The following is a 57,671-nucleotide window of genomic DNA, read 5'->3' as shown; positions in this document are numbered from 1 at the left end:
TTCCCGGCCGAGGACCCGACGTAACTGGGAGACCCTGGCCTGCAGGGCGCCCGCCGGTCTGCCCGGCGGCCGGTCGCCCCACAGGTCGTGAATGAGGCGGTCCGTCGCGACCGGCCCGCCATCGTGCGCGAGCAGGTCCGCGAGCAGCGCACGGACTTTGACCTCGGGAACTCTGACAGCCTCCCCCTCGTCGTCCCACACCGCCAGTGGCCCCAGAACCCCAAACCGCATGCGAGTCACTGTATATGTGCCTGCATATGTCCAGGTGGCTGCGGACCCGGGCGCCGGTTCGCCCTGTCGCCGGGCGACCCTCAGCCGGCCCGCAGTGGTTCCGAAGGTTTCCCGAAGCGCCCTCACGCACAGTCGTTCCCGCCGGGTGGCACCGCGGGCCCGGCGAGAACGGCACACGCGGGGAGGGAGCGTGACGCATGACCAAGCACGCGGGCACCAGGGCCGTGGTCGTCGGTGAGGCGAGCGACAAAGGCCTGGCCATCGCCACGCGCCTCGTGGAAGGCGGTGCGGAGGTCCTGCCGGCCGCCCGTACCCCGCGGGAGCGCGTCCATAGGGGCGGCGAGCTGGGCTCCGCCGCCCGTGTCGTCGCACCGGCCGCGCTGGAGGGCTGCCTCGGGCCCGGTGACGACGTCGATCTCCTCTTCGCCGGCGCCGTGTCCACCGCACGGCCGCTGCTGCCGGAGCCTGAAGGACGGCGGCGCGGTCGTCCTCACCGCCCCCGCCCGTCCCCGGCGCCCGTGCACGCGCACGCGCTCGCGCTCGCCACAGAGCTCGTCTCCCACGGTGTCCGCGTCAACGCGGTGGCCCCGGGCTGCATCGAGGGGCCGGGCGGCGACGCCGTACCCCTGCCGCCGCCGGGCCGTCTCGGCGCCGCCGAGGAGATGGCCCGTGCCGCGCTCTTCCTGGCAACCGACGCGACCTTCACGACGGGCGCCCGACTCCCCGTCGACGGCGGCCGCGGTCAGCCGTGACCCGACGGCCGCCACGGAACCCTACGGCCGGCCGCGATCCGACCCCACGTGGCACCGGAAACACGCGACCGGCGCCCGGCACCACATCTCGCGCCCGGCCCGGACACCGCATCCCGTCCGGCCGGAGGACAACACGTCCCCAGAAGACCCGGAGCACACCACATGAGCACCCCACCCGGCACCGCGGCCGGTTCCGCCTCAGGGACCGGCGCCGTATCAGGCTCGAACAGCGAGGGCGAGGAGCAGCGGAGGCTTCCGCTCCTCGCCCTCCTCGCCCTGGCCACCGCCGTCTTCATCACCAGTCTCACCGAGACCCTCCCCGCCGGTCTGCTGCCCGCGATGAGCGGCGACCTTCGCGTGAGCCAGTCCGCGACCGGACAGACCGTCACCGTCTACGCGATCGGCACCGCCCTGACCGCGATCCCGCTGACAGCGGCCACCGCGGGCTGGCGGCGCCGGCGCCTGCTGCTGACCGCCATGAGCGGCTTCGCCCTCGCCAACACCGTCACAGCCGTGTCGTCCCACTACGGGCTCACGATGGTGGCGCGCTTCGTCGCGGGCGTGGCGGCCGGTCTGGCCTGGGCGCTGCTCGCCGGTTACGCGCGGCGCATGGCACCCGTCCACCTCCAGGGCAGGGCTGTCGCCATCGCCATGGCGGGCATTCCCCTCGCACTCTCGCTCGGCGTGCCCGCAGGAACCTTCCTCGGCGAGGTCACCGACTGGCGCGTGGCCTTCCTCGCCATGACCGCGCTCACCGTGGTGCTCCTCCTGTGGATCGTCGCGACCGTGCCGGACTACCCGGGGCAGGAGCGCGGCGAGCAGCCGAAGATGCTGCACGCCCTGCGCGTCCCGGGCGTGACCCCGGTCCTGTCCGTCACGCTCCTCTTCGTCCTGGCGCACACCATCCTGTACGCCTACATCGCCACCTTCCTCGACGACCTGGGCCTGAGTGACAACACCGACTTGGTGCTCCTCGTCTTCGGCGCCGCCTCACTGGCGAGCATCTGGATCGTCGGCGCCCAGATCCACCACCGGCTGCGCGGCCTCACCGTCGCCGGCGCGCTGCTGGTCGCCGTGGCCTCCGCCCTCCTGGCCGTCCTCGCCGATCACACCGCCCTCGTCTACACCGCCGCCGTCCTCTGGGGCCTGGGGTGGGGCGGCGTGCCCACCCTTCTGCAGACCGCCGCCGGCGACGCGGCCGGTGACCACGCCGACGCGGCCCAGGCGATGCTCGTCACGCTCTGGAACGTCGCCATGGCCGTCGGCGGCATCCTCGGCGGCGTCCTGCTCGACCTGATCGGCAGCGACTCCTTCCCCTGGACCGTCCTGCTGCTCCTGCTACCGGTACTCGCGGTCATCCTCCACGCACGGGACCACGGCTTCCCCGCCAGACGACCGACGGCATAAGACGCCGACCCGGCCTTCGGAATCCCCGCGTACGGGCTTCCGAAGGCCATCCGCGATGACGGAGCAGCTTGAGCAAGTCTGCGGTGACGACCCAGTAGGCGTTGCCCAGGCGCAGGACCGTGCACGGATACCGGCCGCGCTTGGCAAAGTCGTACCCGTGGTGCGGCTCAGGGACAGCGCACGGTTCGCCGTCTTCAGGTTCCACGGCCGCAGGCAATGCGAGCAACTCCTCGCGCGTCAGCCTCCGGGGCAAGTCACAGCGCCGCAGAATCACTCCATCCAATAACAAGAGTTTTGTTAAAGTAGCTCCATGGCCACGTCTCCCCACCCCGCTCCCGGCGAAGGCCCCGTCCGCCCGGTCTCCGTATCACTCCACGAAGGCACCATCGCGGCTCTCAAAGCACGTACCGGCAGGCGCGGCATGTCCGCCTATGTCGAAGCCCTCATCCAGCGCCAGCTGGAGCGCGACCGCCTGCGCGAACTCATCGAGGACGCGGAAGCCGAACACGGCCCCGTCGACCAGGCCGCGGTCGAGGCCAAGCGAGCCGTCCTGCGTGGTGACACCGCGGGCTCGACGGACGCCGCGTGAGCGGCACCCTCGTCCTGGACTGCGTAGGCCTGTCCAAGCTCGTACGACGCACACCCGAACTCACCGAGTGGCTCGCCGCCGCCGAGGCCGAGGACATCCGCGTCATCACCAGCTCGGTCACCCTCGTCGAAGCCCGCGACCCCAAGACCAACCAGGCCCGATTCGACTACGCCGTCTCCCGCGTCAACATCGTCCCGCCCACCGAAGCCATCGCCCGCCACGCGAGCAAACTGCTCGCCGCCGCTGGCCTGCACGGCCACAAGTACGCCATCGACGCCATCGTGGCCGCCACCGCACTCGCCTCACCCGCTCCCGTGACCGTCCTGACGTCAGACCCTGAAGACCTCCGCATGCTGTGCGGCCCCGACATCCGCGCGATCAAAATCTGAACCGCACCGAACCTTCGCCCAAAAGATCTTCCCCGAGCACGGAGGGTGCCGACAGGCCGTTCCAGGGGAACCGGACCGGCAAGGAGTCGATGAGCTGTTCGCCGAGGCCGGGATCGACGACCGCCGCCTGTACGACGGGAGCCGCCACACGGCCGGCACGATCCTGAACGAGCTGGCGTCGACATGCCCACGATCATGGAGATCCTGCGGCACACACAGATCAGGCAGACGAGGCGGTACGTGAAGGGCAGATCACACCTGTCGAAGGAGGCGATGCGGCGCATGGGCGAGTTTTTCGTGTCTGCTCCCCCGGCGCCCGATCGGGGCCCCAGTGAGACCAAAACTGAGACCGTCGACAGCCGCGCGGCCCGCGCTCAGCGCCGCCGCCGTATCCGGTAAAAGCAAAAGCCCCAGGTCACGGCGAGTGAGTCCTGAGGCTTCGGCAGAGCCGCCTTCGGGATTCGAACCCGAGACCTACGCATTACGAGTGCGTTGCTCTGGCCATCTGAGCTAAGGCGGCGCGCTGTCGACACCATGGTGCGATCAGCAACGCCGGTAAGTCTACACAGTTTCCGAGGGTGCTCCGAACCAGCCCCGGCGCGGGAACACCGGGGCCGCGATCAGCCCGTTCGCGCGGCTATGAGCAGCGTTTTCCGTCCGTCGGAGGGGTGCCGCGGAGCAGGTACGCGTTGATCGTGGAGTCGATGCAGGCGCTGCCCCGGCCGTAGGCGGTGTGGCCGTCGCCCTCGTAGGTGAGCAGGCGGGCGGAGGAGAGCTGGGCGGCCAGGGCGCGGGCCCAGCGGTACGGTGTCGCCGGGTCGCGGGTGGTGCCGACCACGACGATCGGGGCGGCGCCCTTCGCCTCGATGCGGTGCGGCTCGCCGGTGGCCGCGACCGGCCAGTACGCGCAGTTCAGGGAGGCCCAGGCGAGGCCCTCGCCGAAGACGGGGGACGCCTTCTCGAACGCGGGCACGGCCTTGCGCACCTCGTCGGGGGTGTCGAAGGCCGCCGGGAGGTCGAGGCAGTTCACGGCGGCGTTGGCGAACATCAGGTTCGCGTAGCTGCCGCCGGCCTCACGCTCGTAGTAGCCGTCGGACAGCACCAGCAGGCCGGCACCGTCGCTCTCCTTCATGGCCGAGGTCAGTGCCTCGCGCAGCTGCGCCCACGCGCCCTCGTCGTACATCGCCGCGATCACGCCGGTGGTCGCGAGGGACTCGCCGAGTCTGCGGCCGTCCGCGTCGCCCGCGGGGATCGGCCGGGCGTCCAGCTTCTCGAAGAAGGCCTTGAGGTTCCGGCCGACCTCGGTGGTCGTCGTGCCCTTCCTGCCCAGCGGGCAGTCCGGCTGCTGCACGCAGTCCTTCGCGAACGACTGGAACGCCGTCTCGAACCCCGCCGTCTGGTCGAGGTTCATCCGGCGCGCGGACAGCGAGGGGTCCATCGCGCCGTCCAGGACCAGCCGGCCCGCCCGGTTCGGGAAGAGCCCCGCGTACGTCGCCCCGAGGAACGTCCCGTACGACGCCCCCACGTAGTTCAGCTTCCCGTCGCCCAGCGCCGCCCGCACGATGTCCATGTCCCGGGCCGCCTCCACCGTGGACACGTGCCGCAGCAGTTCCGGTGAGCGGGCGCCGCAGCCCTCGGCGAACTGCTGGTACGCGTCGACGAGGTCGTCGGTCTCCCGCTGGTCGTCGGGCGTGATGTCCGTCTGCGTGTACGTGTCCATCTGCCGCCCGCTGAGACACTCCACGGGCTCGCTGCGGGCGACGCCGCGCGGATCGACCGCCACCATGTCGTAGCGGGCGCGGACCTCCGCCGGGTAGCCGATCCCGGCGTACGCCTGGAGGTAGCCGATCGCCGAGCCGCCCGGTCCGCCCGGGTTCACGAGGAGGGAGCCGAGGCGCTTACCCGGGCCCGTGGCCTTCTTGCGGGCGACAGCCAGCCGGACGTCACCGTCGCCCGGCTTCGCGTAGTCGAGCGGCGCCTTCAGCGTGACGCACTCGAAGCCGGCGACTCCGCAGGAGCGCCAGTTCGGCTTCTGCGCGTAGTACGGCGCCAGGGCGGCCGGCGTGGCCTGCGGCAGTGCGGCGAGCGCCGCGTCCGCCGCCGTGCCGGCGGTCGTGGTCGCGCTCCCCGAGGAGCAGGCGGAGACCAGCAGCGCGGCGGAGACGAGGAGAACACCGCCGGTACGGGCTCTGCGGAGACGCGGACCGGGAGTGGGGCGGCTGTGCGTGCGGGGGCTCGGGCCGGGCACGTCGGTCCGGTCCGCTGTCGTGCTCGGGCGGGAGCTGCGCCTGTTGTACATCAGCCGAGCGTAACTCTGCGCTGCGGCCCGAACGCCCTCCGTGCATGCCATGCCTCGGACGAGTGACAGGGTCAACCCGCGCCAGGTGAAGGCGGCACCCGCTCCGAGGGACGTGGTCGACCCGCTCCGGGGGACGTGGCCGACCCGCTCAGAGGAACATGGCCGGCCGCTCACGGAGCCGTGATCAGCCCGCTCTCAGAGCCATCGTCATCGCCTCCACCGCCAGCAGCGGAGCCACATTGCGGTCGAGGGCCTCGCGGCACGCGGTGATCGCCTCGATGCGGCGGAGCGTGGACTCCGGCGATCCGGCGCGGGCGAGCCGCTCCAGGACGTCCTCGACATCGCTGTTCGCGATCGCCACCCGGGAGCCGAGCTGGAGGGCGAGGACATCGCGGTAGAACGCGGTGAGGTCGGTCAGCGCGAGGTCGAGGCTGTCGCGCTGCGTGCGGGTCTTGCGGCGCTTCTGCCGGTCCTCCAGCTCCTTCATGACCCCCGCCGTCCCTCGTGGCATCCGGCCGCCCGGGGAGGCGCCCATCGCCATCTTGAGTTCCTCGGTCTCCTTGCCGTCCATGTCCTCGGCGAGCTGCTTGGCGTCCTCGGCCGCCGCGTCGACGAGTTCTTGGGCGGCTCTGAGACAGCCGCCGATGTCGTCGACTCGGAGCGGCAGCTTGAGGACGGCGGCCCGGCGCTGGCGCGCGGCCGGGTCGGTGGCGAGGCGGCGGGCCCGGTCCACATGCCCCTGGGTGGCGCGTGCGGCGGCCATGGCGGCGGCCGGCTCGACGCCCTCGCGGCGTACGAGCATGTCCGCGACGGCCTCGACGGAGGGCGTGCTCAGGTTCAGGTGGCGGCAGCGGGAGCGGATGGTCGGCAGGACGTCCTCGATGGAGGGGGCGCACAGCAGCCACACCGTGCGGGGGGCGGGCTCCTCCACGGCCTTGAGGACGGCGTTGGCCGACTTCTCGTTCAGCCGCTCGGCGTCCTCGACGAGGATGACCTGCCAGCGGCCGTTGGCCGGCGAGGTGAACGACTTGCGGACGGTGTCCCGCATGTCGTCGACGAGGATCTGCGACCCGACGGCGGCGACGGTGGACACGTCGGCGTGGGTGCCGATCAGTGCCGTATGGCAGCCGTCGCAGAAGCCGCAGCCGGGGGATCCGCCGAGGGCCCGGTCGGGGCTGACGCACTGCAGCGCGGCCGCGAACGCCCGCGCCGCCTGGTTCCGCCCCGCTCCGGGCGGCCCCGTGAACAGCCAGGCGTGCGTCATCTTCGACGCCTCGGGCTGCGGTGTGCCGGCAGAGACCGCGGTGACGAGGGCATCGGCGTCCCGGGCAGCGGCGGCAAGCTGCTCGCTCACCCTCTCCTGGCCGACCAGGTCGTCCCAGACGGTCATGCGTCACCCGCCCTTTCGTCATGTTTCGCCGTGCGAGATCCATTGTGCGGGGTGGCACTGACAACCGGGGCGGGGCGGGCAGAGCCGGGGTCCCTGCGCGGCGGTGGCGCCCGGCACGTACGGAGCTGCCGCGGTCCGGGTTTGGCCGAGCCGCACGGGCGGCGCGGTCGGCAGCCGAGCAGCGTGGCACCGCGCCGGGGGGGGAGGCCGAGACCCGCGAACCGCGGGCGGGCCCGCCGGGGCGCCGGCGTGACGTCGGCGACGAGGCGCACAGCCGGACGACGGTCACCCTGCGGCAACCCCCGCTCCGGCCCCCGCCCCCGCCCAGTGGGCGTCGGCCAGGGGGCCGCGCACCCGCGTCAGCCCCGCCGCCCCCGGCCGCGCCGCCCGCGTCCCTCGTCGGGATTCTCGTCGTCACGCTCCAGCGGCCCGAGCAGTTCGTCGGCCAACGTGGGCAGATCGTCCAGCGGCGTCTCCTCCGCCCAGTCCGACCGGGCCCGCCGCCGCGGCGTCCCGTCCTCGTCGAGCTGGGGCAGCTCACGCGTACGGTCGTCGCCACCGCCCGGCCGGACCCCGGTCTCCTCCTCCCGGAAGAACCCCGGCGGAACCCGGTCCGAGGGAGCCTCATCCCGAACGGGAGGCAGTACGGCCGTCTCGTCCGCGGCACCCGGCGGCGCGACCGGAGGCAGCACGGCGGTCTCGTCCGCCGCACCCGGCACCACCGGAGGGAGCACGGCCGTCTCGTCCGCCGCGCCCGGCGGAACCGGCGGCTGCGGCAACTCGGCCGTCACCTCGGAGTCGGGCCCACCGGAACCGGATCCAGAGCCAGCCCTACCGGACCCTGACCCCGATGCGGACGCGGACGCGGACGCGGACCCGGACCCCCGTGCACCCGCGCCCTTCTCGTCACCGACCCGAGGCAGCACCGCCGTCTCGTCCACCGGCCCGCCGGACGCGTTCGTCGGCGTCACCACCGGCGTAGGCACGGTCATCGCGTCCTGCCCCGCACCGGAAGCCGTCGGCCGCCCGGGCTGCCTCGACTGCCCCGACCGTCCCGCCGGCCCAGAGGCACCCGCCCCCGAGCCTGCCCCCGCCGTCGGCGGCTCCGTCGGCCTGGGCCCTGCCTCCGCCACGGCCGCCGCCTGCTCGGCCAGTCGCCGCGCCTCCTCGGCCCGCAGCAGCGCCTCCTCGGCCTTGCGCTGCTTCTCCAGGCGCCGCGCCTCGGCCTCGGCACGCAGCCGGGCCTCTTCCTCGGCCTGCTTGCGGCGCCGCTCCTCGTCGGCCTTGCGGCGGGCCTCTTCCTCGGCCCGCGCCTTCTCCTCGGCGAGCAGCCGCTGTCGTTCCTCCTCGGCGCGGCGGCGCGCTTCCTCGGCCCGCAGTCGGGCCTCCTCCGCCTGCCGTTCGGCCTCACGCCGCTGCGCCTCCTCCAGCTCGCGGCGCTTGCGCTCCTCCTCCTCGGCGCGCAGCCGCTCCAGCTGCTCCTGGCGCTCGCGCTCCAGGCGCTCCTCCTCGGCCTTGCGGGCGGCCTCTTCCTCGGCCTTCCTGCGCGCTTCCTCCTCGGCCCTGCGGCGCGCCTCCTCCTGAGCCCGGATCTCCGCCTCGGACAGCGGCAGCATCTGGTCGAGCCGGTGCCGGACGACGGTCGTGACGGCCTCGGGCTCCTGGCCCGCGTCCACCACCAGGTAGCGGCCGGGATCGGCGGCGGCCAGCGCCAGGAAACCGGAGCGCACGCGCGCGTGGAACTCGGCCGGCTCCGACTCCAGCCGGTCCGGCGCCTCGGTGAACCGCTCGCGCGCGATCTCCGGCGAGACGTCCAGCAGCACGGTCAGATGCGGTACGAGTCCGTCGGTCGCCCAGCGGTTGATGCGGGCGATCTCGGTCGGGGACAGGTCACGGCCCGCCCCCTGGTACGCCACCGAGGAGTCGATGTAGCGGTCGGAGACCACGACCGCGCCGCGTTCCAGCGCGGGCCGCACGACCGTGTCCACGTGCTCCGCGCGGTCCGCCGCGTACAGCAGCGCTTCCGCGCGGTGCGAGAGCCCGGCGCTCGACACGTCCAGCAGGATCGACCGCAGCCGCTTGCCGACCGGCGTGGCCCCCGGCTCGCGCGTGACGACCACCTCGTGGCCCTTGGCCCGGATCCACTCGGCGAGCGCCTCGGCCTGGGTGGACTTCCCGGCCCCGTCGCCGCCCTCCAGGGCGATGAAGAAGCCCGAGGACGCGGGCACCGTCACCGGGTCGTCGCCGCCGAGCAGCGCGTCCCGCAGGTCGTGCCGCAGGGGCACCCCGGAGCGGTCGTCGACCTTGGCGAGCACCAGCGCGGCCACCGGCAGCAGCAGCGCGCCGACCAGTATCAGGGTGAAGGCCGCGCCGCCGTGCGCGAACACGAACTTGCCGTTCTCCAGGCGGTGCGGGCCGATCGCCGCCGCCACCAGGGGCGCGATCACCGCGCCGAGCGCCACGCACACCCGGACCACCGCGTGCAGGTGCTCGGTCGTGCGGGCCCGCCGGTACTCCTCGGTCTCCTGATCCAGCAGGGTGTGGCCGGTGTTGGCGGCCACGCCCGCGCCGGCGCCCGCCAGCACGACGATCAGCAGCACGCTGGTGACGTCCGGGACGAGTCCGGCGGCCAGCAGCGCGACACCGGTGAAGGCGATCGCCAGCGCCAGCAGCCGGCGCCGGGACAGCGTCGGCAGGAGGGAGGGTGCCGTACGGATGCCGACGACCACTCCGCCGGTCAGCGCGCCCACCAGCAGGCCGTACAGCACCGGCCCGCCGCCCAGGTCCTTGGCATGCAGTACGGAGACGGCCACGGCGGCCGCGACCGCTCCCGCGACGGCCGCGCAGGCCGGCACCAGCAACGGGATCGCGCCGGTACGGCCCTTGTCGACACCCGTGCCCGTCTTGGGGCGGCGCAGCCCTTCCAGCGGCGAACGCGCGCGCGGGGTGCGGGTGCCGGGCAGCTCCAGGAACGCCAGCACCGACAGGGACGCGGCGAACAGCCCGGCGGCGACGTACGAGGCGAGGGCGGCCTGGTGCTGGGCGAACCAGTCGATGCCCGACCCCAGCAGGTTGTTCAGCAGACCCGCGACGACGAGCGCGACGGCCGCGAGCGGGATCGCCACGAAGCTCGTACGCAGCGACAGGCTGCGCAGGGCGCCCAGGTGGTCCGGCAGCGGCCGTACCGTCGCGCCCTCCGGCGGCGGGGCGGGCAGCAGCGCGGGCGCCGCGCTCTCGCGGCACACCGTCCAGAAGCGCTCGGCGACTCCGGTCACGAAGGCGGTGACCAGGAGGACGGCCAGTGCGTCGTCGGGTGTCCAGTCGATCCACAGGGGCGCCACGATGAGCACCGCGGCCCGCAGCCCGTCCGCGCCGACCATGGTCCAGCGCCGGTCGAGCGGGCCCTCCTGGGAGGTCAGCGACGTGAGCGGGCCGAGGAGCACGGCTCCGAAGAGCAGCGTCGCGAGGATGCGCACCCCGAAAACGGTCGCCACTGCGAACGCCACGCCTCGGTAACCGCCGCCGAACGAACCCTCGACGATCGCCGCCTGCAGGGCGAGGAGGACCAGCACCACAAGCGCGAGGGTGTCGCCTACAGCGCCCACGAGTTGTGCGCTCCACAGCCGTTTCAGCTGCGGCCGACGCAGCAGTGCGCGGACGGCGCGCTCGCGGGAGTCCGCGAGCAGGGCGTCGTCGGGGGCCGGGTGAGGGGCCGTTGGCTGCTCCGCTGGGGTCATGCTTTCAGCCTATCGGGACGCACCGACAGCCTGGAGGGCCCGTCCGAACGTGTGCACGCCCCGACACCAAAGTGATGCCGGGGCGTTGGTTTCGCGAAGCCGCGGTGCGGAATCCGCGAGGAAGAACAAATCCCTTGCCGCTCGGCCGCCGCGGGCTCAGTCCTCGGACGCCGTCTTCGAAGCCGTCGCCTTCTTGGCGGTGGTCTTCTTCGCCGTCGTCTTCGCGGTCGTCTTCTTTGCGGCCGTCGTCGTCTTCTTCGCGGCGGTCTTCTTGGTGGTCGTCGCCTTCTTGGCCGGAGCCTTCTTGGCGGGCGCCTTCTTCGCCGTCTTCTTGGCGGGCGTCTTCGCCCGCTTCTCGGCGAGGAGTTCGAAGCCGCGCTCCGGGGTGATCTCCTCGACGCTGTCGCCGGAGCGCAGGGTCGCGTTGGTCTCCCCGTCGGTGACGTACGGCCCGAAGCGGCCGTCCTTCACCACGACCGGCTTTCCGCTGACCGGGTCCTCGCCCAGTTCCTTCAGCGGCGGCTTGGCGGCCGCCCGGCCACGCTGCTTGGGCTGGGCGTAGATCGCCTGCGCCTCTTCGAGGGTGATCGTGAAGAGCTGGTCCTCGGTCTGCAGCGACCGCGAGTCCGTGCCCTTCTTCAGGTAGGGGCCGTAGCGGCCGTTCTGCGCGGTGATCTCCACGCCGTCCGCGTCCGTGCCGACGACACGCGGCAGCGACATCAGCCTGAGCGCGTCCTCCAGTGTCACGGTGTCGAGCGACATGGACTTGAACAGCGAGGCCGTACGCGGCTTGACGGCGTTCTTGCCGGTCTTCGGGGTGCCCTCGGGGAGCACCTCGGTGACGTACGGGCCGTAGCGGCCGTCCCTGGCGATGATCTGGTGGCCCGACGCGGGGTCGGCGCCGAGTTCGAAGTCGCCGCTCGGCTTGGCGAGCAGTTCCTCCGCGTACTCGACGGACAGCTCGTCCGGGGCCAGATCCTCCGGCACATCGGCGCGCTGGTGGTTCTCGGAGTCCTTCTCGCCACGCTCGACGTACGGGCCGTAGCGCCCGACCCGCAGCATGATGCCGTCGCCCACCGGGAACGAGGACACCTCACGCGCGTCGATCGCGCCCAGGTCGGTCACCAGTTCCTTGAGGCCACCGAGGTGGTCCCCGTCGCCGTTGCCGGCCTCCGCCGCGCCGCCGTTGCCCGTGCCCTCGCCGAAGTAGAAGCGCCTCAGCCACGGTACGGCCCGCGCCTCACCGCGGGCGATGCGGTCGAGGTCGTCCTCCATCCTGGCGGTGAAGTCGTAGTCGACGAGCCGCCCGAAGTGCTTCTCCAGGAGGTTGACCACGGCGAAGGACAGGAAGGACGGCACCAGGGCCGTGCCCTTCTTGAACACGTAACCGCGGTCGAGGATCGTGCCGATGATCGACGCGTACGTCGACGGGCGGCCGATCTCGCGCTCTTCGAGCTCCTTGACCAGGCTGGCCTCGGTGTAGCGGGCCGGGGGCTTGGTGGCGTGCCCGTCGACCGTGATCTCCTCGGCCCTGAGCGCGTCGCCCTCGCTCACCTGGGGCAGCCGGCGTTCCCGGTCGTCCAGTTCGGCGTTGGGGTCGTCGGCGCCCTCGACGTAGGCCTTGAGGAAGCCGTGGAAGGTGATCGTCTTGCCGGAGGCGCTGAACTCGACGTCCCGGCCGTCGGCCGCCGTGCCGCCGATCTTCACCGTGACGGAGTTGCCGGTCGCGTCCTTCATCTGGGAGGCGACGGTCCGCTTCCAGATCAGCTCGTAGAGCCTGAACTGGTCGCCGGTCAGTCCGGTCTCGGCCGGGGTGCGGAAACGATCACCCGAGGGGCGGATCGCCTCGTGCGCCTCCTGCGCGTTCTTGACCTTCCCGGCGTACGTCCGCGGCTGGGCCGGGAGGTAGTCGGCGCCGTACAGCTGGGTGACCTGGGCGCGGGCGGCCTTGATCGCCGTGTCCGACAGCGTCGTGGAGTCCGTACGCATGTAGGTGATGAAGCCGTTCTCGTACAGCTTCTGCGCCACCTGCATGGTCGCCTTCGCGCCGAAGCCGAGCTTGCGCGAGGCCTCCTGCTGGAGCGTCGTCGTACGGAACGGGGCGTACGGCGAGCGGCGGTACGGCTTCGACTCGACGGACCGGACGGCGAACCGGGTGTCCTCCAGAGCGGCGGCCAGGGCCCGGGCGTTCGCCTCGTCGAGGTGGAGGGTGTTCGCGCTCTTGATCTGTCCCAGGGAGTCGAAGTCGCGGCCCTGCGCGACCCGCCTGCCGTCGATGGTCTGGAGGCGGGCGACCAGCGACGACGGGTCCGACGCGTCCCCCGCGCGGCCGGTCGCGAAGGTGCCCGTCAGGTCCCAGTACTCAGCAGAACGAAACGCGATGCGCTCGCGTTCCCGCTCCACCACGAGCCGGGTGGCGACGGACTGGACACGGCCGGCCGACAGGCGCGGCATGACCTTCTTCCACAGGACCGGCGAGACCTCGTAGCCGTAGAGGCGGTCGAGGATGCGGCGGGTCTCCTGGGCGTCGACCAGCTTCTGGTTCAGCTCGCGCGGGTTGGCGACGGCGGCCTGGATCGCAGCCTTGGTGATCTCGTGGAAGACCATCCGCTTGACCGGGACCTTGGGCTTCAGCACCTCCTGGAGGTGCCAGGCGATCGCCTCGCCCTCCCGGTCCTCATCGGTGGCGAGGTAGAGCTCGTCGGAGTCCTTCAGGAGGTCCTTGAGCTTCTTGACCTGCGCCTTCTTGTCGGCGTTGACGACATAGATGGGCTGGAAGTCGTGCTCGACGTCCACGCCGAGGCGGCGGACCTCGCCGGTGTACTTCTCGGGCACCTCCGCGGCGCCGTTGGGGAGGTCGCGGATGTGCCCGACGCTCGCTTCGACGACGTAGCCGGGGCCGAGATAGCCCTTGATCGTCTTCGCCTTGGCAGGCGACTCGACGATGACGAGTCGGCGGCCGCCCTGTGCGGTCTCGCTGGTCGGGGACAACTTCGCTCTTCTCTCCGGTCGGCGCTTGGGGTCTCTCCCCAGGCCTTGTTCCCGGGGTCGGGTCATGCTGACGCTGCGGAGTGTGACGGTACATCCCGCCCCCGTGTCAAACGGGAAAAGCCCGCAACGGCCACTCGAACGGTAACCCGACTACCGCCATTCCTGCCGCCCGGCGTACCCACCAGCCTTTTCGGGACCATCCGGAGCGTGATCCCCCTATTACCGGCCCCGACGCCGGTCAGGGGTGCTCAGACGCGGGTGAGACACCATGTCCCGACGGCGAGCGCGAGCAACGCGACGACGCTGGCGACGGTCGCCGATGCGACGGGGCTCACACCGTGGGCGACCGGCTCCCGGTGCCGCACCCGGGCCACGGTCCACATCAGCAGCCCGCTCCCGAACAGGGCGAACACCACTCCCGCGAAGATCGCCGGTCCGCTGTCCATGGCTCCCCGCGCCCCCTCTTCCCACTCGGCGTGTGTCCAGCCCGTGGAGGCTGACACGCGCCGGCGGCGCACAGGCGAACCCCGGGTGAACGCGGAGCCGACGCGGCCGCGGACTCCCCGTTCCGCTGTCCCGCCCGGCCTCAGACCGCGCCGGGCACGGGTATCTTTCCGGTCGTCTTCGCGTTGTCGGCCCGGCTCACCGTGCACACCACCTTGGTGAAGCCCTGCTTCCAGTCGTCGTCGTCGGCAACCCAGCCGTAGACGGTGCGCTCCCGACCCGGCGCCCAGGTCGGCTCGAACCTGTTGCCGCACAGCTTGGTCGCGTTGTCGGTGCCCTTCTTGTAGCTCATGCCGGCGGGCGCCTGGACGGACCCTATGACCTGCTCGGTATGGAGTTCGGCACAGTCGGTGAGCGGGGCCTGGTAGCCGTCGTCCAGTTCCTCGTAGGTCCAGCAGTCGCCGACGCTCATCTGTCCCACCCACAGATCCGTCCCGGCGTCGCGGAAGCGGCCCACCTCACCGCCTATCGCGGCATGCCGGCCGAGTACGAGACACGCCGTACCGCCGCCGGCCTCGGTGAAGCCCTCCGGTGTCGGCACGACGGCGTAGCCGGCCGCGTCAGGCAGCGCGTCGACGATCGCCTTGCTCTGGTTCGCGCAGCGTTGCGCCCCCTGGGCGCGGGCGTCGGCGTGATCGGTGGCCGTGTGGACCGCCACGACCTGCCCGTCCGGCCAGTCGTCCGCGCAGTCCACCACGCCCAGGTTCGGCTCCGACGCGAACGGCGTCCCCGACCAGACCGCCTGCACGCAGTCACCGGTCTCCAGGGCCGTGCCGAGACCCACGACATCGCCGTACGGCAGCACGGGACCCGCCGGGGACTGCTGGGACGGGCTCGGTGAGGACGAGGACTTCGTCGCCGCGTTGTTCTTCCCGCCACCGTCGTCGTCCCCGGTCAGCGAGACAGCCGCCCACGTGCCTCCGGCGATCACGAGAACGGCGGCCACGATCAGGGCGACGAACGCGGGGCGCTTCCTGGCAGCCGAGGGCGGCGGAGGCGGAGGCGCGCCTGCCGGCGACCGGCCGGAACCGTAAGGCCCGCCCGGACCGCCGTAACCGACGGTCGGACCGCCCGGGTACGGCCGCACACCGGCACCGCCCGCGTACGGCGGCGGGGTGCCGCTGTTCCCGTACGGCGGCGGCGCGCTCCCGTACGGGGACGGTGCACCGCCGTTGGCGTACGGGGAACCGGAACCCTGCGGGTACGGGTTGGCCGCGTCCGGGTTGGCCGCGTCCGGGTTGGTCGCGTACGGGTTGGCCGCGTCCGGCGGTCGCGGAGCGGGCTGCTGCCACGGGTCGTACGGCGATGGTCCCGATGCCCCGCCCGGCGTGGACGGGCCGCCGGATCCGGGTGCCTGACCGAAGCCGCCCCCAGGCGTGGCTGTCCCTCCCGCGCCGGCCCCGGCGGGGCCGGCCGGTCCGGCCGACGGAGTGCGCGGCGTCTGCGGTGTGTCCGGCGTCGGAGGCGCGCCCGGGGTCTGCGGTGTGTCGGACGCGGGGTCACCGCCCCGGCCGCCGGGCGGACTGCCACCGTGCGGCGCACTCACGACATGACCGGGCGTCGACGCGTCCACCACCGGCCCCTCGGGCGACTCCGCACCACCTCCCGGCCCCACAACCCCACCAGGCGCCCGCCCCGCCCCGACCGGCTCGCGCCCAGACCCATCGTGCACCGGCCCGAAGCCCCTGGGCGTCCCCCCGAACCCCGCCTGCCCGGCCCCCGATCCAGGGTCAGGACCCGGGACCGGGGCCTGACCCGCCCGGTCCGTCCTCACCACGGCCCCCGCACCAGCGGCGCCCGCCGCGCCCCACACGGCCGGCACCCCCGAGCCCGCGCCCGCGTCCGCCGCACCTCGTGCGACCCGCTCCAGCCCTCGCGCCACCGCCTCTGGCGCGAACCGGCGCATCGGGTCCTTGACCAGCAAGCCCAGGAGGACCGGGGTCAGTTCGCCCGCGCGGGCCGGAGGTGTCGGATCCTCGCTGAGCAGGGCCGTGAGGGTCGCGTAGTCGCCGTGCCGGTCGAAGGGACCGCGGCTCTCGACGGCGGTGTACAGCGTGGCGCCGAGCGAGAACAGGTCGGCGGCCGGAGTGGGCGGCTCACCGCGCGCCCGCTCGGGGGCGAGGTAGCCGGGCGTGCCGAGGATGCCGGCGGTGGCGGTCAGCCGGGGTTCGGCGGACTCGGGCTGGAGCGCGATGCCGTAGTCGGTGAGCAGCACGCGCGCGTACGGGTCGCCCGAAGAGTCCGGGGCCAGAAGGATGTTGGCCGGTTTCACATCCCTGTGGAGGATGCCGATGCGATGCCCGGCGGTGAGCGCGTCCAGCACGGCGAGGCCGATCCGGGCCACCTGCGCGGGTGCGAGCGACCCCGTCCGCCGGACGGCCGCCTGGAGGTCGACCGCGTCCGGGACGTACTCCATGACGATCCAGGGCAGCCCTTCGTGCACCACCACGTCGTGCACCGTCGCCACGTGCGGATGTCCGCGCAACCGCGCCGCGTGGCGGGCCTCGCTGCGGGCGCGCGCGATGCGCTGCACGGGCTCGCCGAGGTCCATCGGCACGTCCGCGAGCGCGATCTCCTTCATCGCGACCTCGCAGGCCAAGTCCTCGTCGTACGCGAGCCACACGCGGCCCATACCGCCCGCGCCGAGTGCCCGCGAGAGCCGGTACCGGCCGTTGATGATCCTGCCTTCGCCCTGATCCGGCGTCTCCCCCGCCATCACGCCTCCCCCGAGACAGCGCGCCTCCCCCGAGAACGCGCGGAGTTCGTCCCTTGAAGGTAGCTTCGCACGCACCACTGACAGGAGCCCTTTTCCGGGGCAATCCCGCCAGATCAGGCACAGGAGCCCCAAAGGGACGCTGGAGCCTCAGCAGTGACGTCCCGTCGTGCGGATCACCGGACAGACCACCGAACGGATCACCGGCCGGATCACCGGAGAACCGCGGGACGGATCGCCGGATGACACACCGGACGCATCACGCCGGTTCGAGGAACCCCTGCTCCACCAGCAGCCGGATCTGCGCGGGAGTGCGGTCGCGCAGCGACACCGGGTCCTCGCCGACCAGTTGGGCGATGGCGTCCAGGATGCGGCCCGCGCTCAGCGAGCCGTCGCACACGCCGGCGAACCCGGCGCCGACCGTGTCCACCTTGGTGGCCCGGCGCATCCCGCGGTTCTGCCGCAGCACGACATGCTCGGGGTCCTCCGCCCCCGGAAGCCCGACCTGCTCCTGCACGATCTCGGGCGCGAGCTTGAAGTGCGCCGCGAGCAGGGCCGCGTCGTCGTGCGCCCGCAGGTAGTCGAGGCGCTCGAAGTGCGCCCGTACGGCGTCACCGAGCGGCTGTTCGACCGGGTGCGGCCACTCCTCCACGGTCACCGAGGGCACCGCGGCCCCCGTCTTGCGCAGGGTGATCCAGCCGAAGCCCACGGCCTTCACCTTGCGCGCCTCGAACTCGTCCAGCCACGCGTCGTACCGCGTCTGGTAGTCGGCCGGGTCACCCCGGTGGTCGCCGGCGTCCCTGAGCCACAGCTCGGCGTACTGCGTGACGTCCTGCACCTCGCGCTGCACGATCCACGCGTCACACCCGCGCGGCACCCACGACCTGAGCCTGTCCTGCCAGTCCTCCCCCTCCACGTGCTGCCAGTTGGCGAGGAACTGCGCGAACCCGCCCTCGTTCAGCCGATCCCCCGCCCCTTGAACGAGCGAGCGGCACAGATCGTCCCCGCCCAGCCCGCCGTCGCGGTACGTCAGCCGCGCGTCCGGCGAGATGACGAAGGGCGGGTTGGACACGATCAGGTCGAAGGTCTCGTCGTCCCGGACCGGCTCGAACAGCGAGCCCTCGCGCAGGTCGGCGGCCGGGGCGCCGGACAGCGCCAGGGTGAGCGCGGTGATGTGCAGGGCGCGCGGGTTGAGGTCGGTCGCCGTCACGCGGGTGGCGTGCTGCACGGCGTGCAGCGCCTGGATCCCGGAGCCGGTGCCGAGGTCGAGGGCGGCGGGGACGGGCGTACGGACGGTGATGCCCGCGAGGGTCGTGGACGCGCCGCCCACCCCGAGGACGACGGCTGTGTCCGCCTGACGGCCTCGGCCGCCGATGCCACCCGCGCCGCCGACCGCGCACCCCAGGTCGGACACGATGAACCAGTCCTCGCCGCCGGGCCCGCCGTACGGCCGGACGTCCACGGTCGCGGCGAGGTCGCCCTCGGCGTCCGTGCCGACCCGGACCAGCCACCCGCTCTCCAGACACGCGGCGACAGGCAGCACGTCCGCCACGCGCGCGTGCGGCACGGGCTGCTGCAACAGGAACAGCCGTACGAGTGTCTCCAGCGGCGTGTCGCCGCGTGTCGCCCGGAGCGCGGGCACGGTTTCGCTCCGGGCGAGCGCCGCGTACGCGGGGGCACTGAGCAGTTCGAGCAGCCCGTCGGCGGTGAAGGAGGCCCCGAGCAGGGCGTCCCGCAGCCGGGCGGTGAGGTCGGGACGGTCGGACGCGGGCAGGCTGGAGGTACTCACGCCCCCATTGTGACCGCGCGCCGCCGTACGGGGCGACTCAGCTGTCGGTGGCCGCCGCCGAGGCGGACGCCTGCTTGCAGCCCGCCTGCGCGGTCAGCGCCTGCTTGGTGTCGCCCTTCTCCAGGTTCTTCAGCGCGGTGAGCGCGCTGTTGCGCTGGTTCTCCATCTCCTTCATCTCGGCGGAGACCGTCTTCAGCCCGGACGCGAACTTCGCCTGGTCCTTCGTGTCGAGCTCGTCCACCTGCTTCTTCAGGTCGGCGTACGCCGTGGAGAGCGCGGTGAGCTTCTTGACGGCGTCCTGCTGCTTCTGCGCCCCGCCGTCGACACCGGGAGGCGCCCCGGCCTTGTCGATGACGGTCGCGCGCGCCTTGTAGCCGTCGGCCAGGTCCTGGAAGGCCTGGGAGTCGGTCTTCTGCAGTTCCTCGGGTGTGCTGGTGGTGTCCTTGGCCGCCTTGGTGATCGCGGCGTAGGCCGCCGTGATCTTCGAGTTCTGCGCCGGTACGGGGTCGCAGACCTGCTTGGCCCAGGCGTTGAGCTCCTTGTTGTCCTCTTCGCTGCTGCATCCCGTCAGCGCCAGTACCAGTACCGCACCGCCGGACAGTGCGGCCGTGAGCTTCTTGTTCACCGGATTGGTCCCTTCCATGGCTCTCGGCCCCGGAACATACACGCCATGTGGGCGACAGCTGTGTGACCAATGGGCGCTTCATCTCATCTTGTAACCATTTGCACCAAGCGAGAGAAGGCTCACGATGAAGGCGCGAACGCGACAAGGCGGGCGGTCGGCGCGACACCGCGCGCCTCCCGCCCGCCCCGGTGAGCTGGGCTCCGTCAGGTTTCCGCTACGAAACCACCGCCGGATCAGCCGACTTGGGCGTGTCTTCGGCGTTGTCTTCGTCACCCATGGCGATCCCGCGCCGCTTGGAGACGTAGACCGCGCCCGCGATCACCACGAACGCCAGGGCCGCGACGGCGATCCGTACGCCGAGGTTCTCGTCCTCGCCGTAGCTGAACTTGATGACCGCCGGCGCGATGAGCAGCGCCACCAGGTTCATCACCTTCAGCAGGGGGTTGATCGCCGGTCCGGCGGTGTCCTTGAAGGGGTCGCCGACCGTGTCGCCGATCACCGTGGCGGCGTGGGCCTCGCTGCCCTTGCCGCCGTGGTGGCCGTCCTCGACGAGTTTCTTGGCGTTGTCCCAGGCGCCGCCGGAGTTGGCGAGGAACACCGCCATCAGCGTGCCCGCGCCGATCGCACCGGCCAGGAACGAGCCGAGGGCGCCGACTCCGAGCGTGAACCCGATGAAGACGGGCGCGAGAACGGCGAGCAGCCCGGGCGTGGCGAGTTCGCGCAGGGCGTCCCTGGTGCAGATGTCGACGACCTTGCCGTACTCCGGTTTCTCGCTGTAGTCCATGATCCCGGGGTGCTCGCGGAACTGCCGCCGCACCTCGTAGACCACGGAACCCGCCGACCGCGACACCGCGTTGATCGCCAGTCCCGAGAAGAGGAAGACGACCGCCGCGCCCGCGATCAGCCCGACGAGGTTGTTGGGCTGCGAGATGTCCATCATCAGGCTCATCGGCGCGCCCTCGCCGGACAGTTTCTCGCCGACGTCCTGCGCTCCGGTGGTGATGGCGTCACGGTACGACCCGAAGAGCGCCGATGCCGCGAGGACGGCGGTGGCGATGGCGATGCCCTTGGTGATGGCCTTGGTGGTGTTGCCGACCGCGTCCAGGTCGGTGAGCACCTGGGCGCCCGCGCCCTCCACGTCACCGGACATCTCGGCGATGCCCTGCGCGTTGTCGGAGACGGGCCCGAAGGTGTCCATCGCGACGATCACGCCGACCGTGGTGAGCAGGCCGGTGCCGGCCAGCGCCACCGCGAACAGCGCCAGCATGATGGACGTGCCGCCGAGCAGGAAGGCCCCGTAGACACCGAGGCCGATCAACAGGGCGGTGTAGACGGCCGATTCGAGCCCGACCGAGATGCCGGCGAGCACGACGGTGGCCGGGCCGGTCAGCGAGGACTTGCCGATGTCCCGTACCGGACGGCGGGTCGTCTCGGTGAAGTAGCCGGTCAGCTGCTGGATCACGGCGGCGAGCACGATGCCGATCGCGACCGCGACGAGGGCGAGGATCCGCGGATCGCCGCCCCTGCCCGTGATCGCCGTGTCGGTGACACCGTCGAGGTCGGCGTACTTTCCGGGCAGGTAGACGAAGACGGCCACCGCCACCAGCACCAGCGAGATCACCGCGGAGATGAAGAACCCGCGGTTGATCGCGGACATGCCGCTGCGGTCGGAGCGGCGCGGGGCCACCGCGAAGATGCCGATCATCGCGGTGAGCACGCCGATCGCGGGGACGAGCAGCGGGAAGGCGAGCCCCGCGTCACCGAAGGCCGCCTTGCCGAGGATCAGCGCGGCGACCAGCGTCACGGCGTACGACTCGAACAGGTCGGCCGCCATGCCCGCGCAGTCGCCGACGTTGTCGCCCACGTTGTCGGCGATGGTCGCGGCGTTGCGCGGATCGTCCTCCGGGATGCCCTTCTCGACCTTGCCGACCAGGTCGGCGCCGACGTCGGCGGCCTTCGTGAAGATACCGCCGCCGACTCGCATGAACATCGCGATGAGCGCCGCGCCGAGGCCGAAGCCTTCGAGGACCTTCGGCGCGTCGGCCGCGTACACCAGCACCACGCACGAGGCGCCCAGCAGACCGAGCCCCACCGTGAACATGCCGACGACGCCGCCCGTACGAAAAGCGATCTTCATGGCTTTGTGCGAGACGGCGGTGAGATCCTTTTCCGGTTCACCCGCCGCCGGGGTCGCCTCGCGCGCGGCGGCCGCGACCCGCACATTGCTCCGTACGGCGAGCCACATGCCGATATAGCCGGTGGCCGCCGAGAACGCCGCGCCGATCAAGAAGAACACCGATCGGCCGATGCGCTGATTCCAGTCGTCCGCGGGCAGCAGCATGAGCAGGAAGAACACCACGACGGCGAATACGCCGAGCGTGCGCAGCTGGCGGGCCAGATAGGCGTTCGCGCCTTCCTGGATCGCTTTCGCGATCTCCTTCATGCTGTCGGTTCCCTCGCCCGCCGCTAGTACCTGGCGTACCAGGATGCCTGCCACCACGAGGGCGGCCAGGGCCACGACGCCGATGACGGACACCAGGACCCGGTTGCCGTCGGTCAGTACCGCTGCCGCGAGGGTTGTGGAGTGATCAAGCTGACCTGGGGAAGAAAGCCCCGTCATTCGTCCTCCTTGACGCTGGGGCTGAGCTCAAGATGTGGACGGATTCTAGAGATCTGTTCCTGATCAAAACAGTACGTGGCAAACGGAATCTTCCACACCCCGGTAACACGCCGAAAGCATTTTCAGCCGATCCAATGATCGGAATTGATCGTGAATCACTTCACGAATTCGGAATGCTCTTGGAAAAACACCGAGGGCCCTGCTCAGCAGGGCCCTCGGAAGATTCGGGTGCGTCAGTGACGTCGGCTGACGTCTGTGGCGTCAGGGAAGCACCGCGATGGGTGGTGCGGTCGGCCAGGTCATGCGGATCGATCCGCCGTGTTCCCCGGCGGTGACCTCCACGTCGTCGACGAGGCCGCTGATGACCGCGAGGCCCATCTCGTCCTCCTCGGCCTCGGCATCGAAGTCGCCGGCGGAACCGGGTGCCCGGTCGCCGGGAGCGTGACGCGGCGCCTCGTCGCCGACCTCGATGGAGAACTGCTTCTCCTCCTCGACCAGGACGACCTTCACCGGCGCCGTGATGCCGACGTTCTGGTGCAGTCCCACGGCCCGGGAACAGGCCTCGCCGACAGCGAGTCTGACCTCGTCGAGAACGGCCTCGTCCACTCCGGCCCTGCGCGCCACCGCTGCCGCCACCAGTCGGGCGGTCCTGACGTGCTCGGGCAGCGCGCTGAAGCGGAGTTCAACGGTGGCCATGCATCCCCCTCGGAACTACGGGCGTGCGGTGGGGGACCGGAACGCCGAACGCCCGGACACCCGCGGGAACGTCTGCCGTCCCGGGGCGGACCCGCGTCCGCCCCGGGGCGGTGATCAGTCGGTTGCCGCCACCGCTTCCTCGACCGAGGTGTGGATCGGGAACACCTTGGTGAGGCCGGTGATACGGAAAATCTTGAGAATGCGCTCCTGGTTGCAGACCAGGCGCAGCGAGCCCTCATGGGCCCGCACCCGCTTCAGTCCGCCGACCAGCACGCCGAGACCGGTGGAGTCGAGGAAGTCCACGCCCTCCATGTCGACGACAAGGTGGAAACTGCCGTCATTCACCAGCTCGACCAGCTGCTCGCGCAGCTTGGGCGCGGTATATACGTCGATTTCGCCACCGACCCTGACGATCGTGCGATCGCCGATGGTTTCGGTCGACAGGGACAGGTCCACGGATCCTCCAGCACCTTGCTATCGAGCGGTCGCCCCTCGGGACACCTCGGCTTGAAGCCCCCAGGACGGTTCGCCAGCCGCGATGGCATTCAATCACTTACCGGCAGGCGTGCACGACGCCTTGGTCCCATTGTCCGTCACGCCAGTGACACACTCGATGCCGATGGCCAAGAATCACCGATCCGATCGACCCTCGGCGCAGCCCGACTCCCGCCTCTCGCCGACCACGGTCCTGGACCGGCTCGCCGCGGGGCCGAGCCGGGCTTCGCGCATCACTCATACGGAGCACTTGCCCCCGCGTGAGGGTCGCCATGCCGTCTGGCCGGACCGGATCCGCTCCGAGGTCATCGCCGCCGTGCAGGCCTGCGGTATCGAACATCCCTGGGCCCACCAGGCACGGGCGGCCGAGCACGCCCTCGACGGCGCGTCCGTGGTCGTCGCCACCGGCACGGCGTCCGGCAAGTCGCTGGCGTACCTGGTCCCGGTCCTGTCGGCGCTCCTGGACGGCTCCGAGGCCCCGAACGGCCGCGGCGCCACAGCCCTCTACCTGGCCCCCACGAAAGCTCTTGCGGCGGACCAGTGCCGTTCGGTGAAGGAATTTTCACAATCACTGGGCCATTCGGTCCGACCTGCGGTGTACGACGGCGACACGCCGGTGGAAGAACGCGAATGGGTACGCCAGTACGCCAACTACGTCCTGACCAACCCGGACATGCTGCACCGGGGGATACTCCCGTCCCACCCCCGCTGGTCCTCCTTCCTGCGCTCCTTGAAGTACGTCGTCATCGACGAGTGCCACACCTACCGGGGCGTCTTCGGCTCGCACGTCGCCCAGGTGCTGCGCCGCCTGCGCCGGCTCTGTGCCCGCTACGGCGCCTCGCCCGTGTTCCTGCTGGCCTCCGCGACCGCCGCGGAGCCCTCCGTGGCGGCCCGGCGCCTGACCGGTGTTCCGGTGGTCGAGGTCGCCGACGACGCCTCCCCCCGTGGCGAACTTGTGTTCGCGCTCTGGGAGCCCCCACTCACCGAGATGCAGGGCGAGAAGGGCGCACCGGTGCGCCGCACCGCCACCGCCGAGACGGCCGACCTGCTCACCGACCTCACCGTGCAGGGCATCCGCACGGTCGCCTTCGTCCGCTCCCGGCGCGGTGCCGAGCTGATCTCGGTGATCGCCCAGGAGCGCCTCGCCGAGGTCGACCGCTCCCTGGCCCGGCGTGTCGCGGCGTACCGGGGCGGCTACCTGCCCGAGGAACGCCGCGCCCTCGAACAGGCGCTCCACTCCGGCGAACTCCTCGGCCTCGCCGCGACGACCGCGCTGGAACTCGGCATCGACGTCTCCGGCCTCGACGCCGTGCTGATCGCCGGCTACCCGGGCACGCGGGGGTCCCTGTGGCAACAGGCGGGCCGGGCCGGCCGCTCCGGCCAGGGCGCCCTCGCCATCCTGATCGCCCGCGACGACCCTCTGGACACCTACCTCGTCCACCACCCCGAGGCCCTCTTCGACCAGCCCGTCGAGTCCACCGTCCTCGACCCCGACAACCCGTACGTGCTCGCCCCGCACCTGTGCGCAGCCGCCGCCGAGCTCCCGTTGACGGACGAGGACCTGGAGCTGTTCGGCCCGGCGTGCGAGGAGCTGCTCCCGCAGCTGGAGGCCGCGAAGCTGCTGCGCCGCCGCACCAAGGCCTGGCACTGGACCCGCCGGGAGCGGGCCGCCGACCTCACCGACATCCGCGGGGAGGGCGGCCGGCCGGTCCAGGTCGTCGAGGCCGGCACGGGCCGCCTGCTGGGCACCGTCGACGAAGGCGCCGCCCATTCGACCGTCCACGAAGGCGCGGTCCACCTGCACCAGGGCCGCACCTACCTGGTGCGCTCGCTGGACCTGGAGGACTCGGTCGCCCTGGTGGAACAGGCCGGCCCGTCCTATTCGACGGTCGCCCGCGACACCACGTCCATCTCCGTCCTGGAGACGGACACCGAGGTGCCCTGGGGCGACGGACGCCTGTGCTACGGCTCCGTCGAGGTCACCAACCAAGTGGTCTCCTTCCTGCGTCGACGGCTCATCACCGGTGAAGTCCTGGGCGAGACGAAACTCGACCTCCCTCCTCGTACGCTGCGCACCCGCGCGGTGTGGTGGACGGTCACCGAGGACCAGCTGGACGAGGCCCGGATCAACCCGGAGATCCTCGGCGGCGCCCTGCACGCCGCCGAGCACGCCTCGATCGGCATGCTGCCCCTGTTCGCCACCTGCGACCGCTGGGACATCGGCGGCGTGTCCGTCCCGCTGCACCCCGACACACTCCTGCCCACGGTCTTCGTCTACGACGGCCACCCGGGCGGCGCGGGCTTCGCGGAGCGCGCCTTCCACACCGCCCGGGCCTGGCTGACGGCAACCCGCGAGGCCATCGCCTCCTGCGAGTGCGAGGCCGGCTGCCCGTCCTGCATCCAGTCCCCCAAGTGCGGCAACGGCAACGAACCGCTGCACAAGCGGGGGGCGGTACGGCTGCTCACGGTGCTGCTGCGGGGGGCGCCAAAGGAGCAGGCGGAGAGGAATGTGCAGGGCGATGCGGAAGGGCAGGCGGAGGACATATCCGAGGTCCGGCTGGACAGGGCTGCGGCATGGGAGGCCCGGCCGGACGGGGAGGGCGTTTCGAAAGCCCGGCCGGACGGGGAGGCCGTGTCGGAAGCCCGGCTGGAAGGAACTCCCGCACCGGAAGCCCGGCTTCGGAGGACGCCTGCATCGAAAGCCCGCCCGGGGAGGGCTCCTGCATCGGAAGCCCGGGAACGGCCTACAGAGGAACGGCCTACGGACGAACGGCCTACGGAGGAACCGCCCGCCGAGAAGGCGCCGCGCGTGGGTGCTCGGAGGGCGCCGCGAGTGGCTGCGCAGGAAACGCCGACGGCACCGGCCCCGGCCCCGACTCCGCAGGACCCGCCCGCGCCCTGACCTCCGCCGCGAACGGCCCCTGCCCCGACACCGCCGTCACGTCCGAGATCTCGCCCACGAGTACGCACCGCACCAACCGCGTGCCCTGGGCCCGCGCCACGCGGTCCGCCCGGGCGCAGGCCGCCGTACCGCCGTCCGCCCAGTGGTCCGCCGCCGCCAGCGCCGCGAGATCCGCGCCGCCGGCGGCCCGGTGCCGGGCCACGACGGCCTGTCCCAGGGCCAGCACCACGCCGAAGACCACGCACAGCACGGCGATGGCGGCGACGGTCCAGACGGTGGCGGAGCCACGGTCCCGGCTCTCCACGGCCCCCCGCAGGCGGGCCCCGTAGCCGCCGCTCACCTCCCCTCCCCCATGGTCTCCTCCACCGACGCCACGGCTTCCTCCCGCACCTCGAAGGGCAGGCCGTGCAGAACCGGTGGCTTCGCCACGACCGCGACCCGGACCTGGCCCCCCTCCCGGCTGACCGTGACCTTCGCATCGCGCGGTGCCGCCCCGCGGGCCACGTCCACGACCGCGTCGACCGGGTCCTGACGGGCCGCCGCGCGGGCGCCGGTCCGTGCCGCGTCCACGCACTGGATGTGCGCGGCCACGACCAGCAGCGCCCACACCAGCGCCATCGCGAACATCACCAGCACGGGCAGCACGACAGCCGCCTCCGCCGTGACGAACCCCGCGTCCGAGACCCTGCCGAACCTCTCCCTCGGCCCCCTGGCCGCTCTCCCCTCACATCTGCGCATGGAGAGCCCGTTTCACGATGCCCTGCAGCTCCGCGCTGACCTCTCCACTGGAGAGCACCTTGTAGAGAACCACCGCGAACGCCACCGCCGCGACGATTCCCATCGCGTACTCGGAGGTGACCATCCCCGCATCCCTCCGCGCCTCGCGCGCCCTGCACACCAGGCCACGCAGTCGCGCCCCTACCACCTTGCACATCTCAACCCCCGTGGGTCCGTTCCGTTGACTACCTGTCACCACTTGCTGCTCTTCACTGCCGCTACGACGGCCGCTTCCGCCTCGCACGTGCTGCTTGCTGCTCTCCCTCCTCCGCTTGCTGCTTGCTGCTTGCTGGTTGCTGCTTGCCGCCGGCTGTCGCCCTCCGCTCCCCGTCCCGTCATCCACCACCCCCTCCCAACGCCCCGCCCGCCAGCCCGATCACCACGGGCAGCACGCCGACCGTGATGAACGCGGGCAGGAAACACAGCCCCACCGGCGCGGTGACCATCACGGCCGCCCGTCGCGCCCGTGCCGTCGCCGTACGCGCCCAGTCGGCGCGGGCGTCCGCGGCGAGCCTGGCGGCCGGTGCGGCTGCGGGCAGCCCGGAGACGTCGGCCCGTTCCAGCAGCCGCGCGAGCGCTCCGGCACCCGGCGTCGCGGCGAGCCGTCGCCACGCCTCGCCCGGTTCACCTCCGAGCCGTACCTCCGCCGCGCCGTGCGCCAGTGCTTCCCCTACCGGGCCGCCGAGGGCCTCACCCACGGCCTGTGCCGCGACCACCGGACCGGCGCCCGCCGCGATGCAGGCAGCCAACAGGTCTGCGGCGAGCGGAAGTTGCCGAGCCGCCTCCCGGGCGTCGATGTCCGCACCGGCCCTGGCGACGACGGCCGCCTGCCGCAGGCGCCACCGCCACATCCCCACCCCGACGACCGCCCCGACCACGGCACCGCCGACACCGCCGACCAGGGTCCACGCGGCGCCTGCCACGCCCGCCACCGGCAGCCACCGCCGTGCGATCTCCCACACGTCCAGCGGCGGTCCGCCGGAGGTCTGCTCCGCGGCGGCCACCAGCACGGCCAACCGCCGTCGCACGCTCCGCTCGCGCCGCATCGTCTCCGCCCACCGCATCAGCCACCCGAGGGCGAGCACCGCTCCCACGACTACCCCCAGCCTGTGGACAACGTCCGCGCTCACGTCGCCTCCGCTCCCCGGACGATCCACGTCGCCCACCACATCCCCAGGCCCTCCAGCACGGCCCCGATCAGCAGGCAGCCCAGGCCGGGCCCGGTGTGCAGCAGCACATGGAGCGGGTCGGCCCCGAGGGCGCTGCCGAGGAGGAGCCCCAGGGCCGGCAGGCCGGCCAGCATCACCGCCGTCGACCGAGCACCCGCCAACTGGGCGCTCAAGTCGGCCCGTTGGTCCCGGTCGGCGCGCAATGCCCCTTCGAGCCGGTCGAGTCCGGCCGCGAGGCCCGCGCCCTGGTCCACGGCCACCTGCCAGCACGCGGCGAGCCCCCGCAGCCCCTCGGCCCCCGGTTGCCGCGCCGCCGAGGCGAGCGCCCCCGAGACGTCCCCGCCGAACCGGGCCGCCGCCAGTACCGCCGCCTGGGCGTCACCGAGCCCGCCGGAGTCATGAGCGGCCCGCAGCAGTGCCTCGCCCGGCTGTCGCCCCGAGCGCACCTCCCCGGCCAGCGCCCCGCACAGCGCGATCACCGCGTCCCCTCGGCACTCCCGCACCCGTCGCGCCTCCCGGGCCAGCCGCACCCGTCGCAGCAACGGCACTCCGGCCAGTCCCACGACGACCGGCAGCACCGAGGCGCCCAGCACCGCCAGCGCCAGCCCGACGACGGCCGACCACCACTCGGCCCGCAGCCGCTCACGGATCCGCCGCAGTTCGCCCGCCAGGTGCCGCCACGGAGGCGGTCCTGCCCCCACCGCGCCACCACCGGCGAACAGCAACTGCGCCCGCCGCGCCCCGGAGCGCCGCCCGCCCGACAGCCACACAGCCGCCCCGGCACACAGCACTGCGGCCCCCACCGACATGTCGCCGAGCCCGCTCACCGGGCCACCCCCCACCGGCATCTCACCAACCGCGATCACCGCGCCACTCCCGTCGACATCCCGCCGGCCCCGCTCACCACGCCACCCGCACCGACATCGCCGCCCCCGCTCCCGTCCTCGCTCCTACCGGCGCTACACCCACTCCGGTCACCGCGCCGTCCCCCCTGCGAAGGACCCGGTGCGAAGCAACCCCCGCAGCCGCTCCCATCCCCGCTCGTACGCGAACGCCTCCTCGCCCCACCGCAACGCCGGCACCGTCCGCACCAGCCCCGACGGATCCCGCTCCAGCACGTGCACCTCGGCGATCCGTCGCCGTCCGGCCCGGTCGCGGACAAGGTGCAGGACGACCGACAGAGCGGCCGCCACCTGGCTGTGCAGGGCGGCCCGGTCCAGCCCCGCGGCCGTACCCAGCGCCTCCAGCCGGGCCGGCACGTCGGCCGCCGCGTTGGCGTGCACGGTCCCGCAACCGCCCTCGTGGCCCGTGTTCAACGCGGCCAGCAGACAGACCACTTCGGGCCCGCGCACCTCGCCCACGACCAGCCGGTCCGGCCGCATCCGCAGCGCCTGCCGCACCAGGTCCTGGAGGGTGACCAGGCCGGCACCCTCCTGGTTGGCGGGTCTGCTCTCCAGCCGTACGACGTGCGGATGGTCCGGCCTGAGCTCCGCGGAGTCCTCGGCGAGCACGATCCGCTCGCCCGGCCCGACGAGTCCCAGCAGGGCACTCAGCAACGTCGTCTTTCCGCTGCCCGTGCCGCCGCTGATGAGGAAGGACAGCCGCGCGTCGACCAGCGCGCGCAGCACCCGGTCCCCACCCGGCGGCACCGTGCCCGCCGCCGTCAGTTCGCCGAGCGTGAACGCGCGTGGCCGTACCACCCGCAGGGACAGACAGGTGCAGCCGACGGCCACCGGGGGCAGCACCGCGTGCAGCCGGGTCCCGTCGGGCAGCCGGGCGTCGACCCAGGGACGGGCGTCGTCGAGCCGGCGTCCGGCCACCGCGGCCAGGCGCTGCGCGAGTCGTCGTACGGCGGCGGTGTCCCGGAAGGAGACGTCGGTCAGTTCCAGTCCGCCGCCCCGGTCCACCCATACCCGGTCCGGGGCGGACACCAGCACGTCGGTCACCGACGGGTCGGCGAGCAGTGGTTCCAGCGGGCCGCTGCCGATCAGCTCGGACCGCAACTGCTCGGCGGCGCCGAGGACCTCCGCGTCCCCGAGCACCCGTCCCTGTTGGCGCAACGCCTGTGCCACGCGCGCGGGTGTCGGTTCGCCGCCGCTCTCGGCCAGCCACTGCCGGACCCCGTCGAGCAGCCCGGGCGTCAGATCCGCACCGGTCGCCGACGCGGCCGCCGCACCGCCGGACACCCACCTCTCGGGCGGCCCGCTCGCCCGGACACCACCCGACCCGCCGGCCTGCTCGAACCCGGAGAGTTCGGGAAGCTCAGGAATCTCGGAAAGCGCAGAGAGCCCTGGACGCCTTGGACGACTCTGACGTCCGGACATCTGTGACGCGCCCGAAACCCCGGGGGCCGTACTCATGCCGCCCCCGCTTCCGACAACGTCCGCTCCCAGAACTCCTTGCAGAAGCGGGCGAGAGGGCTGCGACCGGCCGCGCCGGGAGGCGTCCTGCCTCCGTGCGGGCGCAGCAGCGCGGACTCCACGGGCACCTCGCCGACCAGTGGCAGTCCGAGCAGCCGGGCCACCTCGCGGTCGTCGAGTCCGGGCGCGTACGGGCCGCGTACCGCCACCCTGAGGTCGCGCAGAACCATGCCGACGGCGGACGCCACCCGTCCGGCCGCGGCGACGGCCCGCAGCTCGGCGGGGACCACCAGGAGCCCCACATCGAGCTGGGCGAGGACTTCGGCGACCCCGTTGTCCATGCGGCGGGGCAGATCGACGACGACCGTACCGCCCCGGCGGCGGGCCGCGGCGAGCACCGCCCGGACCGCCTGGGGCGGGACCGCGACGCAGTCGCCGCGATCCCAGCTGAGCACCCGCAGCGAGTGCAGTTCGGGCAGCGACTCCTCCAGGGCGCCGCCGCCGACCCGCCCGCGTGAGGCGGCGAACGCCGGCCAGCGCAGTCCCTCCGCCGTCTCGCCGCCGAGGAGTACGTCGAGTCCGCCGCCCAGCGGATCAGCGTCCACGAGGAGTGTGCGCAGTCCCTCGCGTGCGGAGGTGACGGCCAGGGCGCACGCCAGTGTGGACGCTCCCGCCCCGCCCCGGCCACCGATGACCCCGACGGTGAGGGCGGGCCGGCCGACGCCCTCGGCCACGTCGGCGATGCGGTCGACCAGCCACTGCTCGCCGTCGGGCAGCATCAGGACGTGGTCGGCGCCGATCTCGACGGCCCGTCGCCAGACCCCGGAGTCGTCCTGGTCGCGGCCGACCAGCACCACTCCGTTTCTGCGGGCGGCCCCGCGCACCCGCCGTACGGCGTCGTCGCCGACCAGGACGAGCGGCGCGGACTCCCAGCTCCCGCGGTGCTCCGGCACCCCGTGGTGCACCTCCGGTGTGGCACCGGCCGCCGCGCACAGGCGCAGCAGGTCGTCGAGCAGGCCGGTGTCCTCCGTGACGATCAACGGTTTGCCCTGCCGCCCTCCGGCGGCCGGCGGTGGATCGTGTGTGACGGCTGCGGCCACGGTCTCCATCCCCCTTCGTCGCGTCTCCCGGGCCGCGAGGGCTCCGAGATCCGCCTCTGTCACGCGGCCGCTGTGGCCCCGCGAATCGCCTGACTCGCGCAGCCCCTGCGGCCCCGCGATTCCCAGACATGTGAAGAACCGGCAAGCGGCCTCCATATGAACGGCCGATACGAACCGGCCAAACCCGCCCGCCTAACCGGAACCAGCCATGAACTGGGCACGAGCGAGACGCGTTGGAATCACGGTGCAGCGATCCGGGAAATCGTGTGGATCTTGGTCGATAACTGTGGACAACTCGGTGGTTGTGAATATCGCCATCACCCATACCGGTGACCCCTGTACCACCCGCTGTACGAGCTCCGGAGAGCAGCGCATCGACTACAGACAGTGACGAATCATGGGCATGCGAAAGAGGCGGCCGCAGCCGCCTCGGTCCGGCCTCATGGCCACGCGAAGAAGAGGAAAACCCACCCGGACATGCGACGACCCCCGCCGGGGGGGAGAGCGGGGGTCGCCTTCACGGCCGACTCGGGGGGGGAGGAGTCGGACCGCGTTAGCACGGTCGCGAACGATCCGTGACTTCCATGGTGTACCCGAGAGCCCTCTCAGGCAAACCCACGCGCCCACCTTACGCCGAATGGGCTGCGCCTATGCTCAGGGTTGTGGAAAACCACTCCTTGCCCCGCACAGCTGCCTTCTTTGACCTGGACAAGACGGTCATTGCGAAGTCGAGCACGCTCACCTTCAGCAAGTCGTTCTACCAAGGCGGACTGATCAACCGCCGGGCCGCCTTGCGCACCGCCTACGCCCAGTTCGTCTTCCTCGTGGGCGGTATGGATCACGACCAGATGGAACGGACCCGCGAGTACCTGTCCGCACTCGTGCGTGGCTGGAACGTCCAGCACGTCAAGGAGATCGTCGCGGAGACCCTGCACGACCTCATCGACCCGATCATCTACGACGAGGCCGCGTCCCTCATCGAGGAGCACCACACCGCCGGCCGTGACGTCGTGATCGTCTCCACGTCGGGCGCCGAGGTGGTCGAGCCGATCGGTGAACTCCTCGGCGCGGACCGCGTGGTGGCGACCCGCATGGTGGTGGGCGACGACGGCTGCTTCACCGGCGAGGTGGAGTACTACGCGTACGGCCCGACGAAGGCCCAGGCGGTCAAGGAGCTGGCCGAGTCCGAGGGGTACGACCTCGACCGCTGTTACGCCTACAGCGACTCGGTGACCGACCTGCCGATGCTGGAGGCCGTCGGCCGTCCCCACGCGGTGAACCCGGATCGCGCGCTGCGCCGCGAGGCACTCACGCGCGGGTGGCCGATCCTCGACTTCCACCGCCCGGTCCGGCTCAAGCAGCGGTTCCCGGCGTTCTCCGTACCGCCCCGTCCGGCGCTCGTCGCGATGGCGGCGATAGGCGCAGCGGCGGCCACCGCGGGCCTCGTCTGGTACGCGAACCGGCGGCGTGCGGCCCCGGCCTGACCAGGCAGGCGCCCGTTTGTCTCCTGTTTGAACACAAAAGTAAAGAAGTGCAGTCAGGGCTTTCGCTCACTCCGGCTCTGGAGTACAAAGAAGTTAACGGCCCGCGAGACCAAGGACATCCGGGAGGATCACCTTTCTTACGCACACGGCCCCACGGACCGAGCATGAACACCGGGCACCCACGCGACGTCGACCCGTCGATTACGGGCCAGCCGCACCAGGTGACGGGCAAAGTTCCCGACCTGATGGGCAACACATCGAGGACGCTTGGTACCCCGGTGGACATGCCAGCGGCGGTACGAGTTCTCGTACCGCCGCAACCCCTTTACGGGCCCTCTCCACAGAGGGCCTTTTTCTATGACGCAGTTCTATGACGCAGCTCTGTGACGCAGCTCTGTTACGGCAGTTACGCCGCTCCGCGCTGCAGCGCCTCGCACACCGCCATCGACTCGCGCGCACCCAGCTCGATCGCCCGGCCGCAGTGGGCGATCCAGGCGGCCATGCCCTCCGGGGTCCCGGAGACGTAGCCGTCGAGGGCCGCCAGGTAGGCCGCGCGGTTCAGGTCGGCGTGGCCCACCTCGGCCGGGCAGACGGACTTGGGGTCCAGTCCGCTGCCGACCAGGACGATGCGCTCGGCCGCGCGGGCGACCAGGCCGTTGTGGGAGGAGAAGGGCCGTAGGGCGAGGAGTTCTCCGTGCACGACGGCGGCCGTGACCAGGGCGGGGGCCGAACCGCCCGCGATGATCAGCTCGGCCAGTCCTTCGAGCCGTCCGGAGACCTCCGCCGCGCTCGGCAGCGGCAGTTCGATCAGCGGCTCGTCGACCGGTTCACCCTCCTGACGCGGACGCCCGACCTCGTCCCCCTTGGTCGCCGCCGCCACCAGGTGCAGCCGGGCCAGCACCCGCAGCGGAGACTGCCGCCAGATGGACAGCAGCTGACCCGCCTCGGCCGTCAGCCGCAGGGCAGCGCCCACCAAGCGCGCCTCGTCGTCCCCGCGGAAGTCGGTGCGCCGGCGGACCTCCTCCAGGGCCCAGTCCGCCCCGGACAGCGCCGCCGAGCCGCGGGCGCCGCGCAGGGCCGCCTCAGAGGTGATCGCGTTACTGCGACGCCGCATGACCCGGTGCCCGTAGACCCGGTCCACGGACTTGCGCACGGATTCCACGGACTCGGCCACGCCGGGCAGCGTGCCCAGCGCCGCGAGCGGATCGGCGTTCGCGCCTGTCGTACTCATAAGTACGACCCTACGCAGCCGAGCCGCACACCCCACGAAGGAGTGGTCTTCCTCACCCGCGTACGCCACACACAGCCATCGCGCCACTACGCTTGGTGAACATGAAAATTGCTTTCGTCGGGAAGGGCGGCAGCGGCAAGACGACCCTGTCCTCCCTGTTCATCCGCCACCTCGCGGCCACCGGCGCGCCGGTGCTGGCCGTCGACGCCGACATCAACCAGCACCTGGGACCGGCTCTCGGCCTGGACGAGGCGGAAGCGGCGGCGCTGCCCGCGATGGGCGCGCGGCTGCCGCTGATCAAGGACTGGCTGCGCGGATCGAACCCGCGCATCACCTCCGCCGAGACCATGATCAAGACGACCCCGCCCGGCGAGGGCTCCCGGCTGCTGGGCGTGCGCGAGGACAACCCGGTCTACGACGCGTGCGCCCGGCCGGTGGAACTCGACGGCGACACCGTCCGTTTGATGGTCACGGGCTCCTTCACGCAAGCCGACCTGGGGGTCGCCTGCTACCACTCCAAGACGGGAGCGGTGGAGCTGTTCCTGAACCACCTGGTGGACGGCCCTGACGAATATGTCGTGGTCGACATGACGGCCGGCTCGGACTCCTTCGCCTCCGGCATGTTCACCCGCTTCGACATCACGTTCCTCGTCGCCGAGCCGACCCGGAAGGGGATCTCCGTCTATCGCCAGTACAAGGAGTACGCCCGCGACTTCGGCGTCGCCCTGAAGGTCGTCGGCAACAAGGTGCAGAACCAGGACGACGTCGACTTCCTCCGCGCCGAGGTCGGGGACGACCTGCTCGTGACGGTCGGGCACTCGGACTGGGTGCGCGCGCTGGAGAAGGGCCGACCGCCCCGGTTCGAGCTTCTGGAGGACGTCAACCGCCGCGCTCTGCACCGGCTGCGGACGACCGCCGACGCGACGTACGCACTGCGTGACTGGGAGCGCTATACCCGCCAGATGGTGCACTTCCACCTGAAGAACGCCCAGTCCTGGGGCAACGAGCGCACCGGGGCCGACCTGGCGGCGCAGGTCGACCCCGGTTTCGTACTGGGCGAGAGCGTCAGCGCCCCGGCCTGATCTCAGCCGCACCTACTGCTTGGCCGCCGGCGCCCCGGGGACGCCCTTCGGGGCCGGGGCGGGGCGGCCCGACAGGAAGGACGTCCAGCCCTGCTTCGGGGCCTCGCCGACATCCAGGGCGTGCAGCTTGTGCAGGGTCTTCGGATCCTGGGCGTCCAGCCAGTCGGCGAGCTGCCGGAAAGACACGCAGCGCACGTCGGGCTTGTTGCAGACCCGCTCGATGACCTCCTCGACGGCTCGCATGTACGTGCCGCCGTTCCAGGACTCGAAGTGGTTGCCGATGATCAGGGGCGCGCGGTTGCCGTCGTAGGCCCTCCGGAAGCCCTTGAGCAGGCCGTCGCGCATCTCGTCACCCCACTGGTCGTGCTTGTCGGGGTCGCCCTGGGTCGTGGTGCCGGACTGGTTGACCATGAAGTTGTAGTCCATGGTCAGTTGCTCGTAGGAGTGCCCGGGGAAGGGCACCAGCTGCATCGACAGGTCCCACAGCCCCTGACGCTTCTTCGGCCAGACCTGGTTGTTGACCCCGCTGGTGTCATAGCGGAAGCCCAGCTCGCGGGCCGCCTTCATGAAGTTCTTCCGGCCCTCCAGGCAGGGCGTGCGGGCGCCCACGAGCTCCTTGTCGTAGTCGAAGGGCAGCGGGGAGGCCTTCTTGATGCCGGTGTTGGTCTTCCAGGACTTCACGAACTGCTTGGCCTGGGCGATCTCGTCCTTCCAGTCCTCCACCGACCACTGGCCCACCCCGCCGTTGCTGCCGCAGAAGTGACCGTTGAAGTGGGTGCCGATCTCGTTGCCCTCCAGCCACGCCAGGCGCAGCTGTTCCGCTGTGTCGGCGATGCCCTGCTCGTCGTTGAAGCCGATGTCCGAGCGGCCCGGGGAGTGTTGCGGGGGCCGGTACAGGTCGCGCTTGTCCTCCGGCAGCATGTACACGCCGCTCAGGAAGTACGTCATCGTCGCGTTGTTCGCCCTGGCGACTTTGCGGAAGTGGGAGAACAGCTTTTGGCCGTCCTCTCCCGCGCCGTCCCAGGAGAACACCACGAACTGCGGGGGCTTCTGGCCGGGCTTGAGGCGTTCGGGCCGTGGCAGGTGCGGTTGCGCTCCGGTGTACGCGGTGGAGCCGTCTCCGATCAGGCGGACCGCGCTCTTGGGCGGCGCCTGGGCCGGCTTCGCCTTCTGCGGACCCGGCGCCCCTGCCTTGGCACCGTCGGTACCGAGCGCGCAGCCGGCGAGCGACGCGGCACAGGCCGCGGCGACCACGGTGCCCGCGATGATCCTCTGGGTGGCGGCCATGTCCGCCCACCTTCTTCCTTCTCTCGGGCCGACGCCGATGAGGGCGTGTGCGGGGAATGCGCCGCCAAGGTCGCACGGGACGGAAAAGGAATTAGTACGACAAGCCGATCAAAAGTTCACTTCACTCGCGGGAGTGATTAGTTGACCCATTTGCCGGTAAAGTCCATGCTTGCCCTTTACTCTGCATTACGATTCGTTTACCAAGAGTTGATCCACCGCTTGATCCACCAGTTGATCCCAGTTGATCCATCCCGCCGCTGTACGCCGTGACCCACGGCCGCAATCCGCGACCGCGCCGCCCCGGAGGAGACGGGAACATGTCAGCCTGCGTCCCCACCCGCGCCACCGAATCGAATCGGTCCAAGCGCGTCCACCAACCCCTCAGCCCGCCGCAGATTCCCCGTCGGCGCTTCCGCGTCGCGGGCGCCGACGTGTCGGCCTGCATCGCGGTCTTCCTGATCGCTCTCCCTCTGTCCCTCGGCATCGCCCTCGCCACCGGCGCACCGCTCCAGGCCGGCCTGGTAGCCGCCGCCGTCGGCGGGATCGTCGCCGGACGGCTCGGCGGTTCCCCGCTCCAGGTCAGCGGTCCCGCCGCCGGACTCACCGTCGTCACCGCCGATCTCATCCAGCGCTACGGCTGGCGGACGACCTGCGCCATCACCGTCCTGGCCGGCCTCGCCCAACTCGGTCTGGGCTGCCTGCGCGTGGCCCGCAACGCCCTCGCCGTGAGCCCCGCCATCGTGCACGGCATGCTCGCCGGCATCGGTGTCACCATCGCCGTCGCCCAGCTGCACATCGTGCTCGGCGGCACCCCGCAGAGCGCCGTCCTGGACAACCTCCGCGCGCTGCCCGCCCAGTTGGCGGGCCTGCACCCGGCCGCCCTGTCGGTGAGCGCGCTGACACTGGCCCTGTTGCTGCTCTGGCCGCGGATTCCCGGCCGGGCGGGACGCCTGCTGCGCAAGGTCCCCGCCGCGCTCATCGCCGTCGCCGGCGCCACCGCCACCGCTTCCCTCGCCGGACTGACCCTGCCCAAGGTCGACCTGCCGTCCTGGAGCAGCCACGCCCTGGCCGGACTTCCCGAGGGCCCGGTGCTCGGCCTGATCGCCGCCGTGCTCACCACCACGCTCGTGTGCAGCGTGCAGTCACTGCTCGGCGCGGTCGCCGTGGACAAGCTCGTGGCCGGCCGCCCCGGTCTGCCCGCCCACGTCGGACGCTCCGACCTGGACCGCGAACTGCTCGGCCAGGGCGCCGCCAACATCGTCTCCGGCTCGCTCGGCGGACTGCCCGTCGCGGGGGTGGCCGTGCGCACTTCGGCGAATGTTCAAGCGGGCGCCGTCAGTCGGAACTCGACGATGTTGCACGGCGTTCTCGTAGTAGTCGCCGCGCTGCTGATGGTCCCGATCCTGGAGCTCATCCCGCTCGCCTCGCTCGCCGCCCTGGTGATGGCCGTCGGCATCCAGATGGTGTCCCTGCACCACATCCGCACGGTGACGCGCCACCGAGAGGTACTGGTCTACGCCGTCACCACCCTCGGCGTGGTCGTCCTCGGTGTCCTGGAGGGCGTGACGCTCGGCATCGCCGCGGCCGTCGCCGTCGCCCTGCACCGCCTCACCCGCACCCGCATCACGCACGACGAGAAGGAAGGAGTCCATCACGTACACGTACGAGGCCAGTTGACGTTCCTCGCGGTGCCCCGGCTGAGCCGGACCCTGCATCTCGTGCCCCAAGGCACCCATGTGGTCGTGGAGTTGGACGGGTCCTTCATGGACCACGCGGCGTACGAGTCACTGCAGGACTGGCAGAAGGCACACACCGCGCGGGGCGGCTCCGTCGACGTCACCGGCCGCCGCGCCGGAGTCCGGATCGGCGAGCCCGGAAGTACGGCCGAGCACCCCGCCGGGGACGACGACGAATCGGCGACGCGCACCGCCGGCTGCCGCTGCCGCCCCTGGACACCCTGGCGCAACCACCAGTGCGACCGCCCACTGCCCCGAGCGGCCCACGACGAACACCCGAGCGGACCGCACCCGTCCGCCGAGCCGAGCGGGCATGAGCTGGCGCGTGGCATCAGCGCCTTCCAGCGCCACACCGCACCGCTCGTGCGGGGTGAGCTGGCCCGGCTGGCACGCGAGGGACAGCGGCCGTCCCAGCTGTTCCTCACCTGCTCCGACTCACGGCTGGTCACCTCGATGATCACCTCCAGTGGTCCGGGCGACCTCTTCGTGGTGCGCAACGTGGGCAACCTCGTTCCGCTGCCCGGCCAGGAGAGCGGCGACGACTCGGTGTCGGCCGCGATCGAGTACGCGGTGGACGTGCTGAAGGTGCGTTTCATCACGGTGTGCGGGCACTCCGGGTGCGGGGCCATGCAGGCGCTGCTCACCTCCGAGCCCGGGGGCGCCCAGACCCCGCTCAAGCGGTGGCTGCGGCACGGGCTGCCCAGTCTGGAGCGCATGGCCGACGACAGCCGGGCGTGGGCCCGGCTGTCCGGACGGGCGCCCGCCGACGCGGTCGAGCAGCTCTGCCTGACCAACGTGGTCCAGCAGTTGGAGCATCTGCGCGCCCATGAGTCGGTGGCCCGGGCCCTGCGGGACGGGACGCTGGAGCTGCACGGCATGTACTTCCACGTGGGCGAGGCCCAGGCGTACCTGCTCACCGGAGCGGACAGGGACGAGGAGCTCTTCGACCGCGTACGGGCGGCGGACCTGGACCTGTCGGTGTGAGCCCGACCGGGGTGGCCGCGGCGTCGGTTGCGACCCGGCCACCCCGCCCCGCGCGGTCACGGCGCCGGACCTCAGGTGTCCGGAGGAGTCCGGAGTGTGAAAGGGGTTACACATGCTGAACTCCGCCTGGTCGGCGTCCGTGGGTACGGATGACCCCGGCCGCCGAAAGAGCCGTACACAAAGGTCTAAACCAATTTTCCGTCGACCCTTGTCACCGGGCCCCCGGGTCTGATGAGCTGTGGCCTGGGACACAGCGGACAACCCTGAGAAAGGGAGATGGCGTGAGCAACGAAAGCCTGGCCAACCTGCTCCGTGAGGAGCGCAGGTTCGCACCCCCCGCCGACCTGGCCGCGAACGCCAACGTCACCGCGGAGGCGTATGAGCAGGCCAAGGCTGACAGGCTCGGCTTCTGGGCCGAGCAGGCCCGCCGACTGACCTGGGCCAAGGAGCCGACCGAGACGCTGGACTGGTCGAACCCGCCGTTCGCCAAGTGGTTCAAGGACGGCGAGCTCAATGTGGCGTACAACTGCGTCGACCGCCACGTGGAGGCCGGGCACGGCGACCGGGTCGCCATCCACTTCGAGGGCGAGCCGGGTGACAGCCGCGCCCTCACCTACGCCGAGCTCAAGGACGAGGTCTCCAAGGCCGCGAACGCCCTGCTGGAGCTGGGAGTCCAGAAGGGCGACCGGGTCGCCGTCTACATGCCGATGATTCCCGAGACGGCGGTCGCGATGCTGGCGTGCGCCCGGATCGGCGCCGCGCACTCCGTCGTCTTCGGCGGCTTCTCGGCGGACGCGCTCGCGACCCGGATCCAGGACGCCGACGCCAAGGTCGTCATCACCTCCGACGGCGGCTGGCGGCGCGGCAAGCCGTCCGCGCTCAAGCCGGCGGTCGACGAGGCGGTCGAGCGCGCGGGCAACGTCGAGCACGTGCTCGTGGTCCGCCGCACCGGCCAGGAGGTCGCATGGAACGACAGCCACGACGTCTGGTGGCACGAGATCGTCGAGCGGCAGTCCGCCGAGCACACGCCCGAGGCGTTCGACGCGGAGCATCCGCTGTTCATCCTGTACACGTCCGGGACGACAGGTAAGCCGAAGGGCATCCTGCACACCTCCGGCGGCTACCTCACGCAGACCGCGTACACCCACCACGCCGTCTTCGACCTCAAGCCGGAGACCGACGTGTACTGGTGCACCGCCGACGTCGGCTGGGTCACCGGGCACTCGTACATCGTCTACGGGCCGCTGGCCAACGGCGCGACCCAGGTCATGTACGAGGGCACGCCGGACACCCCGCACCAGGGCCGGTTCTGGGAGATCGTGCAGAAGTACGGGGTCACCATCCTGTACACCGCGCCCACGGCCATCCGTACGTTCATGAAGTGGGGCGACGACATCCCCGCCAAGTTCGATCTGTCCTCGCTGAGGATCCTCGGCTCGGTGGGCGAACCCATCAATCCCGAGGCCTGGATCTGGTACCGCAAGCACATCGGCGCCGACCGGACCCCGGTCGTCGACACCTGGTGGCAGACCGAGACCGGCGCGATGATGATCTCGCCGCTGCCCGGTGTCACGTCGGCCAAGCCCGGCTCCGCGCAGACACCGCTGCCCGGCATCGCCGCGACGGTCGTCGACGACGAGGCGAACGAGGTGCCGAACGGCGGCGGAGGCTACCTCGTCCTCACCGAGCCGTGGCCGTCGATGCTGCGCACCATCTGGGGCGACGACCAGCGGTTCCTCGACACGTACTGGTCGCGCTTCGAAGGCAGGTACTTCGCGGGTGACGGGGCGAAGAAGGACGACGACGGCGACATCTGGCTCCTCGGCCGCGTCGACGACGTGATGCTCGTGTCGGGCCACAACATCTCCACCACCGAGGTGGAGTCGGCGCTCGTCTCCCACCCGTCGGTCGCCGAGGCGGCCGTCGTGGGCGCCGCCGACGAGACCACCGGACAGGCGATCGTCGCCTTCGTCATCCTGCGCGGTACGGCCTCGGAGACGGAGACACTGGTCAACGACCTGCGCAAACACGTCGGCACCGCCCTCGGCCCGATCGCCAAGCCGCAGCGGATCCTGCCGGTAGCCGAGCTGCCGAAGACCCGCTCCGGCAAGATCATGCGCCGTCTGCTGCGCGATATCGCCGAGAACCGCCAGCTCGGTGACGTGACGACCCTGACGGACTCGACCGTCATGGACCTCATCCAGGCCAAGCTCCCGGCGGCGCCGAGCGAGGACTGAGCATACGCACGGCGGTGAGGGGCACCCGGTGACCGGAGCGCCGGGCGCCCCTTTCGCCCCGGTGGCGAGCGGAGTCCGGATGCCTCCTCCCGTATTTTAGATAAACTCATCACATAGGTGCGCCGGGAAGTCTGGTCGGCAATGGTTCCGTCCTGCCCGCCGACCGGAGGTCTCCCCCGTGGCCGCGCCCCGCACCACCACCGCCCGCAAGGCCTTCGGACGCCTGTCCCTGCCCGAGCGGACCTTCGTGGCCAACGCGCTGCGCACCGAGACCGTCGGCGGGGTGCTGCTGCTTCTCGCCGCCGTCGCCGCGCTGGTGTGGGCGAACATCCCGGCGCTGCACGACAGCTACGAGAGCGTCAGCCACTTCCACCTCGGCCCCGAGTCCGTCGGCCTGAACCTGTCGATCGAGCACTGGGCCGCCGACGGACTCCTCGCGGTCTTCTTCTTCGTCGCCGGCATCGAGCTCAAGCGCGAGCTGGTCGCCGGCGACCTGAAGGACCCCAAGGCGGCCGCGCTGCCCGTTGTGGCGGCCCTGTGCGGGATGGCCGTACCGGCACTCGTCTACACCCTCACCAACGTCGCCGGCGACGGCTCCCTGGCCGGCTGGGCGGTGCCCACAGCCACGGACATCGCCTTCGCGCTGGCCGTGCTCGCCGTCATCGGCACGTCCCTGCCGAACGCCCTGCGCGCGTTCCTGCTGACGCTCGCCGTCGTCGACGACCTCTTCGCGATCCTGATCATCGCGGTCTTCTTCACCGACACGATCGACCTCGCCGCGCTCGGCGGCGCGATCGCCGCCCTCGCGGTCTTCTGGCTGCTGCTGCGCAAGGGCGTACACGGGTGGTACGTGTACGTCCCGCTCGCGCTCGTCATCTGGGCGCTGATGTACAACAGCGGCGTCCACGCCACCATCGCGGGCGTCGCGATGGGCCTGATGCTGCGCTGCACGCGGCGCGAGGGCGAGGACCACTCCCCCGGCGAGCGCATCGAGCATCTCGTACGGCCGCTCTCCGCGGGGCTGGCCGTGCCGGTGTTCGCGCTGTTCAGCGCGGGTGTCGCCCTGTCCGGCGGGGCGGTCGGCGATGTGTTCGCCCGGCCGGAGACGCTCGGGGTCATGCTCGGGCTGATCGTCGGCAAGGCGCTCGGCATCTTCGGGGGCACCTGGCTGACGGCCCGCTTCACCCGGGCCTCGCTCAGCGACGACCTCGAGTGGGCCGACGTGTTCGCGGTGGCCACCCTCGCCGGCATCGGCTTCACCGTGTCGCTGCTCATCGGCGAGCTCGCCTTCGAGGGCGACGCGGCGCTGACGGACGAGGTCAAGGCAGCCGTACTGATGGGCTCGCTCATCGCGGCCCTGCTCGCGACGGTGCTGCTGAAGCTACGGAACGCCAAGTACCGCAGGCTGTGGGAGGCCGAGGAACGCGACGACGACCTCGACGGCATCCCGGACATCTACGAGGAGGACGACCCGGCGTACCACCTGCGGATGGCGGAGATCCACGACCTCAAGGCCGCCGAACACCGCCGGATCGCCGAGCTCAAGGCCGCCGAACAAGAGGCCGCCGGGCGACGCGGGCTTGCCGAAGTGACGGGCGGGGCAGGCGAGGAGCACGACCGTCCGGCATGATCTGACGGGACGGTACAAAAGGACCGTACAAAAGGACCGTTCCCAGTCAGGCACAAGCCGGGCGGAGGTCGGGCACCCGCCCGGCGGACGTCAGGCAGAAGAGGGAGACCGCGATGAGCGCACCCGACGGCAGCCCGGTCGGCGCCGAACGCAGCATCGGCCAGCTGTTCGCCTCGGCGACGACCGAGATGTCCGCACTGGTGCACGACGAGATCGCCCTGGCCAAGGCGCAGCTCAAGCAGGACGTGAAACGCGGCGCGACCAGCGGCGGCGCGTTCACGATGGCCGGCGCGGTGCTGGTGTTCTCGCTGCCGATGCTGAACTTCGCGCTGGCCTACGGCATCCGGACCTGGACGGACTGGAACCTCGCGCTCTGCTTCCTGCTGTCCTTCGCGGCGAACGTGCTCCTCGCGCTCGTCCTCGCGCTGATCGGCGTGGTGTTCGCGAAGAAGGCCAAGAAGGGCAAGGGCCCGCAGAAGGTCGCCGCGTCGATGAAGCAGTCGGCGGGCGTCCTGCAGAACGCCAAGCCGCACCAGCGACCGGCCCTGGGAGACGGGGTCCCGGACGCGAAGGCCATCGAGGCTGTGGCACGCTCGTCCTCATGACGGACCCCGCCTCCTCTTCGGCGCACGCCGCCTCGGTCGTACGTGTCGACGGTCCCTGGACCCACAGGGACGTCGCCGCCAATGGCGCGCGCTTCCACATCGCCGAGGTGGGGGACGGGCCGCTGGTGCTGCTGCTGCACGGGTTCCCCCAGTTCTGGTGGACCTGGCGGCACCAGCTGACGGCGCTCGCCGACGCCGGCTACCGCGCCGTCGCCATGGACCTGCGGGGTGTGGGCGGCAGCGACCGCACCCCGCGCGGCTACGACCCCGCCAACCTCGCCCTGGACATCACCGGCGTGATCCGCTCCCTCGGCGAGCCGGACGCGGCGCTGGTCGGTCACGACCTGGGCGGCTACCTGGCGTGGACGGCGGCCGCGATGCGCCCGAAGCTCGTACGGCGGCTCGCGGTCGCCTCGATGCCGCACCCGCGGCGCTGGCGCTCGGCGATGCTCTCCGACGTCAAGCAGACGCGGGCCGGCTCCTACATCTGGGGGTTCCAGCGCCCCTGGGTGCCCGAGCGGCAGCTCATCGCCGACGACGGCGCGCTCGTGGCCCGGCTGATCCGGGACTGGTCGGGGCCACGGCTGCCGGAGGACGAGGCGGTGGAGGCGTACCGGCGGGCGATGTGCGTCCCGTCGACCGCGCACTGTGCCATCGAGCCGTACCGGTGGATGGTGCGCTCGATGGCGCGTCCCGACGGCATCCAGTTCAACCGGCGGATGAAGCGGCCGGTGCGGGTACCGACGCTGCACCTGCACGGCTCGCTCGATCCCGTCATGCGCACGCGCAGCGCGGCCGGCTCCGGGGAGTACGTCGAAGCGCCGTACCGCTGGCGGCTGTTCGACGGGCTCGGGCACTTCCCGCACGAGGAGGACCCTGTCGCCTTCTCCGCCGAACTGGTCAACTGGCTGAAGGACTCCGAGCCCGATCGGTGACGGCCCGATCGGTGACGGATCGATGCGCGCGGTTCCGCACGCGAACACGCGTCCTACGAACAGCCAATTGCCCGGCGCATAGGCCAATTGGGGGGCCCGGGGGCGGTTATCGACCTTGGGGCGGGGGCACACGTCGGGGTATGGGCTGGACGCACGACTACAGTGACGCAGCACGCACTCGCCGCTCGGCCTCGGGCCTGAGCTCCCACCAGCGAGGCGGTGCTCCGCAGATGCAGGGTGGCACGGACCTCCGGGTGGGCATCCCGCGCATCCTGCGCCGCCGGGCCCGCTGGGTCTCGGTCCGCCTGCGTCATCCGCGGAGCTGAAGCCGACGGCCCCTTCCGCGACGCTCTCCTCGACGGCGCTCCCGCTCTGCGGCCGGGTCTCCGGTTCCGGCCTCAGAGTGCGCAGCTGTCGCTGTCCACCTGCTGGTTCGCGGCGCGTCCCTGGGCGATGTCCTCCTGGATCTCGTCCGCGGTGAGCGCGTACCCGGTGTCGGCGTTGTCGAGGGACTTCGCGAAGACCACGCCGTACACCTTCCCTTCGGGGGTGAGCAGCGGGCCGCCGGAGTTGCCCTGGCGGACGGTCGCGTACAGCGAGTACACGTCGCGGCGCACGGTGCCGCGGTGGTAGATGTCCGGGCCGCTGGCCGTGAGACGCCCGCGCAGGCGCGCGGAACGGACGTCGTACGACCCGTTCTCCGGGAAGCCGGCGACGATCGCGCTGTCCCCGCTGCTCGCGTCCTCGGTGGTGAACTTCAGCGCGGGCGCGCTCAGATCCGGTACGTCGAGTACGGCGATGTCGCGCTGCCAGTCGTAGAGGACGACCGTGGCGTCGTACTTCCGGCCCTCGCCGCCCAGTTGGACGGTGGGTTCGTCGACGCCGCCCACGACGTGCGCGTTGGTCATGACGCGGCGGTCGCCGAAGACGAAGCCGGTGCCCTCCAGGACCTTGCCGCAGCTCTCGGCGGTACCCATGACCTTGACGATGGAACGCTGGGCGCGGGCGGCGACCGCGCTGTCGGCGAGGGCCGGGTCGGGCGGCCGGACCTCCTTGATCGGCTCGTTGGAGAACGGGCTGAAGACCTGCGGGAAGCCGTTCTGCGCGAGGACCGAGGTGACGTCCTTGAACCAGGTGTCGGCGTCGGCGGGCAGCACCTCCTGCACGCCCAGCAGCACCTTGGAGTTGCGCACCTCCTTGCCCACCGTCGGCATCGTGGTCTGGGCGAGGATGGAGCCGATCAGCCAGGCGACCAGCAGCATCGCCGCCACGTTGACCAGGACGCCGCCGGTGGCGTCCAGGGCGCGGGCCGGGGACCAGGTGATGTGCCGGCGCAGCTTGTTGCCGAGGTGGGTGGTCAGGGCCTGGCCGACCGAGGCGCACACGATGACGACGACCACCGCGACGACGGCGGCGGTGGTGCCGACCTCGGCCTTTTCGGTCAGCGCGTCCCAGATGACGGGGAGCAGGTAGACCGCGACGAGACCGCCGCCCAGGAAGCCGATCACCGACAGGATGCCGACGACGAACCCCTGGCGGTAGCCGACGATCGCGAACCACACGGCGGCGACCAGCAACAGGATGTCCAGCACATTCACGGATGTCACCCTGTCATGCGCGCCAGTCGAGGGGGACCTGCTTCTCGCGGTCCCAAGGTCGTTCCCAGCCCGAGAAGTGGAGCAGCCGGTCGATGATCCCGGCGGTGAAACCCCACACGAGGGCCGATTCGACCAGGAATGCCGGACCTCGGTGACCCCTGGGGTGGACGGCGGTGGCGCGGTTGGCGGGGTCCGTGAGATCCGCCACGGGGACGGTGAACACCGCCGCCGTCTCGTTCGGATCGACCACGCCCACCGGGGTCGGCTCCCGCCACCAGCCCAGCACGGGCGTGACGACGAAACCGCTGACCGGGATGTACAGCTTCGGCAGCACGCCGAAGAGCTGGACGCCGGACGGATCGAGCCCCGTCTCCTCCTCGGCCTCGCGCAGAGCAGCCCTGAGCGGCCCGTCGCCCATCGGGTCGCCGTCCGCCGGGTCCAGCGCGCCGCCGGGGAAGGACGGCTGTCCTGCGTGCGACCGCAGCGACGTCGCGCGCTCCATGAGCAGCAGCTCGGGGCCGCGCTCGCCCTCGCCGAAGAGGACCAGGACGGCGGACTGCCGCCCTTTGCCGTCCGCCGGCGGCAGGAAGCGGCTGAGTTGCAACGGCTCGACCGTCTCGACGGCGTGCACCACCGGGTCCAGCCAGCCGGGCAGGCCGTCCTTGCTGAGCGTCACCGGACCGCCCTGCGTATTGCTCGCGCGTGTCATCGCCACCCCCGTCGTCCTGCTCGGTCCAACGCCCGGCGGCCCCGAGATCGTTCCTGGGAACGTACCCGGAGCGGCGCCGGCCGACGGGTCATCCGGCCCTCAGCGGCGGCGCGGGCCTCCCGCCCGCGTCCAGGTACGCCTGCGGGGGTTTCAGGCGCTGGCCCGGGAAGCCGCCCTTCTCGTACTTGAGCAGCTTCTTCGCCTTGTCCGGGTCCGTCTCGCCCTCGCCGTACGCCGGGCAGAGCGGGGCGATGGGGCAGGCGCCGCAGGCGGGCTTGCGGGCGTGGCAGATACGGCGGCCGTGGAAGATCACGTGGTGCGAGAGCATCGTCCACTCGCTCTTGGGGAAGAGCGCGCCGACGGCCGCCTCGATCTTGTCGGGGTCCGTCTGGTCGGTCCACCGCCAGCGCCGCACCAGCCGCTGGAAGTGCGTGTCCACGGTGATGCCCGGCCGCCCGAAGGCGTTGCCGAGGACCACGAAGGCGGTCTTGCGGCCGACGCCGGGCAGCTTGACGAGATCCTCCAGCCGCCCCGGGACCTCTCCCCCGAACTCCTCTACCAGGGCCTTGGACAGCCCTGTCACCGACCTGGTCTTGGCCCGGAAGAACCCGGTGGGCCGCAGGATCTCCTCGACCTCCTCCGGGTTGGCGACGGCCAGGTCCTCCGGCGTGGGGTACTTGGCGAAGAGGGCGGGCGTCGTCTGGTTGACCCTCAGATCGGTGGTCTGGGCGGACAGGACGGTGGCGACGATCAGCTGGAAGGGGTTCTCGAAGTCCAACTCGGGGTGGGCGTACGGGTAGACCTCGGCGAGTTCGCGGTTGATGCGGCGGGCGCGGCGGACGAGGGCGGTGTGCGACTCGCTCTTCGGCGGCTTCGCCGCGACGGTCTTCGCGACGGCCTTCGCGGAGACGGCCTTCTTCACCGGGACGGCGGCCTTCTTCGCCGGGACGGCGGGTTTCTTCACCGGGGCGGCGGTCTTCCGAGGAGCGACCTCCGCGTCCTTGACGGGGGCAGCCTTCTTGGCGGTCGCCTTCTTCACCGGAGCCTTCTCTGTCGCTTTTGCCGTTTTCTTTCCGCCACCGGGGCCCTGTTCGCCCACGGCGGAATCCCGACGTACAACCACCCGCCCAGCCCCCTTGGCCTGTGCTCTCACCGGCGATTTGGACACCCGGCCAGCCTAGAGCCCGGCACTGACATCCGCCCCGGACCCTGAAGATCGGCGCCCAATTGGACCCCTGTCGCTTACCCCGGGACACCTGTGCGGCATCCTTGTGACAGATCACACTGTTCGGACCGCCCGGCAAAATGGGGAACACGGTCCCCTGGTACACGGGGGAACACGCTCCCCTGAGCAGGTCGACAAGGAGAGAACTCGTGGACGACGTTCTGCGGCGCAACCCGCTCTTCGCTGCTCTCGACGACGAGCAGGCCGCTGAGCTGCGCGCCTCCATGAGTGAGGTGACGCTCGCGCGCGGTGACTCGCTCTTCCACGAGGGCGATCCCGGAGACCGGCTCTACGTCGTCACGGAGGGCAAGGTCAAGCTCCACCGCACCTCCCCCGACGGCCGCGAGAACATGCTGGCCGTGGTCGGCCCCAGCGAGCTGATCGGCGAACTGTCCCTGTTCGACCCGGGCCCGCGCACGGCGACCGCCACCGCGCTCACCGAGGTCAAGCTGCTCGGCCTCGGCCACGGCGACCTCCAGCCCTGGCTGAACGCGCGCCCCGAGGTGGCCGGCGCCCTCCTGCGCGCCGTCGCCCGTCGGCTGCGCAAGACCAACGACGCGATGTCCGACCTGGTCTTCTCGGACGTCCCCGGACGCGTCGCCCGCGCGCTCCTCGACCTCTCCCGCCGCTTCGGCGTGCAGTCCGAGGAGGGCATCCACGTCGTCCACGACCTCACGCAGGAGGAACTGGCCCAGCTGGTCGGCGCGTCCCGCGAGACGGTGAACAAGGCGCTCGCCGACTTCGCCCAGCGCGGGTGGCTCCGCCTGGAGGCCCGGGCCGTGATCCTGCTGGACGTGGAGCGACTGGCGAAGCGCTCGCGCTAGACACCCCGGAACGTACGTACGTCGACGAGGGCCCCGTCTCCCAGGAGACAGGGCCCTCGTCGTGACCGGGGCAGGCGGGCCGGCCGGGAAGACGTGCCCGTGCCGCCCCAGGCTCGACGGCGCCGGACCGGCACACCGGCGGACGGGACCGGGTCGTACCGAAGTTCCCCGGACGTGTCCGCCCTAGATGAGCCCGTGCTCCTCCAGGTACTCCAGCTGGGCCCGTACGGACAGCTCGGCCGCCGGCCACAGGGAGCGGTCCACGTCGGCGTACACATGGGTGACCACCTCGGCCGGCGTCCGCAGGCCGTTCTCCACGGCCGTCTCGACCTGGGCGAGACGGTGGGCGCGGTGGGCCAGGTAGAACTCGACGGCGCCCTGGGCGTCCTCCAGGACCGGCCCGTGGCCCGGGAGCACCGTGTGCACCCCGTCGTCGACCGTGAGCGACCTGAGGCGCCGCAGGGAGTCCAGGTAGTCGCCGAGGCGCCCGTCGGGGTGGGCGACGACCGTCGTCCCCCGCCCCAGGATCGTGTCACCGGTCAGGACCGCCCGGTCGGCCGGGAGATGGAAGCACAGGGAGTCCCCGGTGTGCCCCGGCGTCGGTACGACCCGCAGCTCCAGGCCGCCGACCTCGACCACGTCCCCGCCGCCCAGCCCTTCCTCCCCCAGCCGCAGCGCCGGGTCCAGGGCCCGCACCTTCGTCCCGGTCAGCTCGGCGAAGCGGGCGGCGCCCTCGGCGTGGTCCGGATGGCCGTGGGTGAGCAGGGTCAGGGCGACACGCCTGCCGGCCTTCGCGGCGGTGTCGACGACGGCCCGCAGATGACCCTCGTCCAGGGGGCCCGGGTCGACCACCACGGCCAGTTCGGAGCCGGGCTCGGCGAGGATCCAGGTGTTGGTCCCGTCCAGGGTCATCGCGGAGGCGTTGGGCGCGAGGACGTTGACCGCGCGCGCGGTGGCGGGGCCCGGGAGGGCCCCGCCCCGTGGCTGGCCGGGAAGGGCTGCTGCGTCCGTCATGCGGGGGCTCCACCGGTCGGCAGGTCGGTCGGGATGTGCTTGGTGAACTCGTCGTGCCCCGGCCAGGACAGCACGATCTCGCCGCCCTCCAGACGTGCCTGTGCCAGTACGGGGGTCAGGTCGCGGCCGGGCGCCGCGGCGAGCGCGTCGGCGGCCGTGGCGTACGGCGTCAGCTGGCGCAGGGTCGCGATGGTGGGCGGCATCATCAGCAGCTCGCCCTTGTCGTACGACGCCGCCGCGTCGGCCGGCCGGATCCACACCGTGCGATCGGCCTCCGTGGAGGCGTTGCGGGTGCGTTGCCCCTCGGGGAGCACCGCCACGAAGAACCAGGTGTCGTAGCGGCGGGGTTCGAACTCCGGGGTGATCCAGCGCGTCCAGGCGCCCAGCAGGTCCGAACGGAGGACCAGGCCGCGGCGCCCCAGGAACTCCGCGAAGGAGACGTCACGGGCGACCAGGGCGGCACGGTCGGCCTCCCAGTCCGGGCCCGTCGTGTCGCCGACCACGGAGTCGGGGGCCGGGCCGGCGAGCAGGACGCCCGCCTCCTCGTACGTCTCGCGTACGGCCGCGCAGACGATCGCCTGGGCCTCGGTCTCGTCCACGCCGAGCCGGTGCGCCCACCACGCGCGCGTGGGGCCCGCCCAGTGGACGTGGCGGTCGTCGTCGCGGGGGTCCACGCCGCCGCCCGGGTAGGCGTACGCGCCGCCCGCGAAGGCCATCGAGGCGCGTCTGCGCAGCATGTGGACGGCGGGGCCGGTGTCGGTGTCCTTCAGGAGCATGACGGTGGCCGCGCGCCTGGGGGTCACCGGGGTGAGCGTGCCGTCCGCGAGGGCGCGGATGCGGTCGGGCCATTCCCGGGGGTACCACTGCCCGTTTGCCATGGGCGGAGGCTATCTCCTGGTGGGCGGATGTTCGAGAGCGGACCGCCGCGGGCGCCGACGGCGGGTGTCCGCGCCTTTCCGGCGCCCTGCGCCGGTCCGGCCGTTCCTGGGGGCTGCCGCCTCCAGGCCCCCGCTTCGGCCCTGAAGGGGCCTCGTCCTCACACGCCGGACGGGCTGAGCCGCCTGCACCGGCGCTGCGAGGGTGCCCCACAGGGACCCACAGGGCACCCCTACGCCCCCACCAGCTCCACCTGGACCTCGACCTCCACCGGCGCGTCCAGCGGCAGCACCGTGACGCCCACCGCGCTGCGCGCGTGCACGCCCTTGTCGCCGAGCACCTCGCCCAGCAGCTCGCTCGCGCCGTTCACCACTCCGGGCTGCCCCGTGAAGTCCGACGCCGAGGCCACGAACCCGACGACCTTCACCACACGGGCGATCCGGTCCAGATCACCGGCCACGGACTTCACCGCGGCCAGAGCGTTCAGCGCGCACGTCCGCGCCAGCTCCTTGGCCTCCTCGGGCGTGACCTCCGCGCCCACCTTCCCGGTGACCGGAAGCTTGCCGTCCACCATCGGCAGCTGGCCGGACGTGTACACGTACACACCCGACTGCACGGCCGGCTGGTACGCGGCCAGCGGCGGTACGACGGCCGGAAGGGTCAGCCCCAGTTCGGCCAGCCGTGTCTCGACCGCGCTCACGCCTTCTCCCGCTTGAGGTAGGCCACGAGCTGCTCGGGGTTGTTCGGCCCGGGCACGACCTGGACGAGCTCCCAGCCGTCCTCGCCCCAGGTGTCCAGGATCTGCTTCGTGGCGTGGACGAGCAGCGGCACGGTTGCGTATTCCCACTTGGTCATGCGGCCGACTTTAGCCTCTGCCCACCACCCGTCCGACGCCACGTTGTCCACAGCCACCGGAGTAGCCGGCACGCGGACTGGTTAGGCTCGAATACGTGAGCAGGTTCCAGGTCGTCAGCGGCAAGGGCGGGACCGGAAAGACCACGGTCGCCGCCGCCCTCGCGCTGGCCCTCGCCACCGAGGGGAAGCGGACGCTTCTCGTCGAGGTCGAGGGCCGGCAGGGCATCGCGCAGCTCTTCGAGACGGAAGCGCTGCCTTACGAGGAGCGCAAGATCGCCGTCGCTCCCGGGGGCGGGGAGGTGTACGCACTCGCCATCGACCCCGAACTGGCCCTTCTGGACTACCTCCAGATGTTCTACAAACTGGGCGGCGCCGGCCGCGCCCTGAAGAAGCTCGGCGCGATCGACTTCGCCACCACCATCGCGCCCGGCCTCAGGGACGTGCTCCTCACGGGCAAGGCCTGTGAGGCGGTCCGCCGCAAGAACAAGAGCGGCCGGTTCGTGTACGACCATGTCGTGATGGACGCACCCCCCACCGGCCGTATCACGCGCTTCCTGAACGTGAACGACGAAGTGGCGGGACTCGCCAAGATCGGCCCCATACACAATCAGGCACAGGCGGTGATGCGGGTGCTGAAGTCGGCCGAGACCTCCGTGCACCTGGTGACGCTGCTGGAGGAGATGCCCGTGCAGGAGACCGCGGACGGCATCGCCGAGCTGCGGTCGGCTCGGCTGCCGGTGGGTCGCGTCATCGTGAACATGGTGCGGCCACAGGTGTTGGACGCGACCGACCTGGAACTCGTAGGGACGACCTCGCGGACCGCCCTGGCGCGCTCGCTGTCGGCCGCGGGGCTCGGCGGGGCGCGACGCGGCGGGAACGCCGAACGGCTGGTCGACCCGCTGGTCCGGCAGGCCGCGGAGTACGCCGAGCGGTACGCGCTGGAGCACGAGCAGCGGGCCGTGCTGGGCGAGCTGGGCCTGCCGACGCACGAACTGCCGCTGCTCGCCGAAGGAATGGATCTGGCGGGCCTGTACGAACTGGCCACCGACCTGCGGGAACAGGGGATGTCATGAGTCCGGACCCGGCCGACACACCAGCCACCGCCCGCTCCCACCCCCACGAAGCACCGGACCCGCACCCCCAGTCACTGTCCCAGTCCCAGTCGCAGTCGCAGTCGCAGGACCAGGCCCGCCACCGCATCTCCCCCTCCCGCGTGCTCGCCCTCGACCCGCTGCTCGACGACCCGCAGACCCGCATCGTGGTGTGCTGCGGCTCGGGCGGCGTCGGCAAGACGACCACGGCTGCGGCGCTGGGCCTGCGCGCCGCCGAGCGGGGCCGCAAGGTGGTCGTCCTCACGATCGACCCGGCGCGCCGGCTGGCCCAGTCGATGGGCATCGACTCGCTCGACAACGTCCCCCGCCGGGTGAAGGGCGTGGACGACGCGGCGGGCGGCGAGCTGCACGCCATGATGCTCGACATGAAGCGCACGTTCGACGAGATCGTCGAGGCGCACACGGATCCGGAGCGGGCGTCCGCGATCCTCAGCAACCCCTTCTACCAGTCGCTTTCGGCGGGCTTCGCGGGCACGCAGGAGTACATGGCGATGGAGAAGCTGGGCCAGCTGCGGTCCCGTGACGAATGGGACCTGATCGTCGTCGACACGCCTCCGTCCCGTTCGGCGCTCGACTTCCTGGACGCGCCGAAACGGCTGGGCTCCTTCCTGGACGGGCGGCTGATCCGGCTGCTGACGGCCCCGGCGAAGCTGGGCGGACGGGCCGGGATGAAGTTCCTGAACGTCGGGATGTCGATGATGACCGGCACCCTCGGCAAGCTGCTCGGCGGGCAACTCCTCAAGGACGTCCAGACGTTCGTGTCCGCGATGGACACCACCTTCGGCGGGTTCCGCACCCGCGCGGACGCCACGTACAAGCTGCTCCAGGCGCCCGGGACGGCCTTCCTGGTGGTCGCGGCCCCGGAGCGGGACGCGCTGCGGGAGGCCGCGTACTTCGTGGAGCGGCTGGCCGCCGAGGACATGCCGCTGGCGGGCCTGGTGCTCAACCGTGTCCACGGCAGCGGCGCCGCGCACCTGTCGGCCGAGCGGGCACTGGGCGCCGCGGAAAATCTTGAAGAGCCCCGCATTGTGGATCAGGGGGACGGGAAGGGAGTACTTCGTAACTCTCCCGACACGTACGGCAGTTCAGGATCCTCCGCTTCCGAGACACCGGCGTCCGCCGAAGGCTCCCCCGCCGCCACGGACGAGGACGCCACGGAGCAGCAGGAGCGGACCGTCGAACAACTCACCGCGAGCCTGCTGAGACTGCACGCCGAGCGCATGCGGCTGCTCTCCCGCGAGCAGCGCACGCGTGACCGCTTCACGGCACGCCATCCCGAGGTGGCGGTGGCCGAAGTGGCCGCGCTGCCCGGCGACGTCCACGACCTCGCGGGCCTGCGGGACATCGGAAACCGGCTCGCGGCCGCTCGTCCGGAGCTGCCGGAGCCCACCGACGGAGCCTGAGGAGACTCCCGAGACCGGAGACGAACCCGGAGACGAACCCGGAGAAGACACCCACCGTGCCCTCGGGCACCGCGTGCCCTCAGCTCATCGCGCCTCAGCCCACCGCCGCGTAGTTCTCGTAGACCTCGTCGTCATCGAGGGGCAGGATGCCCGCCCCCCGCTCATATTCCGTACGCGCGGTCTCCAGCAGCCGGCGCCAGGAGGTCACGGTGGGCCGCCTGCGCAGCAGTGCGCGGCGTTCCCGTTCCGTCATCCCTCCCCACACACCGAACTCGACACGGTTGTCGAGCGCGTCGGCCAGGCACTCCGTGCGCACCGGACATCCGGTGCACACCGCCTTGGCCCTGTTCTGCGCTGCTCCCTGCACGAACAGTTCATCCGGATCGGTAGTGCGGCAGGCCGCCTGCGCACTCCAGTCGACTACCCAGCCCATACCGGCGCCGTCCTCTCCCGAATCGAGGCTCCCCCACGGCGGCAGCGGCATATTCACCGCCGCCAGTTGAGGACGTTACGGAAGGTGGGCACAGCGCAACACCCCCTTCGGGCCCAATCTTGGATGGCCCGAACGGACTATGGGTAAGCGGCAGATCACCCGGGGGAGTGAGCTGGCGACATACATGACTATCCCGGCAAACCAGGGCAGTTGTGTGGTGTCACAACGGGCGCCAGGTGACACACGAGGCGGATTCGGACACGCCCCCACCAAAAAAGTCGGGGAACCTCCGGAACGATTCGGGGTCTCCGGACGTATTGATACGTAGTCCTACAGCTGTGACAGTTGAGAGCAGCTTAGGCCAAGGCATTCACACGTGTCCGGCGAATGAGAACGTAGGCTGCCCCTATGCCAAAAAAGCGCTCGGGCGGTGGCCTGTCCTCCACGCAGCAGGCCGCCAAGTTCCTCGGTGTCAGTGTGCTCGCGGGAGCCGTGATGGCCGGTATCGCGCTGCCCGCGGCCGGCGCGCTCGGTCTCGCGGCCAAGGGGTCGGTGGAGAGCTTCGACGAGCTCCCGGCCAACCTGAAGACACCACCGCTGAGCCAGCGCACCACCATCCTCGACGCCGACGGCGGACAGATCGCCACGGTGTACTCGCGTGACCGCACGGTGGTCGGCCTCAAGAACGTCTCGCCGTACATGCAGAAGGCGATCGTCGCGATCGAGGACTCGCGCTTCTACCAGCACGGCGCGATCGACCTGAAGGGCGTGCTGCGCGCCCTCAACAAGAACGCGCAGAGCGGCGGTGTCGCGGAGGGCGCGTCCACGCTCACGCAGCAGTACGTGAAGAACGTCTTCGTGGAGGAGGCCGGCGACGACCCGACGAAGGTCGCGCAGGCCACCCAGCAGACGCTCGGCCGCAAGATCAAGGAGCTGAAGTACGCGATCCAGGTCGAGGAGGAACTCGGCAAGAAGAAGATCCTCGAGAACTACCTGAACATCACGTTCTTCGGCCAGCAGGCGTACGGCGTCGAGGCCGCCGCCCAGCGTTACTTCTCCAAGCACGCCAAGGACCTGAACCTCCAGGAGTCGGCGCTCCTCGCGGGCATCGTCCAGTCGCCCAGCCGGTACGACCCGGTCAACGACGAGGCGGAGGCCGTCAAGCGGCGCAACACCGTGCTCCAGCGCATGGCCGAGGTCGGCGACGTGTCCCGCGCCGAGGCCGCCGCGGCGATGAAGCAGCCGCTGGGCCTGAAGGTCAGGCAGCCCAAGAACGGCTGCATCACGGCCGTCCAGGGCGCCAGCTTCTTCTGCAAGTACGTCGAGAAGGCCTTCCTCAGCGACCCGGTCTTCGGCAAGACCAAGGAGGCACGGGCGAAGCTCTGGAACCAGGGCGGCCTGACCATTCGTACGACGCTCGACCCGCAGTCGCAGGAGTCGGTCCAGGAGTCGCTCAAGGACCACGTGAACAAGAGCGACAAGGTGGCCGCGGCCTCCACGCTGGTCGAGCCCGGCACCGGCAAGATCCTCGCGATGGGCCAGTCGAAGCCGTACGGCTACGGCAAGAACGAGACCGAGTACAACTTCTCGGTCGACGCGGCCATGGGCGGCTCCAACTTCGGCTTCCCGACGGGTTCGACGTTCAAGCCCTTCGTGGCGGCGGCCGCGCTGGAGGAGGGCCGGCCGGCTACGCAGGAGTACTCGTCGCCGTACGACATGGAGTACCCGAGCCCGGTCCAGACGTGCAGCGGCAAGCCCTGGACCAACCAGCGCAACGACAAGGTCGAGAACGAGGCGGAGTCCGAGGTCGGTCCGTACCGGCTGGAGGAGGCGATGGCCAAGTCGGTCAATACCTACTTCGTGCAGATGATCTCCGACATCGGTCTGTGCCCCGTGGTGAAGATGACCGACAACCTGCACGTGCTGCAGGGCAACGGCACCAAGCTCCCCGAGCGGCCCGCCATCGCGCTCGGCTCGGTGGGCCTGTCCCCGCTGACGATGGCGAGCGCGTACGCCGCCTTCGCCTCCCGCGGCATGTACTGCACACCGGTCGCCATCCAGTCGATCACCCAGAAGGTCGGCGACCAGCAGAAGTCGCTGGAGGTGCCCAAGTCGACCTGCTCGCGCGCGATGAGCGAGAAGACCGCGGACACCGTCAACACGCTGCTGCGCGGCGTGGTCGACTCCGGTACCGGCCAGCAGGCCGGTCTCTCGGGCCGCGAGAGCGCGGGCAAGACGGGTACGACGGACGAGCGGAAGAACGCCTGGTTCGTCGGCTACACGCCGAACCTGTCGGGCGCCGTCTGGGTCGGCAGCGCCACCCAGAAGGTCAAGATGACCAACATCACCATCGGCGGCGTCTACCACGCCCAGGTCTACGGCGGTGACACCCCCGGCCCGATCTGGCGGGACGCCATGGCGGGCGCCCTGGAGGGCAAGACCGCGGAGACCTTCAGCCTCGTCGACCTCCCGGACGCCGACGCGGGCCGCGGCGGCGAGGACGGAAACGGCGACGGCAACGGGAATGGCAATGGGGACGGCAATGGGAACGGCAACGAAGACGATGACGACGGTGGCAACGGTGACGAGAACGGCCTCACCGGCCTCCTGACCAACGGCGGCACGGATGGCGGCGCCGTTCCGGACCCCACGTTCTCCATCCCTGAGGGCTGGATCCAGGGCAACGACAACGGCGGGAACAACGGCAACAACAACGGAGGCAACTGGCCGTAGCCCGACGGCCACGGTCAGGGCCAACGGCTCCAGGCGGTACGGCGATGGAACGGCTCATCACGCCGGGCCGCATGCAGGTGCGCTTCACCCCCTCCGACGGCGACGGCACGCAGGGCAGCGCGTACTCCCTCGTCGAGGGCCTG

45 protein-coding genes, 1 tRNA gene and 3 pseudogenes (1 of these 49 running past the window's edge) are annotated in these 57,671 nt (G+C 71.4%); 18 read left to right on the top strand and 31 right to left on the bottom strand.

Annotation, left to right across the window (positions count from 1 at the left end):
* Positions 1–231: the 5' end (the start) of an AfsR/SARP family transcriptional regulator gene (locus tag ACWD0J_RS27815; RefSeq protein ID WP_451498583.1), read on the bottom strand. 3,153 nt of this gene lie to the left of the window's left edge; the window shows 231 of its 3,384 coding nt (coding positions 1–231); its start codon is at positions 229–231; its stop codon lies off the left edge, out of view.
* 197 nt (positions 232–428) lie between these two features.
* Here ACWD0J_RS27815 and ACWD0J_RS27810 point away from each other — a divergent pair, with 197 nt between their 5' ends.
* Positions 429–983, top strand: coding sequence for an SDR family oxidoreductase (locus tag ACWD0J_RS27810; protein ID WP_451498582.1), 555 nt, complete (start codon positions 429–431; stop codon positions 981–983).
* A gap of 162 nt (positions 984–1,145) precedes the next feature.
* Complete coding sequence (locus tag ACWD0J_RS27805) at positions 1,146–2,390, top strand: MFS transporter (RefSeq protein ID WP_451498581.1); 1,245 nt, start codon at positions 1,146–1,148, stop codon at positions 2,388–2,390.
* Here the strand turns inward: ACWD0J_RS27805 and ACWD0J_RS27800 are convergent.
* Positions 2,338–2,664: pseudogene (locus ACWD0J_RS27800) on the bottom strand (hypothetical protein). The gene ACWD0J_RS27805 and the pseudogene ACWD0J_RS27800 sit on opposite strands and share 53 nt — an antisense overlap.
* Positions 2,665–2,700: 36 nt before the next feature.
* Between ACWD0J_RS27800 and ACWD0J_RS27795 the strand changes: the two are divergent.
* The 3 genes and pseudogenes from ACWD0J_RS27795 to ACWD0J_RS27785 form a co-directional block, all read left to right on the top strand.
* Positions 2,701–2,979, top strand: coding sequence for a hypothetical protein (locus ACWD0J_RS27795; RefSeq protein ID WP_451498580.1), 279 nt, complete (start codon positions 2,701–2,703; stop codon positions 2,977–2,979).
* Entirely contained in the window at positions 2,976–3,368 is a 393-nt protein-coding gene (locus tag ACWD0J_RS27790) for a type II toxin-antitoxin system VapC family toxin (protein ID WP_451498579.1), read from the top strand. The genes ACWD0J_RS27795 and ACWD0J_RS27790 overlap by 4 nt, the downstream gene beginning before the upstream one ends.
* Positions 3,369–3,459: 91 nt before the next feature.
* Positions 3,460–3,767 (top strand): annotated as a pseudogene (locus ACWD0J_RS27785) (tyrosine-type recombinase/integrase); the annotation flags it as partial.
* A 47-nt stretch (positions 3,768–3,814) separates the two neighbouring features.
* On the opposite strand, the gene ACWD0J_RS27780 reads toward ACWD0J_RS27785, so the two are convergent.
* The 12 genes from ACWD0J_RS27780 to bldG all read right to left on the bottom strand — a co-directional run bounded on the left by ACWD0J_RS27780 (position 3,815) and on the right by bldG (position 23,188).
* Positions 3,815–3,888, bottom strand: a tRNA-Thr gene (locus ACWD0J_RS27780).
* Positions 3,889–4,005: 117 nt separating this feature from the next.
* On the bottom strand, positions 4,006–5,667 hold the full coding sequence (locus ACWD0J_RS27775) for an alpha/beta hydrolase (protein WP_451498578.1): 1,662 nt from the start codon (positions 5,665–5,667) through the stop codon (positions 4,006–4,008).
* A 184-nt stretch (positions 5,668–5,851) separates the two neighbouring features.
* A complete protein-coding gene (locus ACWD0J_RS27770; RefSeq protein ID WP_451498577.1) occupies positions 5,852–7,057 on the bottom strand; it encodes a DNA polymerase III subunit delta' in 1,206 nt (401 codons plus the stop codon).
* 359 nt (positions 7,058–7,416) lie between these two features.
* Positions 7,417–10,794: a dTMP kinase gene (gene tmk / locus ACWD0J_RS27765; protein ID WP_451498576.1), complete on the bottom strand. Its 3,378-nt coding sequence runs from the start codon at positions 10,792–10,794 to the stop codon at positions 7,417–7,419.
* Between the two features lie 156 nt (positions 10,795–10,950).
* Entirely contained in the window at positions 10,951–13,785 is a 2,835-nt protein-coding gene (gene topA / locus ACWD0J_RS27760; protein ID WP_451498575.1) for a type I DNA topoisomerase, read from the bottom strand.
* 248 nt (positions 13,786–14,033) lie between these two features.
* Positions 14,034–14,231: a hypothetical protein gene (locus tag ACWD0J_RS27755; RefSeq protein WP_451498574.1), complete on the bottom strand. Its 198-nt coding sequence runs from the start codon at positions 14,229–14,231 to the stop codon at positions 14,034–14,036.
* Positions 14,232–14,371: 140 nt separating this feature from the next.
* The gene (locus ACWD0J_RS27750; protein ID WP_451498573.1) at positions 14,372–17,005 is read right to left on the bottom strand and encodes a protein kinase domain-containing protein; all 2,634 of its coding nucleotides are present in this window, start codon (positions 17,003–17,005) and stop codon (positions 14,372–14,374) included.
* Positions 17,006–17,261: 256 nt separating this feature from the next.
* Positions 17,262–18,791, bottom strand: a complete 1,530-nt coding sequence (locus tag ACWD0J_RS27745) for a DUF7059 domain-containing protein (RefSeq protein WP_451498572.1) — start codon at positions 18,789–18,791, stop codon at positions 17,262–17,264.
* Positions 18,792–18,828: 37 nt separating this feature from the next.
* The gene (locus tag ACWD0J_RS27740) at positions 18,829–19,434 is read right to left on the bottom strand and encodes a small secreted protein (RefSeq protein ID WP_451498571.1); all 606 of its coding nucleotides are present in this window, start codon (positions 19,432–19,434) and stop codon (positions 18,829–18,831) included.
* A 196-nt stretch (positions 19,435–19,630) separates the two neighbouring features.
* Positions 19,631–22,036, bottom strand: a complete 2,406-nt coding sequence (locus tag ACWD0J_RS27735; RefSeq protein ID WP_451498570.1) for a sodium-translocating pyrophosphatase — start codon at positions 22,034–22,036, stop codon at positions 19,631–19,633.
* 261 nt (positions 22,037–22,297) lie between these two features.
* The gene (locus ACWD0J_RS27730; RefSeq protein WP_451498569.1) at positions 22,298–22,732 is read right to left on the bottom strand and encodes an ATP-binding protein; all 435 of its coding nucleotides are present in this window, start codon (positions 22,730–22,732) and stop codon (positions 22,298–22,300) included.
* Between the two features lie 114 nt (positions 22,733–22,846).
* Positions 22,847–23,188, bottom strand: a complete 342-nt coding sequence (gene bldG, locus ACWD0J_RS27725) for an anti-sigma factor antagonist BldG (RefSeq protein WP_024885807.1) — start codon at positions 23,186–23,188, stop codon at positions 22,847–22,849.
* Between the two features lie 163 nt (positions 23,189–23,351).
* On the opposite strand from bldG, the gene ACWD0J_RS27720 reads away from it, so the two are divergent.
* Positions 23,352–26,129 carry a DEAD/DEAH box helicase gene (locus ACWD0J_RS27720; protein WP_451498568.1) on the top strand — a complete coding sequence of 926 codons (2,778 nt, stop codon included), beginning with the start codon at positions 23,352–23,354 and terminating at the stop codon, positions 26,127–26,129.
* Here the strand turns inward: ACWD0J_RS27720 and ACWD0J_RS27715 are convergent.
* The 7 genes and pseudogenes from ACWD0J_RS27715 to ssd all read right to left on the bottom strand — a co-directional run.
* Positions 26,050–26,445, bottom strand: a pseudogene (locus tag ACWD0J_RS27715) (Rv3654c family TadE-like protein); the annotation flags it as partial. The gene ACWD0J_RS27720 and the pseudogene ACWD0J_RS27715 overlap by 80 nt on opposite strands.
* A 20-nt stretch (positions 26,446–26,465) precedes the next feature.
* Entirely contained in the window at positions 26,466–26,867 is a 402-nt protein-coding gene (locus ACWD0J_RS27710; RefSeq protein ID WP_451498567.1) for a TadE family type IV pilus minor pilin, read from the bottom strand.
* Entirely contained in the window at positions 26,854–27,063 is a 210-nt protein-coding gene (locus ACWD0J_RS27705) for a DUF4244 domain-containing protein (protein ID WP_451498566.1), read from the bottom strand. The genes ACWD0J_RS27710 and ACWD0J_RS27705 overlap by 14 nt, the downstream gene beginning before the upstream one ends.
* A gap of 178 nt (positions 27,064–27,241) precedes the next feature.
* A complete protein-coding gene (locus ACWD0J_RS27700; protein WP_451498565.1) occupies positions 27,242–28,036 on the bottom strand; it encodes a type II secretion system F family protein in 795 nt (264 codons plus the stop codon).
* Positions 28,033–28,884, bottom strand: coding sequence for a type II secretion system F family protein (locus ACWD0J_RS27695; RefSeq protein ID WP_451498588.1), 852 nt, complete (start codon positions 28,882–28,884; stop codon positions 28,033–28,035). Before ACWD0J_RS27695 ends, ACWD0J_RS27700 begins: the two co-directional genes overlap by 4 nt.
* 165 nt (positions 28,885–29,049) lie before the next feature.
* Positions 29,050–30,261: a TadA family conjugal transfer-associated ATPase gene (locus tag ACWD0J_RS27690; RefSeq protein ID WP_451498564.1), complete on the bottom strand. Its 1,212-nt coding sequence runs from the start codon at positions 30,259–30,261 to the stop codon at positions 29,050–29,052.
* A 170-nt stretch (positions 30,262–30,431) separates the two neighbouring features.
* Complete coding sequence (gene ssd / locus ACWD0J_RS27685) at positions 30,432–31,544, bottom strand: septum site-determining protein Ssd (RefSeq protein ID WP_451498587.1); 1,113 nt, start codon at positions 31,542–31,544, stop codon at positions 30,432–30,434.
* A gap of 641 nt (positions 31,545–32,185) precedes the next feature.
* Here ssd and ACWD0J_RS27680 point away from each other — a divergent pair.
* Positions 32,186–33,019 carry an HAD family hydrolase gene (locus ACWD0J_RS27680; protein ID WP_451498563.1) on the top strand — a complete coding sequence of 278 codons (834 nt, stop codon included), beginning with the start codon at positions 32,186–32,188 and terminating at the stop codon, positions 33,017–33,019.
* A 406-nt stretch (positions 33,020–33,425) separates the two neighbouring features.
* On the opposite strand, the gene ACWD0J_RS27675 is transcribed toward ACWD0J_RS27680, so the two are convergent.
* Positions 33,426–34,250, bottom strand: coding sequence for an oxidoreductase (locus tag ACWD0J_RS27675; protein WP_451498562.1), 825 nt, complete (start codon positions 34,248–34,250; stop codon positions 33,426–33,428).
* Positions 34,251–34,351: 101 nt separating this feature from the next.
* Between ACWD0J_RS27675 and ACWD0J_RS27670 the strand changes: the two genes are divergently transcribed.
* Positions 34,352–35,332: an ATP-binding protein gene (locus tag ACWD0J_RS27670; protein ID WP_451498561.1), complete on the top strand. Its 981-nt coding sequence runs from the start codon at positions 34,352–34,354 to the stop codon at positions 35,330–35,332.
* A gap of 12 nt (positions 35,333–35,344) precedes the next feature.
* On the opposite strand, the gene ACWD0J_RS27665 is transcribed toward ACWD0J_RS27670, so the two are convergent.
* A complete protein-coding gene (locus tag ACWD0J_RS27665; protein ID WP_451498560.1) occupies positions 35,345–36,619 on the bottom strand; it encodes a polysaccharide deacetylase family protein in 1,275 nt (424 codons plus the stop codon).
* A 317-nt stretch (positions 36,620–36,936) separates the two neighbouring features.
* Here ACWD0J_RS27665 and ACWD0J_RS27660 point away from each other — a divergent pair, with 317 nt between their 5' ends.
* The 6 genes from ACWD0J_RS27660 (at position 36,937) to ACWD0J_RS27635 (ending at position 45,072) form a co-directional block, all read left to right on the top strand.
* Positions 36,937–39,339: a bifunctional SulP family inorganic anion transporter/carbonic anhydrase gene (locus ACWD0J_RS27660; RefSeq protein ID WP_451498559.1), complete on the top strand. Its 2,403-nt coding sequence runs from the start codon at positions 36,937–36,939 to the stop codon at positions 39,337–39,339.
* Positions 39,340–39,620: 281 nt separating this feature from the next.
* Positions 39,621–41,576, top strand: coding sequence for an acetate--CoA ligase (gene acs / locus ACWD0J_RS27655; RefSeq protein ID WP_451498558.1), 1,956 nt, complete (start codon positions 39,621–39,623; stop codon positions 41,574–41,576).
* 178 nt (positions 41,577–41,754) lie between these two features.
* Positions 41,755–43,206, top strand: coding sequence for a Na+/H+ antiporter NhaA (gene nhaA, locus ACWD0J_RS27650; protein WP_451498557.1), 1,452 nt, complete (start codon positions 41,755–41,757; stop codon positions 43,204–43,206).
* 113 nt (positions 43,207–43,319) lie between these two features.
* Positions 43,320–43,811 carry a phage holin family protein gene (locus ACWD0J_RS27645; protein ID WP_451498556.1) on the top strand — a complete coding sequence of 164 codons (492 nt, stop codon included), beginning with the start codon at positions 43,320–43,322 and terminating at the stop codon, positions 43,809–43,811.
* A complete protein-coding gene (locus ACWD0J_RS27640) occupies positions 43,808–44,746 on the top strand; it encodes an alpha/beta fold hydrolase (protein ID WP_451498555.1) in 939 nt (312 codons plus the stop codon). The genes ACWD0J_RS27645 and ACWD0J_RS27640 overlap by 4 nt, the downstream gene beginning before the upstream one ends.
* 140 nt (positions 44,747–44,886) lie before the next feature.
* Positions 44,887–45,072 (top strand): hypothetical protein, encoded by a 186-nt coding sequence (locus ACWD0J_RS27635; protein ID WP_451498554.1) that lies wholly within the window; start codon positions 44,887–44,889, stop codon positions 45,070–45,072.
* 72 nt (positions 45,073–45,144) lie between these two features.
* On the opposite strand, the gene ACWD0J_RS27630 is transcribed toward ACWD0J_RS27635, so the two are convergent.
* The 3 genes from ACWD0J_RS27630 to nth all read right to left on the bottom strand — a co-directional run bounded on the left by ACWD0J_RS27630 (position 45,145) and on the right by nth (position 48,152).
* The gene (locus ACWD0J_RS27630; RefSeq protein WP_451498553.1) at positions 45,145–46,344 is read right to left on the bottom strand and encodes a MarP family serine protease; all 1,200 of its coding nucleotides are present in this window, start codon (positions 46,342–46,344) and stop codon (positions 45,145–45,147) included.
* A gap of 13 nt (positions 46,345–46,357) precedes the next feature.
* Positions 46,358–47,053, bottom strand: coding sequence for an NUDIX hydrolase (locus tag ACWD0J_RS27625; RefSeq protein ID WP_451498552.1), 696 nt, complete (start codon positions 47,051–47,053; stop codon positions 46,358–46,360).
* An 88-nt stretch (positions 47,054–47,141) separates the two neighbouring features.
* Positions 47,142–48,152 carry an endonuclease III gene (gene nth / locus ACWD0J_RS27620; protein WP_451498551.1) on the bottom strand — a complete coding sequence of 337 codons (1,011 nt, stop codon included), beginning with the start codon at positions 48,150–48,152 and terminating at the stop codon, positions 47,142–47,144.
* A 275-nt stretch (positions 48,153–48,427) separates the two neighbouring features.
* On the opposite strand from nth, the gene ACWD0J_RS27615 reads away from it, so the two are divergent.
* Positions 48,428–49,102 (top strand): Crp/Fnr family transcriptional regulator, encoded by a 675-nt coding sequence (locus tag ACWD0J_RS27615; protein ID WP_023547771.1) that lies wholly within the window; start codon positions 48,428–48,430, stop codon positions 49,100–49,102.
* Between the two features lie 183 nt (positions 49,103–49,285).
* On the opposite strand, the gene ACWD0J_RS27610 is transcribed toward ACWD0J_RS27615, so the two are convergent.
* From ACWD0J_RS27610 to ACWD0J_RS27595, 4 genes are all read right to left on the bottom strand, one after another.
* Complete coding sequence (locus ACWD0J_RS27610) at positions 49,286–50,116, bottom strand: MBL fold metallo-hydrolase (RefSeq protein ID WP_451498550.1); 831 nt, start codon at positions 50,114–50,116, stop codon at positions 49,286–49,288.
* Entirely contained in the window at positions 50,113–50,994 is an 882-nt protein-coding gene (locus tag ACWD0J_RS27605) for an NUDIX hydrolase (protein ID WP_451498549.1), read from the bottom strand. Before ACWD0J_RS27605 ends, ACWD0J_RS27610 begins: the two co-directional genes overlap by 4 nt.
* Positions 50,995–51,224: 230 nt before the next feature.
* Positions 51,225–51,692, bottom strand: coding sequence for a RidA family protein (locus ACWD0J_RS27600; RefSeq protein ID WP_451498548.1), 468 nt, complete (start codon positions 51,690–51,692; stop codon positions 51,225–51,227).
* Positions 51,689–51,847 carry a DUF4177 domain-containing protein gene (locus ACWD0J_RS27595; protein ID WP_003967454.1) on the bottom strand — a complete coding sequence of 53 codons (159 nt, stop codon included), beginning with the start codon at positions 51,845–51,847 and terminating at the stop codon, positions 51,689–51,691. The genes ACWD0J_RS27600 and ACWD0J_RS27595 overlap by 4 nt, the downstream gene beginning before the upstream one ends.
* Positions 51,848–51,942: 95 nt before the next feature.
* Between ACWD0J_RS27595 and ACWD0J_RS27590 the strand changes: the two genes are divergently transcribed.
* Entirely contained in the window at positions 51,943–52,920 is a 978-nt protein-coding gene (locus tag ACWD0J_RS27590) for an ArsA family ATPase (RefSeq protein ID WP_451498547.1), read from the top strand.
* The gene (locus ACWD0J_RS27585) at positions 52,917–54,362 is read left to right on the top strand and encodes an ArsA family ATPase (RefSeq protein WP_451498546.1); all 1,446 of its coding nucleotides are present in this window, start codon (positions 52,917–52,919) and stop codon (positions 54,360–54,362) included. The genes ACWD0J_RS27590 and ACWD0J_RS27585 overlap by 4 nt, the downstream gene beginning before the upstream one ends.
* Positions 54,363–54,456: 94 nt before the next feature.
* Here the strand turns inward: ACWD0J_RS27585 and wblA are convergent, their stop codons facing one another.
* Positions 54,457–54,795, bottom strand: a complete 339-nt coding sequence (wblA, locus tag ACWD0J_RS27580; RefSeq protein ID WP_286063707.1) for a transcriptional regulator WblA — start codon at positions 54,793–54,795, stop codon at positions 54,457–54,459.
* Positions 54,796–55,203: 408 nt separating this feature from the next.
* Here wblA and ACWD0J_RS27575 point away from each other — a divergent pair, with 408 nt between their 5' ends.
* On the top strand, positions 55,204–57,528 hold the full coding sequence (locus ACWD0J_RS27575; RefSeq protein WP_451498545.1) for a transglycosylase domain-containing protein: 2,325 nt from the start codon (positions 55,204–55,206) through the stop codon (positions 57,526–57,528).
* The last annotated feature ends 143 nt before the right edge of the window (positions 57,529–57,671 follow it).

The sequence above is a fragment of the Streptomyces sp. NPDC003011 genome (genome assembly GCF_053591515.1).
Note: the sequence above shows the minus strand (reverse complement) of the source record. Positions and strands in the feature narration are given on the sequence as shown.

Excerpts from the sequence above, each read along its gene's own strand:
- ACWD0J_RS27810 (WP_451498582.1), top strand. The coding sequence starts at position 429 with ATGACCAAGCACGCGGGCACCAGGGCCGTGGTCGTCGGTGAGGCGAGC.
- ACWD0J_RS27805 (WP_451498581.1), top strand. The coding sequence starts at position 1,146 with ATGAGCACCCCACCCGGCACCGCGGCCGGTTCCGCCTCAGGGACCGGC.
- ACWD0J_RS27795 (WP_451498580.1), top strand. The coding sequence starts at position 2,701 with ATGGCCACGTCTCCCCACCCCGCTCCCGGCGAAGGCCCCGTCCGCCCG.
- ACWD0J_RS27775 (WP_451498578.1), bottom strand. The coding sequence starts at position 5,667 with ATGTACAACAGGCGCAGCTCCCGCCCGAGCACGACAGCGGACCGGACC.
- ACWD0J_RS27770 (WP_451498577.1), bottom strand. The coding sequence starts at position 7,057 with ATGACCGTCTGGGACGACCTGGTCGGCCAGGAGAGGGTGAGCGAGCAG.
- tmk (WP_451498576.1), bottom strand. The coding sequence starts at position 10,794 with ATGACCCCAGCGGAGCAGCCAACGGCCCCTCACCCGGCCCCCGACGAC.
- ACWD0J_RS27755 (WP_451498574.1), bottom strand. The coding sequence starts at position 14,231 with ATGGACAGCGGACCGGCGATCTTCGCGGGAGTGGTGTTCGCCCTGTTC.
- ACWD0J_RS27750 (WP_451498573.1), bottom strand. The coding sequence starts at position 17,005 with ATGGCGGGGGAGACGCCGGATCAGGGCGAAGGCAGGATCATCAACGGC.
- ACWD0J_RS27740 (WP_451498571.1), bottom strand. The coding sequence starts at position 19,434 with ATGGAAGGGACCAATCCGGTGAACAAGAAGCTCACGGCCGCACTGTCC.
- ACWD0J_RS27735 (WP_451498570.1), bottom strand. The coding sequence starts at position 22,036 with ATGACGGGGCTTTCTTCCCCAGGTCAGCTTGATCACTCCACAACCCTC.
- ACWD0J_RS27730 (WP_451498569.1), bottom strand. The coding sequence starts at position 22,732 with ATGGCCACCGTTGAACTCCGCTTCAGCGCGCTGCCCGAGCACGTCAGG.
- ACWD0J_RS27720 (WP_451498568.1), top strand. The coding sequence starts at position 23,352 with ATGGCCAAGAATCACCGATCCGATCGACCCTCGGCGCAGCCCGACTCC.
- ACWD0J_RS27710 (WP_451498567.1), bottom strand. The coding sequence starts at position 26,867 with ATGCGCAGATGTGAGGGGAGAGCGGCCAGGGGGCCGAGGGAGAGGTTC.
- ACWD0J_RS27705 (WP_451498566.1), bottom strand. The coding sequence starts at position 27,063 with ATGTGCAAGGTGGTAGGGGCGCGACTGCGTGGCCTGGTGTGCAGGGCG.
- ACWD0J_RS27695 (WP_451498588.1), bottom strand. The coding sequence starts at position 28,884 with ATGTCGGTGGGGGCCGCAGTGCTGTGTGCCGGGGCGGCTGTGTGGCTG.
- ssd (WP_451498587.1), bottom strand. The coding sequence starts at position 31,544 with ATGGAGACCGTGGCCGCAGCCGTCACACACGATCCACCGCCGGCCGCC.
- ACWD0J_RS27680 (WP_451498563.1), top strand. The coding sequence starts at position 32,186 with ATGCTCAGGGTTGTGGAAAACCACTCCTTGCCCCGCACAGCTGCCTTC.
- ACWD0J_RS27675 (WP_451498562.1), bottom strand. The coding sequence starts at position 34,250 with ATGAGTACGACAGGCGCGAACGCCGATCCGCTCGCGGCGCTGGGCACG.
- ACWD0J_RS27670 (WP_451498561.1), top strand. The coding sequence starts at position 34,352 with ATGAAAATTGCTTTCGTCGGGAAGGGCGGCAGCGGCAAGACGACCCTG.
- ACWD0J_RS27665 (WP_451498560.1), bottom strand. The coding sequence starts at position 36,619 with ATGGCCGCCACCCAGAGGATCATCGCGGGCACCGTGGTCGCCGCGGCC.
- ACWD0J_RS27660 (WP_451498559.1), top strand. The coding sequence starts at position 36,937 with ATGTCAGCCTGCGTCCCCACCCGCGCCACCGAATCGAATCGGTCCAAG.
- ACWD0J_RS27645 (WP_451498556.1), top strand. The coding sequence starts at position 43,320 with ATGAGCGCACCCGACGGCAGCCCGGTCGGCGCCGAACGCAGCATCGGC.
- ACWD0J_RS27640 (WP_451498555.1), top strand. The coding sequence starts at position 43,808 with ATGACGGACCCCGCCTCCTCTTCGGCGCACGCCGCCTCGGTCGTACGT.
- ACWD0J_RS27635 (WP_451498554.1), top strand. The coding sequence starts at position 44,887 with ATGGGCTGGACGCACGACTACAGTGACGCAGCACGCACTCGCCGCTCG.
- ACWD0J_RS27625 (WP_451498552.1), bottom strand. The coding sequence starts at position 47,053 with ATGACACGCGCGAGCAATACGCAGGGCGGTCCGGTGACGCTCAGCAAG.
- ACWD0J_RS27610 (WP_451498550.1), bottom strand. The coding sequence starts at position 50,116 with ATGACGGACGCAGCAGCCCTTCCCGGCCAGCCACGGGGCGGGGCCCTC.
- ACWD0J_RS27605 (WP_451498549.1), bottom strand. The coding sequence starts at position 50,994 with ATGGCAAACGGGCAGTGGTACCCCCGGGAATGGCCCGACCGCATCCGC.
- ACWD0J_RS27595 (WP_003967454.1), bottom strand. The coding sequence starts at position 51,847 with ATGACCAAGTGGGAATACGCAACCGTGCCGCTGCTCGTCCACGCCACG.
- ACWD0J_RS27585 (WP_451498546.1), top strand. The coding sequence starts at position 52,917 with ATGAGTCCGGACCCGGCCGACACACCAGCCACCGCCCGCTCCCACCCC.
- wblA (WP_286063707.1), bottom strand. The coding sequence starts at position 54,795 with ATGGGCTGGGTAGTCGACTGGAGTGCGCAGGCGGCCTGCCGCACTACC.
- ACWD0J_RS27575 (WP_451498545.1), top strand. The coding sequence starts at position 55,204 with ATGCCAAAAAAGCGCTCGGGCGGTGGCCTGTCCTCCACGCAGCAGGCC.